This window comes from Streptosporangium sp. NPDC053982 (assembly GCF_055585205.1).
Map to the genome: position 1 here is coordinate 113,338 of NZ_JBVJKQ010000005.1, position 53,595 is coordinate 166,932.

The 53,595-nt window shown below is 72.4% G+C and carries 59 protein-coding genes, 1 pseudogene and 1 riboswitch (1 of these 61 only partly in view); of the genes and pseudogenes, 33 read left to right on the plus strand and 27 right to left on the minus strand.

Features of this window, described 5'->3' with window-relative positions; genetic code table 11:
* Positions 1-181 carry the 5' portion of a helix-turn-helix transcriptional regulator gene (locus ACZ6W9_RS10060; protein WP_470117302.1) on the minus strand. Its footprint begins 770 nt before the window's first position, so 181 of the gene's 951 nt are visible here — the first part of the coding sequence; the start codon lies at positions 179-181; the stop codon falls past the left edge of the window.
* A gap of 105 nt (positions 182-286) precedes the next feature.
* On the opposite strand from ACZ6W9_RS10060, the gene ACZ6W9_RS10065 reads away from it, so the two are divergent.
* From ACZ6W9_RS10065 to ACZ6W9_RS10075, 3 genes and pseudogenes are all read left to right on the plus strand, one after another.
* Positions 287-664, plus strand: coding sequence for a carboxymuconolactone decarboxylase family protein (locus tag ACZ6W9_RS10065; RefSeq protein ID WP_389968680.1), 378 nt, complete (start codon positions 287-289; stop codon positions 662-664).
* Positions 616-1,128, plus strand: a complete 513-nt coding sequence (locus ACZ6W9_RS10070) for a YdeI/OmpD-associated family protein (protein WP_389968678.1) — start codon at positions 616-618, stop codon at positions 1,126-1,128. The genes ACZ6W9_RS10065 and ACZ6W9_RS10070 overlap by 49 nt, the downstream gene beginning before the upstream one ends.
* 99 nt (positions 1,129-1,227) lie before the next feature.
* Positions 1,228-1,665 (plus strand): annotated as a pseudogene (locus ACZ6W9_RS10075) (Tn3 family transposase); the annotation flags it as partial.
* 173 nt (positions 1,666-1,838) lie between these two features.
* Here ACZ6W9_RS10075 and ACZ6W9_RS10080 read toward each other — a convergent pair.
* On the minus strand, positions 1,839-3,203 hold the full coding sequence (locus ACZ6W9_RS10080; protein WP_470117305.1) for an MFS transporter: 1,365 nt from the start codon (positions 3,201-3,203) through the stop codon (positions 1,839-1,841).
* Between ACZ6W9_RS10080 and ACZ6W9_RS10085 the strand changes: the two genes are divergently transcribed.
* The 7 genes from ACZ6W9_RS10085 (at position 3,202) to ACZ6W9_RS10115 (ending at position 8,179) form a co-directional block, all read left to right on the plus strand.
* Positions 3,202-3,354 (plus strand): hypothetical protein, encoded by a 153-nt coding sequence (locus tag ACZ6W9_RS10085; RefSeq protein WP_389969382.1) that lies wholly within the window; start codon positions 3,202-3,204, stop codon positions 3,352-3,354. The genes ACZ6W9_RS10080 and ACZ6W9_RS10085 overlap by 2 nt on opposite strands.
* Before the next feature lie 28 nt (positions 3,355-3,382).
* A complete protein-coding gene (locus tag ACZ6W9_RS10090) occupies positions 3,383-4,399 on the plus strand; it encodes a helix-turn-helix transcriptional regulator (protein ID WP_389969380.1) in 1,017 nt (338 codons plus the stop codon).
* Between the two features lie 206 nt (positions 4,400-4,605).
* On the plus strand, positions 4,606-5,115 hold the full coding sequence (locus tag ACZ6W9_RS10095; RefSeq protein WP_389969378.1) for a recombinase family protein: 510 nt from the start codon (positions 4,606-4,608) through the stop codon (positions 5,113-5,115).
* Between the two features lie 127 nt (positions 5,116-5,242).
* Entirely contained in the window at positions 5,243-5,596 is a 354-nt protein-coding gene (locus tag ACZ6W9_RS10100; RefSeq protein WP_389969376.1) for an MFS transporter, read from the plus strand.
* A gap of 9 nt (positions 5,597-5,605) precedes the next feature.
* The gene (locus ACZ6W9_RS10105; RefSeq protein ID WP_389969374.1) at positions 5,606-6,184 is read left to right on the plus strand and encodes an MFS transporter; all 579 of its coding nucleotides are present in this window, start codon (positions 5,606-5,608) and stop codon (positions 6,182-6,184) included.
* Between the two features lie 401 nt (positions 6,185-6,585).
* Positions 6,586-7,389 (plus strand): alpha/beta fold hydrolase, encoded by an 804-nt coding sequence (locus ACZ6W9_RS10110; protein WP_470117308.1) that lies wholly within the window; start codon positions 6,586-6,588, stop codon positions 7,387-7,389.
* Between the two features lie 4 nt (positions 7,390-7,393).
* A complete protein-coding gene (locus ACZ6W9_RS10115) occupies positions 7,394-8,179 on the plus strand; it encodes a MerR family transcriptional regulator (RefSeq protein ID WP_389969370.1) in 786 nt (261 codons plus the stop codon).
* Positions 8,180-8,596: 417 nt separating this feature from the next.
* On the opposite strand, the gene ACZ6W9_RS10120 is transcribed toward ACZ6W9_RS10115, so the two are convergent.
* Positions 8,597-8,995 (minus strand): nuclear transport factor 2 family protein, encoded by a 399-nt coding sequence (locus ACZ6W9_RS10120; RefSeq protein ID WP_389969368.1) that lies wholly within the window; start codon positions 8,993-8,995, stop codon positions 8,597-8,599.
* Positions 8,996-9,083: 88 nt separating this feature from the next.
* Between ACZ6W9_RS10120 and ACZ6W9_RS10125 the strand changes: the two genes are divergently transcribed.
* A complete protein-coding gene (locus ACZ6W9_RS10125) occupies positions 9,084-9,872 on the plus strand; it encodes a helix-turn-helix domain-containing protein (RefSeq protein WP_389969366.1) in 789 nt (262 codons plus the stop codon).
* 127 nt (positions 9,873-9,999) lie between these two features.
* On the opposite strand, the gene ACZ6W9_RS10130 is transcribed toward ACZ6W9_RS10125, so the two are convergent.
* Positions 10,000-10,746 (minus strand): TetR/AcrR family transcriptional regulator, encoded by a 747-nt coding sequence (locus ACZ6W9_RS10130; RefSeq protein ID WP_470117311.1) that lies wholly within the window; start codon positions 10,744-10,746, stop codon positions 10,000-10,002.
* A gap of 109 nt (positions 10,747-10,855) precedes the next feature.
* On the opposite strand from ACZ6W9_RS10130, the gene ACZ6W9_RS10135 reads away from it, so the two are divergent.
* Both ACZ6W9_RS10135 and ACZ6W9_RS10140 read left to right on the plus strand, forming a co-directional pair.
* Positions 10,856-11,938 carry an alpha/beta fold hydrolase gene (locus tag ACZ6W9_RS10135; RefSeq protein ID WP_389969362.1) on the plus strand — a complete coding sequence of 361 codons (1,083 nt, stop codon included), beginning with the start codon at positions 10,856-10,858 and terminating at the stop codon, positions 11,936-11,938.
* 243 nt (positions 11,939-12,181) lie between these two features.
* The gene (locus ACZ6W9_RS10140) at positions 12,182-13,081 is read left to right on the plus strand and encodes a recombinase family protein (protein WP_389969360.1); all 900 of its coding nucleotides are present in this window, start codon (positions 12,182-12,184) and stop codon (positions 13,079-13,081) included.
* Here ACZ6W9_RS10140 and ACZ6W9_RS10145 read toward each other — a convergent pair.
* Positions 13,066-13,296, minus strand: a complete 231-nt coding sequence (locus ACZ6W9_RS10145) for a hypothetical protein (protein ID WP_470117314.1) — start codon at positions 13,294-13,296, stop codon at positions 13,066-13,068. The genes ACZ6W9_RS10140 and ACZ6W9_RS10145 overlap by 16 nt on opposite strands.
* Here ACZ6W9_RS10145 and ACZ6W9_RS10150 point away from each other — a divergent pair.
* The 3 genes from ACZ6W9_RS10150 (at position 13,258) to ACZ6W9_RS10160 (ending at position 16,063) form a co-directional block, all read left to right on the plus strand.
* Entirely contained in the window at positions 13,258-14,103 is an 846-nt protein-coding gene (locus tag ACZ6W9_RS10150) for a serine hydrolase domain-containing protein (RefSeq protein WP_470117572.1), read from the plus strand. The two genes, ACZ6W9_RS10145 and ACZ6W9_RS10150, sit on opposite strands and share 39 nt — an antisense overlap.
* Before the next feature lie 161 nt (positions 14,104-14,264).
* Entirely contained in the window at positions 14,265-15,047 is a 783-nt protein-coding gene (locus tag ACZ6W9_RS10155; RefSeq protein WP_389969354.1) for a MerR family transcriptional regulator, read from the plus strand.
* Between the two features lie 137 nt (positions 15,048-15,184).
* A complete protein-coding gene (locus tag ACZ6W9_RS10160) occupies positions 15,185-16,063 on the plus strand; it encodes an alpha/beta fold hydrolase (RefSeq protein ID WP_389969352.1) in 879 nt (292 codons plus the stop codon).
* An 85-nt stretch (positions 16,064-16,148) separates the two neighbouring features.
* Here the strand turns inward: ACZ6W9_RS10160 and ACZ6W9_RS10165 are convergent, their stop codons facing one another.
* The 3 genes from ACZ6W9_RS10165 to ACZ6W9_RS10175 form a co-directional block, all read right to left on the minus strand.
* Positions 16,149-17,423, minus strand: coding sequence for an RNA polymerase sigma factor (locus tag ACZ6W9_RS10165; protein ID WP_470117316.1), 1,275 nt, complete (start codon positions 17,421-17,423; stop codon positions 16,149-16,151).
* A gap of 131 nt (positions 17,424-17,554) precedes the next feature.
* Complete coding sequence (locus tag ACZ6W9_RS10170) at positions 17,555-17,938, minus strand: YciI family protein (RefSeq protein WP_389969348.1); 384 nt, start codon at positions 17,936-17,938, stop codon at positions 17,555-17,557.
* Between the two features lie 107 nt (positions 17,939-18,045).
* A complete protein-coding gene (locus ACZ6W9_RS10175) occupies positions 18,046-18,675 on the minus strand; it encodes a DUF899 domain-containing protein (RefSeq protein ID WP_389969346.1) in 630 nt (209 codons plus the stop codon).
* 286 nt (positions 18,676-18,961) lie between these two features.
* On the opposite strand from ACZ6W9_RS10175, the gene ACZ6W9_RS10180 reads away from it, so the two are divergent.
* Positions 18,962-19,606 (plus strand): flavin reductase family protein, encoded by a 645-nt coding sequence (locus ACZ6W9_RS10180; protein WP_389969344.1) that lies wholly within the window; start codon positions 18,962-18,964, stop codon positions 19,604-19,606.
* Between the two features lie 325 nt (positions 19,607-19,931).
* Positions 19,932-21,068, plus strand: coding sequence for a hypothetical protein (locus ACZ6W9_RS10185; protein ID WP_389969342.1), 1,137 nt, complete (start codon positions 19,932-19,934; stop codon positions 21,066-21,068).
* 199 nt (positions 21,069-21,267) lie between these two features.
* Here ACZ6W9_RS10185 and ACZ6W9_RS10190 read toward each other — a convergent pair whose 3' ends face one another.
* Positions 21,268-21,966, minus strand: coding sequence for an alpha/beta fold hydrolase (locus tag ACZ6W9_RS10190; RefSeq protein ID WP_470117320.1), 699 nt, complete (start codon positions 21,964-21,966; stop codon positions 21,268-21,270).
* Between the two features lie 134 nt (positions 21,967-22,100).
* Here ACZ6W9_RS10190 and ACZ6W9_RS10195 point away from each other — a divergent pair, with 134 nt between their 5' ends.
* Positions 22,101-22,985, plus strand: a complete 885-nt coding sequence (locus ACZ6W9_RS10195; protein WP_470117322.1) for a LysR family transcriptional regulator — start codon at positions 22,101-22,103, stop codon at positions 22,983-22,985.
* Between the two features lie 204 nt (positions 22,986-23,189).
* On the opposite strand, the gene ACZ6W9_RS10200 is transcribed toward ACZ6W9_RS10195, so the two are convergent.
* Positions 23,190-23,927, minus strand: a complete 738-nt coding sequence (locus ACZ6W9_RS10200; protein ID WP_470117323.1) for an SDR family oxidoreductase — start codon at positions 23,925-23,927, stop codon at positions 23,190-23,192.
* A gap of 93 nt (positions 23,928-24,020) precedes the next feature.
* Here ACZ6W9_RS10200 and ACZ6W9_RS10205 point away from each other — a divergent pair, with 93 nt between their 5' ends.
* The 3 genes from ACZ6W9_RS10205 (at position 24,021) to ACZ6W9_RS10215 (ending at position 26,785) form a co-directional block, all read left to right on the plus strand.
* Positions 24,021-24,875, plus strand: a complete 855-nt coding sequence (locus ACZ6W9_RS10205) for a LysR family transcriptional regulator (RefSeq protein WP_389969334.1) — start codon at positions 24,021-24,023, stop codon at positions 24,873-24,875.
* Between the two features lie 426 nt (positions 24,876-25,301).
* Positions 25,302-25,856 carry a DUF2243 domain-containing protein gene (locus ACZ6W9_RS10210; RefSeq protein ID WP_389969332.1) on the plus strand — a complete coding sequence of 185 codons (555 nt, stop codon included), beginning with the start codon at positions 25,302-25,304 and terminating at the stop codon, positions 25,854-25,856.
* A 50-nt stretch (positions 25,857-25,906) separates the two neighbouring features.
* Positions 25,907-26,785 carry a cytochrome c oxidase assembly protein gene (locus ACZ6W9_RS10215; protein WP_389969330.1) on the plus strand — a complete coding sequence of 293 codons (879 nt, stop codon included), beginning with the start codon at positions 25,907-25,909 and terminating at the stop codon, positions 26,783-26,785.
* 118 nt (positions 26,786-26,903) lie between these two features.
* Here the strand turns inward: ACZ6W9_RS10215 and ACZ6W9_RS10220 are convergent, their stop codons facing one another.
* From ACZ6W9_RS10220 to ACZ6W9_RS10235, 4 genes are all read right to left on the minus strand, one after another.
* On the minus strand, positions 26,904-27,317 hold the full coding sequence (locus ACZ6W9_RS10220) for an STAS domain-containing protein (RefSeq protein ID WP_389969328.1): 414 nt from the start codon (positions 27,315-27,317) through the stop codon (positions 26,904-26,906).
* Positions 27,314-28,627 (minus strand): PP2C family protein-serine/threonine phosphatase, encoded by a 1,314-nt coding sequence (locus tag ACZ6W9_RS10225; protein WP_470117327.1) that lies wholly within the window; start codon positions 28,625-28,627, stop codon positions 27,314-27,316. The genes ACZ6W9_RS10220 and ACZ6W9_RS10225 overlap by 4 nt, the downstream gene beginning before the upstream one ends.
* Entirely contained in the window at positions 28,627-29,400 is a 774-nt protein-coding gene (locus tag ACZ6W9_RS10230) for an alpha/beta fold hydrolase (RefSeq protein WP_470117329.1), read from the minus strand. The genes ACZ6W9_RS10225 and ACZ6W9_RS10230 overlap by 1 nt, the downstream gene beginning before the upstream one ends.
* A 102-nt stretch (positions 29,401-29,502) precedes the next feature.
* Positions 29,503-29,988 (minus strand): GNAT family N-acetyltransferase, encoded by a 486-nt coding sequence (locus ACZ6W9_RS10235; RefSeq protein ID WP_389969322.1) that lies wholly within the window; start codon positions 29,986-29,988, stop codon positions 29,503-29,505.
* 146 nt (positions 29,989-30,134) lie between these two features.
* Between ACZ6W9_RS10235 and ACZ6W9_RS10240 the strand changes: the two genes are divergently transcribed.
* Positions 30,135-31,265 (plus strand): hypothetical protein, encoded by a 1,131-nt coding sequence (locus ACZ6W9_RS10240; RefSeq protein ID WP_470117331.1) that lies wholly within the window; start codon positions 30,135-30,137, stop codon positions 31,263-31,265.
* Between the two features lie 68 nt (positions 31,266-31,333).
* On the opposite strand, the gene ACZ6W9_RS10245 is transcribed toward ACZ6W9_RS10240, so the two are convergent.
* Positions 31,334-32,269 carry a LysR family transcriptional regulator gene (locus ACZ6W9_RS10245; protein WP_389969318.1) on the minus strand — a complete coding sequence of 312 codons (936 nt, stop codon included), beginning with the start codon at positions 32,267-32,269 and terminating at the stop codon, positions 31,334-31,336.
* Positions 32,270-32,396: 127 nt separating this feature from the next.
* Between ACZ6W9_RS10245 and ACZ6W9_RS10250 the strand changes: the two genes are divergently transcribed.
* From ACZ6W9_RS10250 to ACZ6W9_RS10265, 4 genes are all read left to right on the plus strand, one after another.
* Positions 32,397-33,659: an MFS transporter gene (locus ACZ6W9_RS10250; RefSeq protein WP_470117334.1), complete on the plus strand. Its 1,263-nt coding sequence runs from the start codon at positions 32,397-32,399 to the stop codon at positions 33,657-33,659.
* 58 nt (positions 33,660-33,717) lie between these two features.
* Entirely contained in the window at positions 33,718-34,359 is a 642-nt protein-coding gene (locus ACZ6W9_RS10255; protein ID WP_389969314.1) for a cysteine hydrolase family protein, read from the plus strand.
* 127 nt (positions 34,360-34,486) lie between these two features.
* Positions 34,487-37,660, plus strand: a complete 3,174-nt coding sequence (locus ACZ6W9_RS10260) for an AfsR/SARP family transcriptional regulator (protein ID WP_389969312.1) — start codon at positions 34,487-34,489, stop codon at positions 37,658-37,660.
* Between the two features lie 184 nt (positions 37,661-37,844).
* Positions 37,845-39,047, plus strand: a complete 1,203-nt coding sequence (locus tag ACZ6W9_RS10265; protein ID WP_389969310.1) for a cytochrome P450 — start codon at positions 37,845-37,847, stop codon at positions 39,045-39,047.
* Positions 39,048-39,134: 87 nt separating this feature from the next.
* Here the strand turns inward: ACZ6W9_RS10265 and ACZ6W9_RS10270 are convergent, their stop codons facing one another.
* Positions 39,135-39,884, minus strand: coding sequence for a glycoside hydrolase family 25 protein (locus tag ACZ6W9_RS10270; protein WP_470117337.1), 750 nt, complete (start codon positions 39,882-39,884; stop codon positions 39,135-39,137).
* An 11-nt stretch (positions 39,885-39,895) separates the two neighbouring features.
* Positions 39,896-40,045, minus strand: a riboswitch (cyclic di-AMP (ydaO/yuaA leader).
* Positions 40,046-40,655: 610 nt separating this feature from the next.
* Here ACZ6W9_RS10270 and ACZ6W9_RS10275 point away from each other — a divergent pair.
* From ACZ6W9_RS10275 to ACZ6W9_RS10295, 5 genes are all read left to right on the plus strand, one after another.
* Positions 40,656-41,465 carry a hypothetical protein gene (locus tag ACZ6W9_RS10275; protein WP_470117339.1) on the plus strand — a complete coding sequence of 270 codons (810 nt, stop codon included), beginning with the start codon at positions 40,656-40,658 and terminating at the stop codon, positions 41,463-41,465.
* A 41-nt stretch (positions 41,466-41,506) separates the two neighbouring features.
* Positions 41,507-42,181, plus strand: coding sequence for a GNAT family N-acetyltransferase (locus tag ACZ6W9_RS10280; RefSeq protein WP_389969304.1), 675 nt, complete (start codon positions 41,507-41,509; stop codon positions 42,179-42,181).
* A 268-nt stretch (positions 42,182-42,449) separates the two neighbouring features.
* Positions 42,450-42,830 carry an ArsR/SmtB family transcription factor gene (locus tag ACZ6W9_RS10285; protein WP_389969302.1) on the plus strand — a complete coding sequence of 127 codons (381 nt, stop codon included), beginning with the start codon at positions 42,450-42,452 and terminating at the stop codon, positions 42,828-42,830.
* A complete protein-coding gene (arsB, locus tag ACZ6W9_RS10290; RefSeq protein ID WP_389969300.1) occupies positions 42,830-43,918 on the plus strand; it encodes an ACR3 family arsenite efflux transporter in 1,089 nt (362 codons plus the stop codon). The genes ACZ6W9_RS10285 and arsB overlap by 1 nt, the downstream gene beginning before the upstream one ends.
* On the plus strand, positions 43,911-44,306 hold the full coding sequence (locus ACZ6W9_RS10295; RefSeq protein WP_389969299.1) for an arsenate reductase ArsC: 396 nt from the start codon (positions 43,911-43,913) through the stop codon (positions 44,304-44,306). Before arsB ends, ACZ6W9_RS10295 begins: the two co-directional genes overlap by 8 nt.
* A gap of 57 nt (positions 44,307-44,363) precedes the next feature.
* On the opposite strand, the gene ACZ6W9_RS10300 is transcribed toward ACZ6W9_RS10295, so the two are convergent.
* The 10 genes from ACZ6W9_RS10300 to ACZ6W9_RS10345 form a co-directional block, all read right to left on the minus strand.
* The gene (locus ACZ6W9_RS10300) at positions 44,364-44,633 is read right to left on the minus strand and encodes a hypothetical protein (protein WP_389969297.1); all 270 of its coding nucleotides are present in this window, start codon (positions 44,631-44,633) and stop codon (positions 44,364-44,366) included.
* 484 nt (positions 44,634-45,117) lie between these two features.
* A complete protein-coding gene (locus ACZ6W9_RS10305; protein WP_389969295.1) occupies positions 45,118-46,371 on the minus strand; it encodes a M28 family metallopeptidase in 1,254 nt (417 codons plus the stop codon).
* Positions 46,368-46,625 carry a hypothetical protein gene (locus ACZ6W9_RS10310; protein WP_389969293.1) on the minus strand — a complete coding sequence of 86 codons (258 nt, stop codon included), beginning with the start codon at positions 46,623-46,625 and terminating at the stop codon, positions 46,368-46,370. The genes ACZ6W9_RS10305 and ACZ6W9_RS10310 overlap by 4 nt, the downstream gene beginning before the upstream one ends.
* A 148-nt stretch (positions 46,626-46,773) precedes the next feature.
* Positions 46,774-47,832 (minus strand): ArsO family NAD(P)H-dependent flavin-containing monooxygenase, encoded by a 1,059-nt coding sequence (locus ACZ6W9_RS10315; protein ID WP_389969291.1) that lies wholly within the window; start codon positions 47,830-47,832, stop codon positions 46,774-46,776.
* Complete coding sequence (locus tag ACZ6W9_RS10320; protein WP_389969289.1) at positions 47,829-48,230, minus strand: metalloregulator ArsR/SmtB family transcription factor; 402 nt, start codon at positions 48,228-48,230, stop codon at positions 47,829-47,831. Before ACZ6W9_RS10320 ends, ACZ6W9_RS10315 begins: the two co-directional genes overlap by 4 nt.
* Before the next feature lie 32 nt (positions 48,231-48,262).
* Complete coding sequence (locus ACZ6W9_RS10325; protein WP_389969287.1) at positions 48,263-49,495, minus strand: MFS transporter; 1,233 nt, start codon at positions 49,493-49,495, stop codon at positions 48,263-48,265.
* Complete coding sequence (locus ACZ6W9_RS10330; RefSeq protein ID WP_389969285.1) at positions 49,492-49,755, minus strand: hypothetical protein; 264 nt, start codon at positions 49,753-49,755, stop codon at positions 49,492-49,494. Before ACZ6W9_RS10330 ends, ACZ6W9_RS10325 begins: the two co-directional genes overlap by 4 nt.
* A gap of 13 nt (positions 49,756-49,768) precedes the next feature.
* Entirely contained in the window at positions 49,769-51,181 is a 1,413-nt protein-coding gene (locus tag ACZ6W9_RS10335; protein ID WP_389969283.1) for an FAD-dependent oxidoreductase, read from the minus strand.
* A 26-nt stretch (positions 51,182-51,207) separates the two neighbouring features.
* Complete coding sequence (locus tag ACZ6W9_RS10340) at positions 51,208-51,360, minus strand: hypothetical protein (protein ID WP_389969281.1); 153 nt, start codon at positions 51,358-51,360, stop codon at positions 51,208-51,210.
* A gap of 112 nt (positions 51,361-51,472) precedes the next feature.
* Positions 51,473-52,576: a flavin-containing monooxygenase gene (locus ACZ6W9_RS10345; protein WP_389969279.1), complete on the minus strand. Its 1,104-nt coding sequence runs from the start codon at positions 52,574-52,576 to the stop codon at positions 51,473-51,475.
* 80 nt (positions 52,577-52,656) lie between these two features.
* Between ACZ6W9_RS10345 and ACZ6W9_RS10350 the strand changes: the two genes are divergently transcribed.
* A complete protein-coding gene (locus ACZ6W9_RS10350; protein ID WP_389969277.1) occupies positions 52,657-53,004 on the plus strand; it encodes an ArsR/SmtB family transcription factor in 348 nt (115 codons plus the stop codon).
* 19 nt (positions 53,005-53,023) lie between these two features.
* Here ACZ6W9_RS10350 and ACZ6W9_RS10355 read toward each other — a convergent pair whose 3' ends face one another.
* The gene (locus ACZ6W9_RS10355) at positions 53,024-53,371 is read right to left on the minus strand and encodes a Tn3 family transposase (RefSeq protein ID WP_389969275.1); all 348 of its coding nucleotides are present in this window, start codon (positions 53,369-53,371) and stop codon (positions 53,024-53,026) included.
* Positions 53,372-53,595 lie beyond the last annotated feature (224 nt).

Sequence of the window (53,595 nt, forward strand, 5' to 3'; positions counted from 1 at the left end):
AGCCGCCCCATGGGCCCATCTCGGATTCGATGCCGTAGCCGAGCTCACGTAGCCGGGCGATGTCCCGGCGAACCGTCCGTTCGGTGATCTCCAACTGGGCGGAAAGATCAGCGCACGTCCAGGACCGCCGCGTTGACAGCAAAGACAGCAGCCGCAGCAGCCGCGCCGCGGTGTTGACCATGGCTGACTCCTCGGCCGAAAAGTCCATTACGACGATGACCTCCGCCAAGGTGCGCTAGATGACGGAACCGGACGGGCCGAGGTGACCGATGAAGGAGCAACACTGATGGAAGCACGCATGAAGAGCGTGGCGAATTCCGACGTGATCACAGCGGTCCAGCATCTCCAGAAGGCGATTCACGCCGGTGGCGTCGACCCGCTCGTGCTCGAGCTGGTCCATCTGCGGGCCAGCCAGATCAACGGCTGCAGCCCGTGTGTGTTCGCCGGCGTCCAGTCGGCGAAGAAGCATGGAGAGGCCAACGAGCGGCTGCACAGCGTGATCACCTGGCGCGAGACCCCGTTCTTCACCGAGGAGGAGCGGGCGGCGCTCGCGCTGACCACCGATGCCCGAGCCTGGCGGGAGTGGCTCGCAGGCACCACGACAGCTCGGCAGGGGTGTGGCTGGTCCTCGCCAAGCGGAACACGACCCGGCCCACCAGCCTGACCTATGACCAGGCGCTCGACGAAGCCCTGTGCCACGGCTGGATCGACGGTCGGCTACGACGGCGGGATGAGATCACCTTCTGCCGGCGCTTCACCCCTCGCGGAAGGCGAAGTCCCTGGTCGGCGCGGAACGTTTCCATCGTCACCCGTCTGATCGGTGAGGGCCGGATGCATCCGGCCGGAATGACCGAGGTCGAACGCGCCAAGGCCGACGGCCGCTGGGAGGCGGCCTACGCGGGACAAGCCGGCATCGAGGTGCCGGCCGATCTGGCCGCCGCACTGGCCGCGAAACCCCAGGCACAAGCCATGTTCGACATTCTCACCTCCCAGAACCGCTACGCCGTTCTCTATCGGATCACGAACGCCAAACGCGCCGAGACCCGAGCCCGCCGTATCACCCGGCTCGTTGACATGCTCGCCCGCGGCGAGGCGATCCACCCGCAAAAGCGCGCCCTCGGCAGTTGAACGCTGGACCACTCCTCTCCCCGCCTCGCTCCTCTAAGCCCACGCGCATGCGGCGCGACGTTCGGCCAGAGCCGGAACCTTACCCAGCCCCCCAAGAACAAGGCCCTGCACCCGCTCAGCATCTTGGACCCGATCGACGACACTTACCGCCGCAAGCTGAACAAGCAGCTCACCGTGCAGGAGTCGCGGCACCGGCTCGCCCGCAAGATCTGCCATGGCGGCAACGGTCAGATCCGGAAGGCTTATCGGGAGGGCCAGGAGGATCAGCTAGCGGCTCTGGGGCTGGTCGTCAACGCGGTCGCGCTGTGGAACTCCAAGTACCTATCGGCTGCGGTCGACCGGCTGCGCGCCGACGGCGTCCCGGTGAAGGATGAGGATGCCGCCCGGCTGTCCCCGCTCGGCCACGCCCACCTCAACGTCCTGGGCCGCTACTCCATCTCCTCCTCCGCACCGGCCGAAGGACTGCGGCAGCTCGGTGAGATCCCCGACCTGCCCGACTTCCCCGACAGCGACGACCTGGAGGAGGAAGGGGCGTAGGACCTGCCGGGCTCGCGGGGGCCACCGGCCCCCGCGAGCCCGGCCCGTTCTGGGCCGCACCCATTTCTGGTCAGCCTGTCTCGATGTGAAGGCAGGGCGCCCCCTTCGCCTGCGCCGTTGCCCTGGTGACAGGCGGCGCGCTCGAGATGCCGGTTGACAAGCGGCGTGCTTCTCTACTCGGCGTGCTCGGCCGCGGTCTTCGGGAGCGCGAGCATCACGAATGCCGTGATCAGGTAGAGCGCGGCTGAGACGATCAGGACGATGCCGAGCGCATGACTGTAGTCGGACAGCGCCGGCGCCCCGGCGGCTGGACCGGTGGCAGAGGTGAAGAAGACCGTGCCGAGCACGGCGATGCCGGCGGCGCCGCCGATCTGGTTGACAGTGGACAGCACCCCGCCCGCGGCGCCCGCGTTGCGCCCGGGGACGCCCGCCAGGACGACGTTGACGAGGATCGGCGCGGCGAGACCGAGTCCGAGGCCACCGATGAACAGCGCCAGGGCGAGCAGCCAGTATCCGGGATCGTCGCCGTCCTTGACGACGTACCACAGAACGAGGTGCGATGCCGCGATCGTGAGCGAGCCGGCGATCAGCAGTGTTCTGCCCGCCTTGGCGGCCAGGGCGACGCCGAGGCCGGAGGTGATGATCGAGCCGAGCGCGTACGGGAGGATCACCAGGCCGGTCTCCCACGCGGTCCGGCCGGTCCCGTTCTGCAGGTAGATCGAGAGGGTGAGGAAGTACGACCCGAGGCCGCCGAAGAACAGCACCGAAGCGACCAGGCCGACGGTGAAGGCCCGGATTCTCAGCAGAGCGGGATCGAAGACGGGCTCGTTCCCGCGTCCGGTGAGGCGGCGCTCGTAGACGAGGAAGATCGAGAGCACGACGATCCCGGCCGCCAGCAGGGCGTAGCTGCCCCAGGTCCATCCCCAGGTCTCGGCCTGGATGATCGGCAGCAGCAGGAGCAGGATGCCCGTGGCCGCCAGGAACGCGCCCGCCAGGTCCAGCCGCGCGGTCGAGGTGGAGCGGGACTCCGGCAGCACCTTCGCGCCGATGATGAGGGCCAGGACCGAGACGGGCACATTGATCCAGAAGATCGTACGCCAGCCCAGGCCGAACAGGTCGGCCTCGACGAGCAGCCCGCCCAGCAGCGGACCCGCGACCGAGGCGAGACCCTGAACCGCTCCGTACGCGCCGAACGCCTTGGCCCGCTCACCCGGCGCGAAGGACGCCCGGATGATCCCGAACACCTGCGGCACCATGATGCCGCCGGTCAGCCCCTGCGCGGCCCGCATGCCGATGAGCATCCCCGGATCGGCGGCCAGCGCGCACAGCGCCGAGGTGAGCATGAACCCGGCCAGCCCGATCAGGAACAGCCGCTTGCGGCCGTACTGATCACCGAGCCGTCCACCGGTGATCAGGCCCGCGCCCAGGGCGAGGGTGTAGGCGGCGATCGTCCACTGGATCTGAGCGTCGCCGGCACCCAGGTCCCGGGCTATCGCCGGGGCCGCGACGGTCACGATCGTCGCATCGAGAAGGTCCATGAACGACCCGAAGAGCACCACCAGCAGCGCCGCAGTCGCGCCGGCGCCGGCGATGGGTACGGGAGGAACCTCAGGGTTGAAGGAGCCCTTTGGCGGGCTTGGTGAAGCGGTCATGCCGGTCACCATCGTCGGCATAGTTGCCATCGAGTGACCGCTATCGGCGAGAGAATCGGAGAATCATGGCTGCCACCTCCGCGCGGACGCTCAAACTGCTGTCCATCTTCGGGATCGGCGCGACCCTGACCGCCGAGAAACTCGCCACCCGGCTCGGAACGTCGGTGCGAACCGTGCGCCGCGACATCGACACGCTCCGAGACCTCGGGTACGAGATCGAGGCCATCCGCGGCGCGGGTGGCGGTTATCGGCTCGGTCACGCCGCCCGCCTGCCGCCGGTCGTGTTCGACGAGGACCAGGCCGTCGCCACGGCCGTCGCACTGCAGACCGTCCCGGCGGTCCTGTCCGGCATCCGCGAGAACGCGGCACGCGCTCTCGCCACGCTGCACCAGGCGATGCCCGCGCGCAGCCGCCTGCACGCCAAAGCGTTCACCGTCTCCTCTGCCCGCAACTACTGGGAGTTCCCCGCCCCGCCGATCGACACCGAGACCGTCCGCGCCGTCGGCAGCGCGATCAACCGGCAGCACCTCGTACGCGTCGGCTACACCGGCGACGGAGAACCCGTCACGCTCACGCTGGAACCGCACGACCTCGTGGTGTGGGCCGCACGCTGGTACCTGGTCGCCTTCGACCCGGATGCGGGCCGATGGCGCGCCATGCGCATGGATCGCATCCAGGCGCACCTGCCCACGCACACCCCCTTCGACCGGCGCGACATCCCGCACGGCGATCCCGTCACCTTCGTCATGACCGCACCCGACCGCGGAGACGCCACTGCCGACTGGCCATGCTGCGGCTCGGCCACCCTCGGCCTGCCCGCCTCCACCGTCGCCCGGTTCGCTCCCGGCGGATCAACAGTCAAGTACGACACCGAAACCACTTGCCGCCTCACCCTTGGCGCCTGGTCATGGCCAGGACTCGCCGGCCTGCTCCTCACCTTCGACGCCGACCTCACCGACATCGAACCAGCCGAACTCCGGCAAGCTTTGCGCTCCCTGCGCACCCGGATCAGCAGGGGACTCGGACCCGACGACCTCACCGGTGACCTGCACACCTCATGTGGAGTGCGGAGGGGTGGATGAACTGGTGTTCCGTAAGGGGATCCTCAACCGGAACACCCGCCAGCCGGGACAGAGCGCCAGGTCGAGGTGTTCTGTATAGGTGTTCCGCGAACTGTTCCGGTGAAGGGGGGCTATACGGAACACTTGAGCGCGTGAACGGAACCCGCGTCGGCTACGCCCGCTGCTCGACCGACGAGCAGGATGTGATCATCCAGACCGAGTAACTCTTGGCCCTCGGCGTCCCCCAGGATCGGATCTACATCGATCGCGGCTCCTCCGGCACCACCCGCCGCAACCGCGTCGGCCTCGACCAGGCCCTCGCCGCCGACTGGGACGGGACGGTGTTCACGGTCACTAAGTTCGACCGGTTCGCTCGCAACATGGCCGAGGCCAACGAGATCCTCACCGACCTGTCCGGACGGGGCGTCCTGTTCGGACTCGGCGCATCCGTCTACGACTGGAACGACCCGTTCGGGCGGCTGTTCCTGCAGACCCTCGCCATGGTCGCCGAGTTCGAGGCCAACCTCGGACACATGCGCACCCGCGAGGGCATGGCCCTGGCCAAGAAGAACGGCAAGCTCAAGGGCAAGCAGCCCAAATTGCCCGAACCCGCCCGGCGCTCCATCCGCCGCCGATACGCCGAGGGCGAGGTGTCCCTGGCCGACCTGGCCACCGAATACAGCGTCGGACGCTCCACCATCCACCGCATCATCCACGGGCCAGAAACCTCCCGGTAGAGCGATCACACGCCGAAGCCGGACGTCACACATCGAGCAAGATCATTTTCGCCGCCAACGGCTGTTCCTGGGTTCCTCAACCCCGATCCAGCACGCGCTCGGCTTCGACGCCCGGCACCTGGCGTGGGTGGGCAACGCCTACGCGCTGAGTTTCGGCGTTCTGCTGCTGCTCGGCGGGCGGCTGGCCGACGCGCCGGGCGCGCTGATCACGGCCCGGGCAGGTCAGGGGGTGGGAGCGGCGGTGCTGGCCCCGGCCACGCTCACGATCTTGACCTCTGTCTTTCCCGAGGGGCCGCGCCGCACCCGCGCGATCGCGATCTGGACGGCGGTGAGCCTGGCCGGCGGCACGGCGGGCAACCTGATCGGCGGGGCGCTGACCGAATACCTGTCCTGGCGGGCGATTCTGCTGATCAACGTGCCGATCTGGCTGGGCAACATCGCGATACTGCTGGCCGGGGCGTGCCTGAACCCGATGTGGTAGTTCCTGACCTTGTCCCTGCAGCACGTCCTGGGCTACGGGCCGCTGCAGACCGGGCTGGCGTTCCTGCCGCACACCCTGCTGACCATGCTGGTGGGCCTGCGCCTGACGCCATGGCTGATGCGCCGCGCCGACGATCGCGTGCTCATCGTCGCCGGGGCGCTGATCGGCGCAGCCGGCTTCTGGTGGCAGAGCCGCATCGCCCCTGGCCAGGACTACCTGACGGCCATCGCCGGCCCAGCCGTGCTGATCTCGCTCGGCGGCGGCCTGCTGAACACGCCGCTGACTGTCACGGTCACCTCGGGCGTCGCCGCAGCCGACGCGGGGGCGGCCTCCGGGCTGATGAACACCGCCAAGCAGATCGGCGGCGCGCTCGGCCTGGCGTCCCTGGTCGCGCTCACGGCGGGGCAGGACGGCGAACGTGCCGGCCCGGCCGGGCGCCGGAGCTGGCGACTGGCTACGGGCAGGCCTTCGCCGCCATCGCCGTGGTGCTGGCCGCCGTCGCCCTCCTGGCGGCCGCGCTGCCGCGACGGCGCGACGCCAGCCCGGTGCCACCCCGGCAAGGCGGGGGGCTGGCGACCTGAGCGCTGATCGAGCCGTCCCCTCCGCCGACCAGCGTGGTTGAGCAGCGACGATGACGTCCAGGCGAAGATCGCTTCCCGAGATGCATGTGATCGAGCGCTCAGGGGTTCAGCGTGCTCCGTCCGACATGGGGGACCGTTGTGTACGGGTGTGGTTGTTCCAGCCACTCGCTGGTCAGCCTTGCTCCTGTGGTCCGGCCGATGACCGCGAGCATGGCGGCTTGCCGGCCGTAGTCCTCGTCGCGTTCCTCGAAGTCGACGAAGAAGTCTGTCGTCGCCTACAGCGGCGCTCTCGCCCGACGCCGATGCGGCGATGCAGGTCAATGCCTCCGTCGAGGTCACCGGAACTCGATTCGGTGGCCTCGACGGTCCGTTTGACCTTGACCCGAGGTCAAGGCGGATGCTGACCGCATGAAGCATTCACACGCTTCCTCATGGGCCGGCATGGTGCCCGTCGACGACACGGCCCTGGCGGTCACCGATACCCGCGGCCCCGGCCAAGCCGTCGTGTATCTCAACGGCTCCTATGCGAGCCAGCGCTCCTGGCGGCGGGTGATCGCCGAACTCGGCCCCCGGTGGCGACACCTCACCTACGACGAGCGCGCCCGCGGCAAGTCGAAGCGGTCGGCCGACTACTCCTTCGAGGGCTGTCTGCGCGACGTCGACGCAGTCCTCGAGGCGATCGGGGTGGAGCGGCCGCTGCTGGTCGGCTGGTCCTATGGTGCGGCGCTGGCGGTGCACTGGGCCGATCGCAACCCCGACCGTATCGCCGGGCTGGTCTCGGTCGACGGCGCGGTCCCCTGGGGGCTGACCGGTGAGGAGAACCGGGAGCGGATCCGGCGCGCGTTTCGCAGGATGCGGCTGGGGTTGCCGCTCGCGCGCCCCTTCGGCCTGGCCGCCTCGATGAGTGCCGCTCAGCACGCCCAGGTCAACATCGAGATCAACGAGGTCTGCGCTGCCCTCGAACCCGTCCTGGACCGGCTGTCCTGCCCGGTGCGCTATATCCTGGCCTCCGGAGCCAACCTCGGCGGCGGTGCGGAGGAGATGGAGCAGATGCGCGCCTCTCTCGATCCGGTGCTCCGCCGCAACCCCAACCTGCGGGTCAGCACCAAAGTAGAGAGCAACCACACCCAGATCCTGCGCAAGGATTTCCGGGCGGTCGCCGCCGCGGTGCGGGAGACCGCCGCCGCCGCGCAGGCGCGAAAGGATCGCTGAGCCCATGGCCGCGGGGGTGACCATCGGCCAGGCGGCCGCGTTCGCCGGCGTCACGATCAAAACGGTGCGGCACTACCACAAGCTCGGGCTGGTGGCGGAGCCCGCGCGCGACAGCTCGGGGTATCGGCGCTACGGCTCGGCCGAGCTGTTGAGACTGGTGCAGGTCAAAACGCTCGCCGGCGCCGGGGTGCCGCTGGCCGACATCGGCCCGCTGCTGGACTGCGACGCCGCGCCGTTCGCCGCGGCGCTCGCCGACGTCGAGCAGCGCCTCACCGCCCGGATCGCCGCGTTGGCCGCACAGAGGGACATGCTCAACCGGCTCACCAGCGGCGACCGGACCTTGCTGCCCGACCGCGCCGTAGCGATGCTGGAGGCAATGCCGACCCTCGGCTTCACCCCGGAGGACGTACGCACTGCCCGGGAATCCTTCGTCCTGGCCAAGGCCCTGGTCCCCGAAAGCTTCGAGGACTACCTCGCCGACATCGAACACGCGCTGCGCAACCCCCGCTTCGTGGAGCTGACCAAGCGCAGCGCCGAAGTCATCGGCTGGGCACCGGATGATCCCCGCGTTGTGGAGCTGGCCACCGACATGGCCGAGCACTACCTCGCCCACCCCGACCACCTCAGGATCGTGACCGGTCTGCAAGCCCATACCGAGACCGCGACCCGCTACCGGTTGATCGCCCACCACGGCGAAGAACGCGACTCCGCCGCGGCCCGCCTGGCCTCGCTCGTCGAAGCGAGGCTCCGCGCCGGCGGTATCGACATCCCCCGACCGGATCGAGGCTGAGACCGACAGGAGCCGTTGGCAGAGAGCCCGTTCCCCGGGCCGCCGCAGCCCGGGCAACGGGCTGAGGAGAGGATCGGTCCAGTCAAAGGGGCGGGCTCACCAGACTTGGACCCGAGACACAGGCGACGGAACCAAAATCCGGTCCGCCCCTCCCCAGAGGCCTCCCGGGTCAAGGATGAGGACGCCGGCGGCCTGTCCCCGCTCGGCCACTCCCACCTCAACGTCCTGGGCCGCTACTCCATCTCCCCCTCCGCACCGGTGGAAGGCCTGCGGCAGCTCGGCGAGATCCCTGACCCTCCCGACGACGGCGGCGTGGCCGGGAGGGGGTGCAGAACCCAGGCTTGAGGTGGGGCATGGGGCCGTCACGATGCCCCGGTGTTCACAGCCGCGGCGCCCGGCTTGCGGCCGGGCCGGCGATCAGCGAATCTCCCACCAGGTCAGGTTGGCGGCCGCCTGGGACGTCGGCTCGATGATCTCCCATGCCTCGGTGATCAGACCGTCGTCGAGCCGCCAGATGTCGACGACCGTGATCTCCGGCCCGTCACCGGGCAGCTGACGCCTGGAATGCATCACGACATGATCGCCGTCGGCCAGCACGTGCTGGATCTCGACCTGCATGCCGGCGAGTGGGACGAGCGCGGCGCCCACGGCGGCCAGCCATTCCGACTTCGTCTTGGAGGTCGCGTCCGGGCGGTGATGGAGGAAGTCGTCGCTCAGCAACGGCGCGAGCGTGTCGACGTCGCCGGTCGCGACCAGTGCGGTCAGCGCCTGCTGGACGATGCTCTTGTTGTCATGGGTCATGTTCTGCGTAGTCACGGGCCGCAATGTTTCCGACGTCCGGGACATTTGTCGATGAAATGCCATTTCATAGCATTCGGGTGCTCGATGAGTAGCATCGTCGTCCATGCACACTGTGGGGGAACTGCTGCGGCAGTGGCGGCATCGCCGGCGCCTCAGCCAGCTGGATCTCGCGATCGCCGCCGATGTGTCGGCTCGTCACGTCAGCCTGGTGGAGACCGGCAAGTCCCGCCCGAGCGCCGAGATGATCCTGCGACTGGCCGAGCAGCTCGACGTGCCGTTGCGAGAGCGCAACCGGCTGCTGCTGGCCGCCGGCTTCGCGCCCCGCTATGCCGAACGGCCGCTCGATCAGGAGTCGTTGTCGGCGGCCTGGGACGCGATCGAGCGTGTACTGCGCGCGCATGAGCCGTATCCGGCACTGGCCGTCGACCGCCGGTGGAACATCGTGATGAGCAACCGCGCCATCGACCCGTTCCTCGCCGCCGTCGCCCCCGACCTGCTGGTACGGCCGATCAACATGGTGCGGCTGGGGCTGGACCCGCGCGGGCTCGCCCCGCACATCGTCAACCTGGCGCAGGTGCGTACGCTGCTGCGTGTCCGGATCGCACGGCAACTCGCCACAGCTCCCGACCCTGGACTCACCGCGCTCTACGAGGATTACCTTGCCCCCCATTCGGGGGACGCGAGTCAACCGGTCGAGTCGGAGGTCACCATCCCGATGATCTTCAGCTTCGGCGGGCGCGAACTGCGGCTGTTCTCGACGACGACCACGTTCGGTACTCCGATGGACATCACCCTGGACGAGGTCGCGATCGAGTCGTACTACCCGACGGACGCCGACAGCGCCGCCTACTTCACCGCACTCGACGCCGGCAGGCAGTCACCTGCCCTCTGACCAGGAATGAGAAATAACCCATGAGTTCGTCGGCCGGTTGAGCGTGGCCCGCGCTACGTCCGCCGGCGCTACCTGACCCCGCCACAGCTGCGTCAGTAGGTCAGCGATCGTAGGGGGGTGATGCTCGCTAGCCACGGTCGATGAGCACTTGGACGCCGTCGAGGATGCGATCAAGGCCGAAGCCGAGTGGATCGAGCTCGGTGGAGGTGAATGCGCCGTCGGCGATCGCCTTGGTCAGGGCGGGGAAGCGATTGCTGTGGCGGTTGAGTAGTTCGCTGGTCAGGCGACCCCATTCGCGGTTGTGGTCCTCGTCGAAGTCGGCCCGTTGCTGGGCGAGGTTGCGTACCTGCCCGGCGATCAGCAGGAAGACCTGGTGGCGTTGGCCGGCGGTCAGACCGGTGGGTTCCAGGGCGGCAAGTGCGGCGTCCATCCAGGCGAGTTGGTGGGGGCCCATGATCTGCCGGCGCATGGCGGTGGCGGCCAGCAGCCAGGGGTGGGCCTGGTAGACCCCCCACTGGCGGTGGGCCCACACGGAAAGCCGGGGTCGCCAGGCGGAGCCGGCGGCCGACAGGTCGGGGGGTTCGGCGAGGACGGCTTCCACCATCAATTCGACGAGTTCGGTCTTGCCGGGCACGTAGCGGTACAGGGCCATGGCGGAGACGCCGAATTCGGCGGCGACCTTGTTCATCGAGACGGCCTCCAGCCCTTCGGCGTCGGCGAGGGTCACGGCGGCTTCGGCGATGCGCTGGGGGGTGAGGCTGGGCTTGGGGCCGCGGGCGGGCTGGTCCTGTTCGCCCCACAGCAGTGCGATGCCCGTCGGCAGGTCGCGCGCCTTCTTGTCTTTGTTCTCGCGCGGCTTGGCTGCCCTGGCCATGGTCGCTCCCCTTGGTGAGGTCTTCGCGGACGTCGGTTGACACCCTCCCACAACTGTATATAGCGTAAACGCGCTTGTTACTGCTATAAACAGTTTAAGGAAGTAGCAGATGCTTGGCATCGCCATCGCCGCAACCGCCACTGCGGTCATCACCGTCCCCGTCGCAGGCCTGCTCGGCTACCGCCAGCTCAGGCGCACCGCCCACGCCAAACGACTACGCATCACCAGCCCGCACGGCATCGAGGAATCCGGGTTCCTCCGCATCGGCGGCATCGACCAGTGGATCACCATCCGCGGCGAAGACCGCCGCAACCCGGTGATCCTGGAACTCCACGGCGGCCCCGGCGCCACCAACCTGATCTTCGCCTCGCGCACCCGCTCCTGGGAGCGGCACTTCACGATCGTGCGGTGGGACATGCGCGGCGCTGGCAAGACCTTCGCTCACGGCGGACCCGACGGGCAGGGAGACATGAGCCTGCAGCGCCTTGAGCGCGACGCCCTGGAGGTCACCCAGCACATCCGCGCCCGGCTCGGCGTCGACAAAGTCGTGCTGCTCGGCTGCTCCTTCGGCTCCATCGTCGGGCTGCGCCTGGCCCGCAACCACCCGGAGCTGTACTGCGCCTACGTCGGCACCGACCAGAACATCAACGCCGGCGGCCGCGACCACACCGCCTACCGCGCGCTGCTGGACCGGCTCGGCGCGGCCGGCAAGAGCAAGGAATTGGCCGCCGTCACCACGATGGGCGCGGACAGGTCGGCCTGGGGCGCCGAGGACTGGTCGCAGTACAACAAGCACACCGTCGGCTCCGACCCGCTCACCTTCGACACCATCAAGACCGTCGTGGTCGGCTCCCTGCTGTCCTCGCCCCTGCACTCCCTGCGCGAGCTGCCTGCCTACACCAAGGCCATGAGCTTCTCCGAGCGCGTCGCGCCCGAGTCCGCGACCATCGACGAATGGGCCGAAGGCACCACGTTCGCCATCCCGTTCTTCATCTTCCAGGGCGAGCGCGACGTGATCACCCCGCCCGAGCCGGTCCGGCGGTTCTTCGACGACGTCACCGCGCCCGTAAAGAACTTCGCCCTCATCCCGGACGCGAGCCACTTCGCCTCCTTCCGCCACCCCGATCGGTTCCTCGACCTGATGCTCACCAAGGTCCGGCCCATGCTCACCAGCCAACCGATCACCTGGTGAAGCGCCACAGCCCTTGGCCATCATGAACCCGTCGGCCCGGCGACTGGACATCGGAGCCGCTGCTCGAGTCGCTGCGAATGCAATTTGGCTCTGCGTAGCCAAGTGGCACTGTGCTGTTCTCAGAAATGAGGAGTTCTGACACGCCGACCCGCCGGAGGGTGTCCGGTTTGTCCTTGCCCGTCGTTCTCATAACCTCCCGCAAAACCGTGTTCTCACAACAGTGCGCACAGTAGGTTCTGCGACATGAGTGATCTCGCCGAGTCGGCGGCTGCGGTCGAGCGCTTCACTTGTCCGACGTGCCAGGCGCCGGCGGGGAGCGCCTGCCGGACCCGGGGCGGGAAGGTCGCGCCGAAGTACCACACGCCGCGCTTCATGCTGGTGCCGCACCTGCGGGCAGAGCTGGAGGTGCGCACGCCCGTCGACCGCGGTCCCGGCCGGGTTTGGGTGGCGAGCCCGGCACCCGAAGCCGCCGACGCCGGTGCCACCCGGGCCGGGGCCAAGCCCACCCGGGTCGGGTACGCCCGGTGCAGCACCGCGCAGCAGGAGCTGCAGAACCAGATCGACGCCCTGCGCCAGGCGGGATGTGAGCCGATCTTCTCGGAGAAGATCGGCACCCGCGTGAAGGTGCGGCCGGAGTTCACCAAGGCGATGGACTTCGCCCGCACCATCAAGCAGGCGGTCCCGCATCAGCGGGTGATCTTCACGGTGCATGAGATGAAGCGCCTCGGGCGGGGCGCGGCCGAGCTGCTGACCACCGCCGAACAACTGCGGCGGGCCGATATCCAGCTGGAGCTGCTCACCGGCCCGTTGCAGGGCGTGTATGACCCGAGCGGGCACGGGGCCGCGTTGTTCGCGTTCTTCGCCGGGATGGCCGAGTCCGAACGCGAGTACATCCGGGAGAAGTCGCTGGAGGGCCAGGCTTCGGCCCGTGAGCGCGGCCGCCACGGCGGCCGACCGAAGGTGTTCGACGACGACATGGTATTTTACGCCCGCAGCCTGCGTGCGCGGGGCGTGCCGGTGCCGCAGATCGCGGCCAAGCTGGTCATTCCGGCCGGCAAGAACAAGGGCCGCCATCCGTCGCTGGCCAGCGTCTATCGGGTGCTGGCCGAGGATGCCGGTCCAGAGGCTCAGGCGCTCGCTTGAGCGCCGTCGTGGAAGGGACGCAAGCCCCCGGCCACGTCGGCGCGGGAGAAGGCGTAGCGGCCCAGGAAGTTGATGTGGTCGTACTGGATCGGTGACAGCCGCGCGCACATATCATCGGTGCCGAGGGCAGGATCGGTCTGGACGCCCCGGCGGCGGACCATCTGCCCGGGTTCGGGCTGGACCCGCGGATCACCGTGCGGATGCTGCTGCAGCACACCAGCGGGGTGTTCAACTTCAGCGGCGAGGTCCACGGCGACGGGACGATCGTGACGGGGATCCCCATCCCCTACGGCGCCACGGGCAAAGAGTGGCTGGACAACCGGTTCAAGACCTACCGGCCGCAGGAGTTGGTGGAGCTGGCGTTGTCCAAGCCGGCCCGGTTCGAGCCGGGCACGGGCTGGAGCTACTCCAACACCAACTACGTGCTGGCCAGGCTACTGATCGAAAAGATCACCGGCCGTACCTACGCGGAGGAGATGCAGCGGCTCATCCTGAGGCCGCTCGGGCTGTCGGGCACCGTGGTGCCGGACGCCTCGCCGGAGATCCCCGAACCGCACGCTCACGCCTACTACCGTTACGAGGAGGACGGCGAGCGGAAGACGATCGACATCACCCGCCAGAACCCCTCCTGGATCTCCACCGGCGGCGACATGATCTCGACCACCCGGGACCTGCACACGTTCGTCTCCGCGCTGATGGGCGGCAGGCTCCTGCCGGCCGGGTTGCTGGCCGAGATGTGCGCCCCGCACCCGACGGGCATCCCGAACATGGACTACGGCCTCGGCGTGTTCGTGCTGACCACGGACGACGGCGGCACCGTCATATCCCACAACGGCGCCGCCGTGGGCCACGCGGCGCTGATGTACAGCACCCCCGACGGCAGCAAGACCCTGACCGCCGCGCTGAACTGCGTGGACGACGCCGACCTGTCCATAGCGGCAGCGTTCCGTAGCGCTCAGCAAAGGCTCCTCAACGAGGTGTTCCGCGCCGGGCACGCCCACCCGGCTCAGCCGACGGACTGAGCGCCTGTGACTCGTACGCCGCGAGGGCCCCTTCCGTCCACGCGCCGGGTGGAACCCGAAAGGGGGTCACGCCGGACTCGAGGAGCTCGGCGTGGCCTGTCCGCATGCTCGGCTGCGGTCCGCACGGTCGCCGAGTCCGAGCCCAGGGCAGGATTACGCAGATGAACGGAGTCACGATCGGGCAGGCGGCGGCATTCGTCGGCGTCACGGTGAAGACGGTGCGGCACTATCACAAGCTCGGCCTGGTGAAGGAGCCGGAACGCGATGGTTCCGGCTACCGGAGGTACGGATCGGCCGAGCTGCTGCGGCTGGTGCAGGCCCGGACGCTGGCCGCCGCCGGGGTGCCCCTGGCCGAGATCGGGTCCCTGCTCGACGCCGGCCCCGCGCTGTTCGCCGCCGCGCTCGCCGACGTCGAGCGGCGGCTCACCGAACGGATCGAGGAGCTGGTCGCGCGGCGTGACATGTTGCACCGGCTCGCCGACGGCGACCGGGCCCTGCTGCCTGACCGTGCCGTGGCGCTGCTGGAGAGAATGTCCGGCCTCGGCTTCCCCGCGGAGGAGGTGGCGGCCGCCAGGGAGGGCTGGGTCCTGGCCAGGGCACTGGTCCCCGAGGGCTTCGACGACTACCTCACCCATATCGAGCACGCCCTCGAGGACACCCGGTTCGTCACCTTGGTCAAGCGCGCGACCGAAGCCGCGGCCTGGGAACCGGACGACCCGCGCATCGCCGAGCTCGCCGCCGCCATGGCCGGCCATTTCCTCGCCAATCCCGCGCACCTGAAGATCGTGACCGGTCTGCAGGCCCGCACCGAGACCGCGATCCGGTACACGCTGATCGCCCTCCACGGCGAAGATCAGGGATCGGCCGCGGCCCGCGGGGTCGCGCTCGTCGAGACCGAGCTCCGCGCCGCCGGCGTCCACATCCCCAGACCGGGCACCCACTGACCGTGCCGTGCCCTGGCACTTCGGCCCGGCGTCCGGCCCCGTGGGTCCGGGCGCGTGCTCATCGGATGCTCATCGGCGCCCGGCAGGCTGGGGACACCCCCCGCCCGCCGTCCGAGAACCGAACGAGGAGTATGACCATGCCGCCTGCCATCGCCGGATTCGACCAACGGCGCGTCCCCGTCGCCGAGGGGGTGTCGCTGAACGTCGCCGTCGCCGGTTCGGGCAGCCCGATCGTGCTGCTGCACGGCTTCCCGCAGACGCACCTGATGTGGCGGCACGTCGCCGCCGACCTCGCGGCCGACCACACCGTCATCTGCCCCGACCTGCGCGGCTACGGCGCCAGCGACAAACCCGCCGCGACCGGCCCGGACGTCTACGCCAAGCGCACCATGGCCGCCGACGTCGTCGCCCTGGCCCGCGCGCTGGGGCACGAGCGCTTCGCGCTGGCCGGGCACGACCGCGGGGCCCTGGTCGCCTTCCGCGCCGGGCTCGACCACCCCGGGACGATCACCCACCTGGCCTGCCTGGACGTGCTGCCGACCCTGGACATGTGGGAGGCGATGCACGGCGTGACCGCCGCCGTCGGCTTCCACCTCTACCTGATGGCCCAGCCGCCCGGCCTGCCGGAGCGGATGATCACCGCGAGCGCCGACGCGTTCTTCGGCCACTTCCTCGACGCCTGGACGGGCGACCCCGGAGCCGTGCCCGCCGACGTCCGCGCCGCCTACCTGGACGCCTGCCGCGACGCGGTGCCCTCGATCGTCGCCGACTACCGCGCCTCGGCCGGTGTCGACGTCGAGCACGACCGGGCCGACCGGGAGGCCGGGAACCGGCTGCGGATGCCGGTGGCCGTGCTCCAGCAGGACTGGGGCGCCGCCCTCGGCTACGACGCCGCCGCGCTGTGGGGCGCCTGGGCGGCCGACCTGCGGCACACCACCGTCACCCACGGCCACTTCATGGCCGAGGAGGCCCCCGCCGAGGTCGCCGCGGTCCTGCGGGACCTGCTCACCCGCTGAGAGCGGCGCGGCCCGCCGTACGGCGGGGCCCGGGGCGGCCCCGGAAGTCGGGCGGACGGTCTCGGACGTCGGGCGGTCCCGGACGTCAGGCGGGCCCCGGCGGCGGGCCGGCCGTGCCGGAGGAGGTGACGGCGTCCAGCCTGCGCCGCAGGTGGGCCCGTTCCGGCTCGGTCCCGGCCAGCGCGAGCGCCTCCCGGTAGGCAGCCGCGGCCTCCCCGAGGCGGCCGAGCCGGCGCAGCAGGTCGGCGCGAGCCGCCGGATAGGGGTGGTAGGCGCGCAGCAGCGGCTCGCCGGCCAGCCCGTCCAGCAGCGCCAGCCCTGCCTCGGGGCCGTCGCGCATCGCCACCGCCACCGCCCGGTTCAGCGCCGCGACCGGGGACGGCGCGAGAGCGAGCAGCACGTCGTAGAGCGCCACGATCTGCGGCCAGTCGGTGGTCGCGACGTCGGCGGCCTCGTCGTGCAGGGCGGCGATCGCGGCCTGCACGCCGTACGGGCCGGGCGGGCCGCCGCTCAGCGCGGCGACCACCAGGCCGCCGCCCTCCTCGATCATCGTCCCGTCCCACCGGCCGCGGTCCTGGTCGTCGAGCAGCACGACCTCACCGTCCGGGCCGGTCCTGGCCTCGCGCCGCGCGTGGACCAGCAGCATCAGCCCGAGCAGCCCGGCGACCTCCCGCTCGGCGGGCAGCAGCCGGCGCAGGATCCGCGTCAGCCGGATGGCCTCCTCGGCCAGGTCGAGCCGTTGCAGGTCGGGACCGGAGCTGGCCGCGTACCCCTCGGTGAAGACCGAGTAGATGACCCCGAGGACCCCCGGCAGCCGCCGCGGCAACTCGTCCGCGCCGGGCACGCGGAACGGGATGCGGGCCTGGCGGATCTTCTTCTTCGCCCGCACGATCCGCTGGGCCATCGTCGCGGGCGGGACGAGGAAGGCCCGCGCGACCTCGGGCGTCGCCAGCCCGGCCAGGCAGCGCAGCGTCAGCGCCACCCGGTCCTCGGCGGCGAGAGCCGGGTGGGCGCAGGTGAAGAACAGCTGCAGCCGCTCGTCGGGCAGGTCGCCGTCACCGCCCGGGTCCGCGGCGGGACCGGCCCGGTCGGCCTCCACCTGCAGGATCGCCAGCCGGGCGGCGTAGGCCCGGTCGCGCCGCAGCCGGTCGACGGCACGACGCCGCGCCGTCGTCATCAGCCAGGCCCCGGGCCTGTCGGGCACGCCCTCGGCCGGCCAGTGGATCAGCGCCGCCTCGACCGCCTCGGAGGCGACCTCCTCGGCCAGGTCGAGGTCGCCGAAGCGGCGGACGAGGGCGGCGAGCAACCGGCCGTGCTCCTCCCGGAACACCGCCTCCACCGACACCCCCACCGGCTCCACGGGTTTTCCCGGTTCGCCGGGACTCCCGAGGTCACCGGACGTCTCCGGACCCTCGGATTCCGCGGGGACCTCGAGGCCGTCGGGAGCCGACGGCGCGGAGTCCCCGCCGGCTGCTCGCTCCTCCACCGTCGTCAGTCGAACTCGGCGATCGGCCGCACCACCATCGACCCGGCCCGCGCGCCGGGGCAGCGGGCGGCCCAGTCGAGCGCGACGTCGAGATCGGGCACGTCGAGGACGTAGTAGCCGCCGAGGATCTCCCGCGCCTCGGCGAACGGCCCGTCCGTGGTGACGGACCGCTCACCCGAGGCGTCGACCCGGACCCTCGTGGCGGTGGTCAGGTCGGCCAGCGCGTGCCCGCTGACGTAGGCCCCCGACTCCCTGACGGCCTTGTCGTAGACCATCCAGTCCTCGAAGGACGACCCCTCGGCCGACTCGACGTCGCCGTCGGTCGTCGCGGCACTGTAGATCAGCAGCATGTACTTCATCGCGGGACTTCCCGTTCTCGTGGTCGTCATGGTTCTCGTACGGCGGGCTCGCCGCACGTGATGACGACGAACGGGACCCGGGCGTATCGACACGCCTCCCGGATTTCTCCCGGACCGTTTCTCGATGGTCCGGTGTCCTACCCGTAGGTGGGGTGCTGCGGCCAGCCGGGCGGGGAGTCCTCCCAGTCCTCCTGCCGGCCGTACGGGGTCAGGTCGAGGATGCTGTGCAGGAAGACGAGCCGGTCCACGCCGCGGGCGGTGGTGCCGTAGGTCCGGTAGACCTCGTCGCCGTCGCGCAGGAACACACTGAGCATGAACCCGCCGCCGGCGCCGCAGTCGTCGGAGAACGACGTGCCGCGAGAGGACACGAACGGCAGCGTCCAGCCCATCCGCGCCTTGTACGCCTCGATCTGGGCGAGCGGCATATTCGACACGGTCACCCAGGTGACATCGCGGTCGGCCAGCCCGGCCAGCGCCGCCACCGGGACGTTGTTCGTGAAGCCGGTGCATCCGGGGCAGTAGTGGTCGGGCCCGTTGTCCATGAACTGGTAGACGACCAGTTGCCGCCGGCCCTCGAACAGGTCGAGCAGGGTCTTCGGACCGTCCGGCGTGTCGAAGACGTATTCGCCGTCGAACCTGACCATCGGCAGACGGCGGCGCCGCGCGGCCAGCGCGTCCAGCGCCCGGGTGGCCTCCTTCTCGGCCTTGAGCAGGTCCTCGCGGGCCCGCCGCCACTCCTCGGCCGAGACGATCTCCGGTTTCTCCATCGGTCGATGATGCCCTAGGAGACCGACAGAATCGCGGACCGGCGGAGCGGGGACCGGCGAGGATGATCCCGGCGCGGCCGCGCGGCCGGTCGCCTCGTGAGCGGTGCCGGACGCCCGCCGTACGGACCCGGCTCCGAAGACACCATGGCCTCCGGAGAACGCCGTGGTCTCCGGAAGCGCAGTGGTCTCCGGAGAACGACGTCCGATCGCCGCCAGCGGTCCGGGGACGGATGTCCGCATAGTGGGGTCCGCCCGGACCGGACAGGACTCGCAGAAGGACTCGTCAGTGCACAAGCCCCTCGATCTGAAAGTGATGTACTTCGGCACGCCCGTGGTGCTCATCGGCTCCCGCAACGAGGACGGCACCGCCAACCTCGCGCCGATGTCCTCGGCGTGGTGGCTGGGGGAGTGCTGCATGCTGGGTCTGGGGAACAGCGCGCAGACGACGGCGAACCTGCTGCGCGAGCGCGAGTGCGTGCTCAACCTGCCCTCCTCGGCGATGGTCGACGCCGTCGACCGGCTCGCACTGACCACCGGGACGCGGACGGTCCCGCCGCACAAGGTACGGCAGGGCTACCGGTACGAGCCGGACAAGTTCGCCGTCGCGGGGCTGACCGAACAGCAGGCGGACCTGGTGCGGGCACCCCGGGTCGCCGAGTGCCCGGTCCAGCTGGAGTGCCGGGTCATCGGGGTCCATCCCTTCGGCGTCCCCGAGCCGCACGCCACCGCCTTCCAGGTCGAGGTCGTGCGGGTCCACGTCGAGGAGGAACTGATCATTCCGGGGACGGACCACATCGACCCGATCGGGTGGGACCCGCTCATCATGAAGTTCTGCGAGTTCTTCGGCGGCGGGGACAACGTTCACCCCTCCCGGCTCGCCGAGGGCTGGGAGATGCCGCACGACCTCCGGCGCGCGGGCGCGACCGCGTAGAAGCCGGAGCCGGACGAGGAGGCGGCCGCCGCGTCCCTGACAGGCCGCCGCCTTCCTGGCAGGCCATCGCGTTCCTGACGGGCCGCCGCCTTCCTGACGGGCGGGCGCGACCGCGTAGGAACCGGGGAGCCCGCCGCGCGGGGTCCGGACGGCCGGGGTCCCGGGCCCGCCGACCGGACCGGGGTTCCCCGTGGGGGACGGGGAGAGGCCCGTCGGCCAGGTTGGGCCTTCCCGGCGGTCCCGCGGCGGGTTATCAAGGGGCCGGGGACCGTACGAGCCGTCCCCGCTCACGGACACCGCCCCGCCGCGGATGGAGGACGACGTCATGCTCCGGTTGTGGAAGGCGATCGCCCGCACGCTCTGCGCCGCCGCCCTGGTCGCGGCCGGGCTCACCGTGCCCGCCGTATCGACCGTGTCAGCCGCGGCCGACCTGCCCCGCTGGGCGTGGGCCGTCGTCGGGGGCGGCTCAGCCCCGACCGTCTACTACCAGTTCGGCACGTGGGCCTCCGGGCTCGCGGCCGAGGCCGTCTCCGGAGATCCCGGCCAGGTGCTCGTGAGGTTCCCGCAGTTCGGCGCGGCGGGCGGGGGAGTGGCCCACGTCACGGCGATCTCCTCCTCCGCCGACTGGTGTCAGGTCCAGGACCAGTGGCCGTCGGGTGACGATCTGATCGTGGCGGTGCGGTGCCAGCGGTACGGCGTCGGCCCGGTCACCCCGTGGTTCTCCGTGGTCTTCGGGTACGGCGGCGGGTACCCGAGCCCGATACCGCGCCAGGCGCTGGGGTACGTGCGCTGGGACGGCTCCGCCGTGGCCACGCAGTTCAACTCCGCGCGGTTCGGCTCCCCGGCCCCCGCCCCCGTGAACACCGTGACGCCGGGGACGTCCCCGGGTCTGTGGCGGGTCGCCCTGCCGGGGCTCGGCTCGGCGGGCCTAGCCGGGAGCATCCAGGTCACCGCGGTCGACCCGGCCGTTCCGGCGCGATGCAAGGTGGGCGGCTGGACCGCGACGACGGCCGCGCAGAACATCGTGGTGCGCTGCCACGACGCCGCCGGCGCCCCGCTGAACACCGGGTGGAACCTGACCTACCACCGGGAGAGCGCCGTCGTCTGGGCGCCCGGCTCGCCGTACCCGGCGTTCGCCTACACCTTCGACAACGACCCCGGCACCGCGGGCTCCTACGTTCCGACGCCGTACCCGGTCAGTCACAACTCGGTGCCCGGGGGCCTGCAGATCAGCGGGTACGGGACCGGCCTGAGGCGGGTCGCCTTCGGCGACGTGAACGCGGGATACGGCCGCGCTGGCAACGTCCAGGTCACCGCGTTCGGCTCCGGCGCGGAGTTCTGCAACCTGTACGGCCTCTGGACCGAGTCCGTGACGGGCGTGCTCACCCTGCACGCCTGCTACGACGGCGCGACCCGGGTCGTCCGTCCGGCGACGGTCACCTACGTGACCCGGCCCCGCTAGCCGGGTCTCCGCCACGCCGGGGCGGCGGTGAGGGCGCGGGGCCGCCGGCCCGTCACCTTCGCCGGCTCCCGCGTCTGTTCCGCTCGATCCCGTAGGCGATGACGAGCGCGATCACGATGCCGATGACGGCGATGATCCAGGTCGGTTCCATGACGTCTCCCTCCGACGGTCCGTGACCGGCCTACCCGGCCGGTGCGGCTCAAACGGGCGTGCCGGATCCCGGGGCGGGGCGGGCGATGTCGAGCAGGATCTTCAGCAGGTCGTCGGGCGCGTCCCGCATGAGGTTGTGCCGGGCGGTGAGCGCGTGCGTCGTCCACGACGGGTCCTCGCTCAGCCGCCGGTAGACGGGGGTGAACGGCGACTCGCGGTCCCCCCACTCGGTGGCGTACACATAGTCCCTGCGCCGGAACCGCGAGAGGTCGCCGGCCAGCCGGATCGGCTGGAGCAGCGAGGCGAGGGGGTGGGGCGTGGTGCGCGGGTCGAAGAACGGCAGCGGCCGGGTCGCGTACCCGGCCTCCGTCACGTCGAGGTACCACTCGTGCTCCTGGTCGGGGACGAGGTCCCAGCAGGAGTCGCCGTCCTGCGGCACGACGGCGTCCAGGTAGACCAGGGAGTCCACCCGGTCCGGGACGCGGTCGGCGGCCCCGGTGACGACCATGCCGCCGTAGCTGTGGCCGACCAGCACCGCGTCTTCGATCTCCTCGGCCTCCAGCACGGCGGTCACGTCCGTGATGTGCGTCTCCAGGTTCACCCCGGCGTCCAGCAGGTGGGCGCGTTCGCCGACCCCGGTCAGCGTCAGCGGGTACACCTCGTGGCCGTGCCGGCGCAGCCGTTCGGTGAGGGGCCGGTAGCTCCAGCCGCCGTGGCACATGCCGGGGACGAGGACGAAGGTCGCCATGGTCGTGCTCCTTGGATCGCCGGGATCGGCGGATCGGTTCAGGGGCCGGCGCGGACCGCCGGCGCCTCCAAGCCTGGTCGGCCCCTTTCCATAAGTCCAACAGATGGTTCTTATCAGAACTAGAATCACTGGTTATGGAGTTGCGTCAGCTGGAGTACTTCGTCGCCGTCGCCGAGGAGCGGAGCTTCACCCGCGCCGCCGAGCGGGTGCACATCAGCCAGTCCGGCGTCAGCGCCCAGATCCGCCGGCTGGAGCGCGAGCTGGGCGCCGAGCTGTTCGACCGATCGGCCCGCGTCGCCACCCTCACCGTCGCCGGCGAGGCGGCGCTCGGACACGCCCGTGCCGCGCTCGCCGCCGCCGGGGCGACCGGCCGGGCGGTGGGTGAGGTGACCGGCCTGCTCCGGGGACGGCTCACCGCCGGGATGGTGGTCGGCTGCACCGTCACGCCGCTGTTCGAGGCGCTGGCCGCGTTCCACCGGGCCCACCCCGGCGTGGAGATATCGCTGCTGGAGGACGGCTCCGACCGGCTCGTGGAGGGGGTGCGCACCGGCGCCCTCGACCTGGCCCTCGCCGGGACGGCCGCCCTCCCCGAGGGGCTGGAGACGCTGACGGTGGTGGACGAGCGGCTCGTCGCGGCGGTCCCGGCGGGCCACGCCCTGGCGGAACGACGGCGGGTGACCCTGGCCGAGCTGTGCGCGTACCCGATCGCGTGCATGCCGTCCGGCACCGGCGTGCGCACCGTGTTCGACCACGCCTGCGCCGCGCGCGGCCTTCAGCCCGCGGTCACGCTGCAGGCGAGCGCCCCCGACGCCGTCGCCGGTCTCGCCGCCCGCGGGCTGGCCGTCGCCGTGCTCAGCGCCTCGATGACCGAGGGCCACCGCGACAGGCTCGTCACCCTGCCCCTCGACGTCGAGACGCCGGCCCTGCTCGTCCTGGTGTGGAAGGACACGTCCAACCCCGCGGTGCGCGAGCTGCTCACACACGCCCGCCGGGCGTTCGCCGTTCCCGCCGCCGGCTGACCACCGTTCCCGTCACCGGCCGGAGGCGGGTCCCGGAAAGCGTGTCAGGACCCGTTCAGGTAGGTGAGGACGGCGAGGACGCGGCGGTCGCCGTCGTCGTCGGTGATGCCGAGCTTGTCGAACATGGAGGTGGTGTACCTGCCGATGGTGCTCTCGCTGAGGAACAGCCGTCGTCCGGGGCGGCGCGGGTCGTGGCCTTGGGAGTCACCAGGGGATGACGCCGTCGTCCTCGAAGAACGAACCGGTCGGGCCGCCGTCGGGCAGCGTGGCGAGCCGGATCGCGGTGGCCGCGCCCTGCTCGGGGGTGCGGGGTCCCTGGAAGCCGGTGAAGTCGGTCGCGACCAGGCCCGGACAGGCGGCGTTGACCAGGACGCCCGTGTCGGCGAGATGCCGGGCGTACTGCACGGTGACGGCGTTGAGGAACGACTTCGACGGCGCGTAGGCCGCCATGACGGGGCCGATCTCGATGTCCGGGTCCGCCTGCCGCGTCAGGGAGGCGACGGCGCTGGAGACGTTGACGACGCGCGGTGACGCCGAGCGCCGCAGCAGCGGCAGCATCGCGTTCGTCACCCGGATGACACCGATGACGTTGGTCTCCACGACCCGGCGGACCAGGCCGAGGTCGAGCGTGGTCGGGTCCTGCACCCACCCCGGCCCCGTCTCACCGGAGATTCCGGCGTTGTTGACCAGGACGTCCAGGCGCCCGGCCTTCCGCCCGATCAGGTCCGCGGCGTCGGCGACGCTCCGGTCGCCGGTCACGTCCAGGGGTACCCCGAACGCGTCCACTCCGGCGGCGCGCAGCTTCCCGACGGCGGACTCCCGCCGGGCCTCGTCGCGGGCCCCCAGGCCCACGCGGTAGCCGAGGGCGCCCAGCCCGGCCGCGATCTCGTATCCGATCCCCTTGTTCGCGCCGGTCACCAGCGCGATCTTCGTTTCGCTCATGCCGCCGATGCTCGCTCACAGGCGGGCGGCGCATCCAACATCGATGCGGTGCCCTGTGATACCCGGCGGGTATCGCCCGGGTATGGTGTGGCCGTGGACACCCTGGAGACCCGCGAGCTGAGGTACTTCGTGGCCGTCGCGGAGGAGCTGCACTTCGGCCGCGCCGCCGAGCGCCTCGGCATGGCCCAGCCGCCGCTGTCCCGGGCGATCCAGCGGCTCGAACGCCGCCTCGGCGTCTCCCTGCTGGAGCGCGACCGCCGCGGCGTCTCCCTGACCGGCGCCGGAGAGGTGCTGCTGCACGAGGGCCGCGCGGCTCTCGACGCGGTCAACGCCGCCGCGCACCGCGCCCGTCGCGCCGGCGGCCCGGGCGGCCCCCGTGACCGTCTGGTGCTGGCGGTGAAGGCCGCCGCGTCCCACGAGCTGCTGCAGAAGCTTCTCGCCGCCCACGCGGCCGAGCCCGGCGCCGCCGAGATCGAGGTGCTGCCGAGCGGCACCTGCGAGCAGGGGGATATGCTGCGCGACGGCCGCGCCGACGTGGCGCTCATGCACACGCCGTACAACTCCCTCGCCGGGTTCGACAGCGAGGAGCTGCTGACCGAGGGGCAGGTCGCCATCCTGCCCGCCGGGCACCCCCTCGCCGCGCGCGGGACCCTGTCCATGGCCGAGGTCAGCGACATCCCCGGCCTTCCGCTCGCCCGCTGGGCCCGTGACGGCGCCCACCCGCCCGGTCCCGGACCCGAGATCCGGGACCAGACGCAGCTGGCCCAGCTGATCGCCCTCGGACGCACGGCGGCCGTCATCCCCGACTCCGCGCGTGCCTGGCTGTGGGCCGAGCACGCCGCCGTCCCCCTGACCGACGCGCCCCCCGTCGTCACCCACATCGTCTGGCCCGCGCACAGCCGTTCCCTCGCCCTCGCCGGGCTGATCCGCACGGCCACCCGGCTGTGAGCCCCTCCCGGCCTCCGACACCGCCTCCATCGCCGCCGTCATCCCGGCGGCGCACCGCCTGATCGCCGGCCCCGCACCCCGCCGCCGCACAAGCCCGGCACGGGGCGTCCCAGGCGCGGGTGAACGCCGGGCTCCGGGGCTCGCCCCGATGCCCCTCGACTCTCGTCCAGGCCATGCCGCACCCGGGTAAGGGCCGGGCCAAGGACCGCCCGCGGCGGCGTTTCCGCACCTCACCGCGGTGATCCAGAGATCTACCATTCGATCCGTTCCGGGCTTTTCACGGCCCGTTCTCCCGTGTTTCCCGCCACGGCGGGGGAGTGCGGACATATTCCCCCGGATCGGCGGCATGTACCGGTGGGCCGCCACCTCGTTCGGGACGAACGACGCGACGGCGGCACCGGACGGGACGGACGAGGAGGTTCGCACATGACAGACACCGCGGCCGGAACGGTGGCGACGAGACGGGAGATCGTCCTGCCGGGCACGCTCCTCGGGGTCGGGCTCGGAGGGTTCGTCGACGGGATCCTCCTGCACCAGATCCTGCAGTGGCACCACATGCTGACCAGCACGAATACCGACAACATCGGGATCGGGTACTACCCGCCGAACACGGTTCCGGGCCTGCGGATGAACACGCTGTGGGACGGCTTCTTCCACGTGTTCTGCTGGCTGGCGGTGCTGGTGGGCCTGAGCCTGCTGCACGCGCGGGTCACCCACTCCCGCGGCCGGGTGTGGGGCTCGCGGATGCTGTGGGGCTGGATCCTTTTCGGGTGGGGGCTGTTCAACCTCGTCGAGGGCGTCGTCGACCACCACATCCTGGGCATCCACCACGTGCGCACCGACGCCTACCAGCTCTGGTGGGACCTCGGTTTCCTGCTGCTGGGCGTCCTGCTGATGGCCGGCGGCTGGCTGCTGCAGCGCGGCGGCCCGGCGGTGGACCTCTGCCACGACACCCCGCGCACCACCACGGCGGCCCCGTGACCTCCACCGTGATCTCCACTGTGGTCTCCACCGGAGTCTCCGGATCGCACGTGACATCTGTCGCCGTCGCGGACCTTCTCACCCGGCGGGCCGGCGACGTCCCGCTCCTGGCACACGAGGCGCACCACCACGGCGGGCTCTCCGGCGCGCTCCCGGCGGCGGGCGTCGCCGTACTGCTGGCGGCGTACCTGGCGATGGCGGCGCTACGGCGGCGCGAGCCCAGGGGGTGGAGCCCGTGGCGCACGGCGGCCTTCACCGCCGGCGCCGCGCTGCTCGCCGCGGGCCTGACCGGGCCGGTCGCCGCGTTCGCCGCAACCGACTTCCGCGGGCACATGCTCCAGCACCTGCTCATCGCGATGCTCGCCCCGCTGGGACTGGTGCTGGGAGCGCCGGTGACGCTGCTGCTGCGGTCGCTGCCCGCCGGCCGCGCCCGCCGCGTCACCGCCGTGCTGCGCAGCCGCCCCGCGCACGTGCTGGCCGACCCGTGGGTGGCGCTCACGCTGAACGTCGGCGGCATGGCCGCGCTGTACCTCACCCCCCTGTACGGCCTCTCCCACGCCGACCCGCTGTTGCACTCGCTCGTCCACCTGCACCTCGTGCTGGCGGGCTGCCTGTTCTCCTGGGTGATCGCCGGGCCGGACCCGGCGCCGCGGCGTCCCCCGGTGCCCAGGCGGCTGGTCGTGCTGGGCGTGTCGATCGCCGCGCACGCCACGCTGTCGCAGCTGATGTACGCCGGCCTGTTCGTCGGCGTGACGGCCCCCGGGCCGGAGCTGCGGGGCGCCGCGGAGATCATGTACTACGGCGGCGACATCGCCGAGTTGCTGCTGGCCCTGGCGCTGGTGACGACCTGGCGGCCCGCCCGGCCGCGCGTCGCCCCGCGGAGCCGCCCCACGCCCGAACCGGCCACGCCGGCCGTATCGGCGCCGTGAGCCCGAGGCCCCGCACGAAGCCTGACCCGGAGCCCGAGGCCCCGCACGGAGCCCGAGGACCTCACCTGGCGGCCGAGGACCTCACACGGTGACCGGGGGCCTCACGCGGGCCTCGCCGTCACGCCTCCGGGGCCGTCCGCGCCACGGCCCCGGGGGGATCGGCCTCGCGGACCGGCGGGCCGGGCGCCGGGGCGGCGGGGACACCGGCCGCTGCGGCGTCCGGATGGACGGTAAGCACCTGGTCGAGGCCGATGACGCCCAGGACGCGCAGAGTGGGGGCGGGGACGGCCGCCAGCGCGACGTCGGCCCCGGCCTCCAGAGCGACGTTGCGGGCGGCCAGGAAGGCGGTGATCCCGGTGGAGTCACAGAACGTCAGCCCGCTCAGGTCGATGACCAGCCGTTGCCCGGGACGCAGGACGAGGCGCGGGAGCACGTCGTGGAACCCGCCGACGGTGGCGAAGTCGAGGTCCCCGGCCACCTCCAGGACCGTCCCGTCCGGGAAGGCGCGGACGCCGACGGTCAGGCCGTTCACGCCGGTTTCCCGGTCACGCCGAGGGCGGGCACGCTGAAGGCCATGGTCGCGGTGTCGTCGTCCAGGCCCTCGCCGAAGCCGTGCAGCAGGGCGGTGACCGCGGTGATCGTGTCCCCGGCCGTCGCGGGGGCAAGCCGGGCGGCGAAGTCGAGCAGCGCTCTGTCGCCGAAGAGGGCCCGGCTGGAGTCGACGTGGGCCTCGGTGAGGCCGTCGGTGTACATCAGCACGGTGTCGCCGGGGGAGAGCACCGTACTGGTGCGGGTGAACGGCGGGCGGGGCAGCACGCCGACGAGCACGCCGCCCGGGGTGGGCAGGTACTCGGCGCCCCCGCCGGCCCGCAGCAGCAACGCCGGGGGGTGCCCCCCGCTGGCCAGGGTGAGGGTGAAGCCCTTCCCCTCCGGTTCGAGGATCCCGAACACGACCGTGCAGAAGCGGGGCTGGCCGGTGTAGCGCTCCAGCAGGACGGTGTTGAGCGTGGTCAGCACCGTGACCGGGTCGGGGTCGTGGACCGCCGCGGCGCGCAGGGAGTATCGGGTCAGCGAGGTCATCGCCGCCGCGGCCGGGCCCTTGCCGCACACGTCGCCGAGGAAGAAGCCCCAGCGCCCGTCGCCCAGGGAGAACAGGTCGTAGAAGTCGCCGCCCAGGCGGTCGGGGGAGGCGGTGTGGTAGTGCGCGGAGGTCTCCAGTCCGGGGATCTCCGGCAGGACGGGGGGAAGCAGGCTGAGCTGGAGGGTCGCGAGGACGCTCTGGAGCCGCTCGCGTTCCCGTTCGGCCCGGAGACGGGCCTCCTCGGCCTCCCGCTGGGCCTGCTCCGCCTCCCGGCGGGCCTTCTCGGCCTCCTTGCGGGCCCGTAGCAGCTCGGTCTCGTAGGCGCGACGGTCGCGGGCGTCGAAGACGCTGGTGCGGATCAGCAGGGGCTGACCGTCGATGCCGGTCTTGACGGTGGAGGTGACGAGGACCGGCAGGCGGGAGCCGTCGGCGGCCTTGAGGTCGAAGGCGATGCCGCTGATCTCCCCCCGCATGCGCAGCAGGGGGGCGTAGTGGGTCTCGTGATAGAGCCTGCCGCCGACGGTGAGCAGATCGGTGAAGCTCATGCGGCCCACCACCTGCTCGCGGGTGTATCCGAGCCAGGCCAGCAGGGTTTCGTTGATCTTGGCTATCTTCCCGTCCAGGAGAGTGGAGAGATAGCCGCACGGAGCGTTCTCGTACAGGTCCACGGCGCTGTCCTCCAGGAGGGCCGTGAAGGCCGCGTCCTGTGTCAGGCTACCGTCGCCGCCGTTCTGCTCCGGTTCCTGCTCGGTCCGGGACATCACCGGGCGGCCCCGGCGAAGGAGAGGATGGCCTGGGCCGTCGCCTCGGGGGCGCTCAGCTGCGGGCAGTGGCCGGTGGCGTCGAGGGTGACCAGCGTGCTGCCGGGGATCGCCGCGTGGACGTAGGCGCCGACCTCGCGCGGGGCGATGAAGTCCTGCGCGCACTCCAGGATCAGGGTCGGTACGGTGACAGCCGCCAGGTCGGCGCGGTTGTCGGACAGGAACGTGGCGTGGGCGAAGACGCGGGCGATGTCGGGGTCGGTGGCGCAGAAGCTGCCGGTCAGTTCCCGGCCCAGCTCCGGGCGGTCGGGGTTTCCCATGATCAGCGGAGCCATCGTCGCCGACCAGCCCAGGTAGTTGGCGTCCAGGGACTCCAGCAACTCCTCGATGTCGGCCTTGCTGAACCCGCCGCGGTAGTCGCCGTCGTCGATGTAACGGGGGGAGGGGGTGACCAGGACGAGGCGGGCGAAGCGGCCGGGCTCCCGCGCCGCGGCCAGCACGCCGACCATCGCGCTGACCGAGTGACCCACGAACGTCACGTCCCGCAGGTCCAGCTCCCGGCAGATCTCCACGACGTCGCGGGCGTAACCGTCCAGCGACGCGTACCGCTCCTCGTGCCACGCCGACAGGTCGGAGCGGCCCGCCCCCACGTAGTCGAACAGCACCACCTCGAAGTGCTCGGCGAGGGCGGGCACGACCAGCCGCCACATGTTCTGGTCGCAGCCGAACCCGTGCGCCAGCATGACCGTCGGCGCGCCTCTCCGGCCGGTCACCGTCACATTGTTCCGTTTCGCAACGTTCACACCGCCCATCCTCTCACCGCGCCACGGCTTCTCCGCGGGACGCGGTGAGACCGGGACGCGGTGAGACCGGGGTCAGCGGGGCAGGTCGAGGCCGTAGGCCAGCAGCGTGAGGGAGGGGACGGGCCGCCAGTCGCGTTCGGGGAGGCGGCGGAAGCCCTCCGAGAGGTACAGCCGCCGGGCGGTCGTCATCGCCGGTTGCGTCGACAGCAGCAGGAGCCCGACGCCCCGGCGGACCGCGAGGTCGGTGGCGGCCCGCACCAGCGCGCGGCCGACGCCCCGCCCGCGGGCGTCCGGCGCCACGGCCAGCGCCCTGATCTCACCTTCTCCGGGGTCGCGCGCCACCTCGCTGCCCTCGTGCCGGGGCTCGAACATGACCGTGCCCAGCAGCCGATTTTCCTCCACCGCGACCAGCACCTCGCCGGGGCCGTCGGCGCCCAGGACGCGCAGGGTGGCGGCGTAGCCGGGGCTGGCGTCCAGCAGTCCCTGCGCGTCGTAGGCGGCGACCCGGAGCTCTCCGGCGCTCTTCATCTCCTCGGGGCGGACATCGCGCACGATCATGCGGACATCCAACCACCACGCCCCACCGGCCGCGCGGCCGGACGGATGGTCTCAGGGACGCGCCCGGCGGGCGAGCACCACGACACGCCCATGAACGAATTACTGTTTTTTTATTTCTGGAAATTGGAAAAGGCTACGCTCGTCCGGTGGTCAAGGACGCGGGCGGGGTGACGGCATGCAGGCACTGCGGTGCGCCGATCGAGCAGCGCCCCGGGCGGGGCCGCCCCCGGGCCTACTGCCCGCAGGGGAGCTGCCAGGCGATGGCCAAACGGGAGCGGGAGCTGAAGCGGGCCGCGCCGGGCCTGGAGGGCGCGCTGGCTCGGGCCGAGGAGCTGTACGACCGCATGGAGAAGGGCATGGCGGCGGCGATCGCCCCGCTGGCCCAGGCCCTGTCCGACGAGCTGAGCCCGGCCGGGGTGGAGGCCAGGCTCAGCGCCGTGCAGGCCGAGGCGCACACCCGGGTGGCGCTCGCCCACGCCGAGCGCGAGCAGGCGCTGGAGCAGGTACGGCTGGCCCGCGAGGCCGCCGGTCACGCCCGGCGCGAGCGCGACGCCATGGTGCGGCAGGTGGAGGAGGCCAACGCCGAGCGGGACACCGCGCTGGCCGACGCCGAGACCGCCCGGGAGCAGGCCCTGGCCGCGCTGCACGAGGCCGCCGCCACCGAACGCCTGGCCAGGAACGCCGAGCAGCAGGCCAGGCGGCGGGCCGAGCGGGCCGAGGCCGCCATGGACACGGGCGTGCGGGAGATGGCGGAGCGGGTGGAGGCGGCCGAGACCGCGGCCCGGCAGGCGCAGGCGGGCGCCGCGCACGAGCGGGAGCTGGCCGGGCGGGCGCACGCCGAGCGCGACCTGGCCCGGCGGGCGGCGGAGGAGGCGCAGGAGGCGCGGGCCGCGGCCGAACGGGCCGTCGCCGCCGCCGAGGCCCGCGCCCGGATGCTGGAGGCGGAGCGGGACCGGGCGCTGGCCCGCGCCGACGAGGAGGCGCGGGCGCGGGCCAAGGCCCAGGCCGAGGCGTCCGAGGCCAGGATCCGGACGACCCGCGCGGAACGCCGGGCGGCCGACGCCGAGAAGCGGGCGACGCGCCGGGTGGCCGAGGCCGGCGACCGGGCCGCGGACGAGGTCGCCCAGGCCCGCGCGGAGCGGGACGAGGCCCGCACCCGGCTGGCCCTGGAGCAGATGAGGACCGCGGACCTGCGCGAGCGGATCGAGGCGTTGCAGGCCGAGGCCGCGGCGCTGCGGGAGCGGGCGGTCACCGCCGAACTGCGCGCCGCCGGATAGCGACGGGACGGCGGGCGGCGGTGGGATGGCGGCCGGGGTTCCGGAGACTCCGGTCCCCGGGGCGGCGCTCAGCGCGGGATCGCCCAGTCCGGCGCCCAGGTCCCGGCGGCGCCGTGGCCGGCCGCCGTGGCCGCGAGGTGGGCGCGGAGGACGGCCAGCGCGGGGTGTGGGTTGTCGCGGTGCCACAGGAGCGAGTGCGGGTAGACGGGCGTGGGATCGGTCACCGGGATCCGGCGCAGGCCGTGGCCGGCGGGCCAGACGAGGCGGGTCTGCCCGCCCATGAAGGTGGCCAGGGCCGGGGTGTCGGCGATGGTGTCGAGGAGCGCGTCGGAGCCGAAGTTGGGGCCGGTCACCTCGATGGTGAGGCCGAACTCGGCGACGAGGTCGTCGTAGTAGGCGGCCCACTCGGTGCCGGGGACGACGCCGGGCATCCAGATCCGGTGCCCGGCGAGCCGGGCGAGGGGCACCGACCGGGCGGCCGCCAGCGCGTGGCCGGGGCCGACGAGGAGCTGGAGCGGCTCGTCGATCACCCGGACGGACTCGACGCCCTCGGGAAGGGGCCGGCCGGGCGCGGCGACGGCGCGGAAGGACGCGTCGATCGCACCGGACCGGATGGCGGCGACGGCCCTCTCGATGTCGAACAGCATCACCACGTCGAGTTCGATCTCGGGGTGCGCGCGGTGGAAGCCGCGCATCAGGCCCGACTGCGCGCTGCGTGAGGTGATCACGTCGACGCGCAGCGGACGGCTGCCGGCGCGCACCGACGCGACCGCGCGCTCGGCGGCGCGCAGCAGCTCCCGGGCGTGGGGCAGGAACGCCTGCCCGTCGATGGTGAGCTCGGCGCCGCGCGGCGTGCGGGTGAACAGCCGCACGCCGAGGTCGCGTTCCAGCGCGGCGATGCGCTTGGAGACGGCCTGCTGGGTGACCGCCAGTTCGGCGGCGGCCTCCTGGAACTGCCCCGCGTCGGCGGCGGCGACGAAGGTCCGGACGGTGTCGAGATCCATGCGCACACCCTAGGGACACAACCACCGGTTGTGTCCAGGTGGCCTTCCGGTTGTTTGATCCCAGGAAAGATGCTCGCTTTGATGCTTCTCGATCACGGATCGGTTGTACGGATGAGAGGCGTCGGGCATGCGGGACGGGCATCGGCTGGGGCGGCGGTTCGGGTGGCTCTGGGGAGCGTACGGGACCAGTGCCCTCGGCACGTGGCTCGCCTTCGGCGCGTTCCCGCTGATCGCGGTCCAGGTGCTGCACGCCGGACCGGCGGAGGTGGCGGCGCTGTCCTCCGCGGGGGCGGCGGCGGGCGCGGCCGTGGCGGTGCCGCTCGGCCCGTGGGTGGAGTTCCGCCGCAAACGGCCGGTGCTGATCGGGATGGACCTGCTCCGGTTCACGGCGCTGCTGACGATCCCCGCCGCCTTCGCGTTCGGCGTGCTCTCCTTCGTCCAGCTCCTGCTGGTCTCGGTCGTCGTCACCGCGGCCGACATCATCTTCCGCGCCGCCTCCGGCGCGTACCTGAAGACGCTGCTGCCGGCGGGGGACCTGCTCGTCGCCAACGCTCGGTTCGAGGCCACGTCCTGGACGGCCACGATCATCGGGCCGCCGCTGGGCGGGGCCGCGATCGGGCTTCTCGGCCCGGTGGCGACGGTGACGGCCGACGCGGCCAGCTATCTGCTCTCGGCCCTGGGCATCCGTGCGATCGGCGGTCACGAGCCGCCGCCCGAACGCCGGGAGGCCACGCGCATGCGGGCCGGGGACCTGCTCGACGGCTGGCGGTACATCCTCGCCGACCCGGCACTGCGCCCGCTGTTCCTCAACACCGCCCTGTTCAACGGCCTGGTGATGGCCATCGACGCGCTGCTCGCCGTCCTGATGCTCGGCGAGCTCGGGTTCGCGCCCTGGCAGTACGGCCTCGCCTTCGCCGCGCCCGCGATCGGCGGGCTGCTCGGCTCGCGACTGGCCCGTCCCCTCGTCACCCGGTTCGGACGGCACCGCGTCCTGGTCGTGACCGGGGCGCTGCGTGCACTCTGGCCCGTCTGCCTGGCCTTCACGGGGCCGGGCACCGGGGGGCTGCTGCTGGTGATGGGCGTCGAACTCGGGCTCATCCTCTGCTGCGGGGTCTTCAACCCCGTTCACGCCGCCTACCGTCTGGAGCGCACCGCGACCGGCCGGGTCACCCGCGTGCTGTCCGCCTGGACGGTGACGACCAGGGTCTCGACCGCCCTCCTGACGGCCGTCTGGGGAGTGCTGGGCGGCCTGCTCGGCCCGCGCACGGCCATCGGCCTGGCCGGCGTGCTCCTGCTGGCGACCCCGCTGCTGCTTCCCCGCCGCGCCGCGGCGCCCCTCACCGAACCGGAGCCGGAGCCGGAACAGGAGCCGGAGCCGGATCACGCCTGATCGGCCCTGGCGCGCGACCCCGCGCGCCAGGGTGTCCCTCATCATCCAAGGAGAGAGAATGACCGTCACGACCCCGGCCCTGGACCCCCGTACGGCCGCGCTGCTCGTCCTGGACTGCCAGCGGGGAATCCTGGCCTCGCTCCCGGGCGATCCGGAGGCTCTGCCGTCACGGGTGGCCGGCGCCGTCGCCGACATGCGGGCGCACGGCGCCGTCATCGCCCACGTGCGAGTCGGATTCACCGAAGCCGACTGGGCGGCGGTCCCGCCCGCCAACAGGACCTTCTCCCTCATCGCGCAACAGCGCCTCATGCACCACGAGGAACCCGGCACCGCCTTCCACGACCGGCTCACCCCCGCGCCCGGTGACATCACCGTCCGTAAGACCCGCTACGGCGCGCTGTCCACGACGGACCTGGACCGGCGGCTGCGGGAGCGCGGAATAACCACTCTGGTCATCGCCGGCGTCGCCACCGGCGGCGCCGTGCTGTCCACCGTCGCCGACGCCGCCGACCGCGACTACCGGCTCCACGTCCTCTCCGACGGCGTCGCCGACCCGGACCCTGAGACCCACCGGACCCTGATGACCGGCGTCCTCCCGAGAATGGCCCACATCATCGACACCGCCGGGCTGCGTTCGCTCCTGCGGGAGAACCGGCCCGGCCGGGCGGGGACGGGCGGGGCGGGGACCGGCGGGACATGACCATCGACGATCGGCGGCCGTCAGCGGCCGGACCACCGGCGGCCCTCACCGGGCCGTGTCCGCCTCACCCCCGGGGACCGGTTCCGGAGTCCGGGGACGGTCGCCGGTGTGCGGGACAATCACCGGTGTGCGAGTCGGGCTGCTGGGACCGTTCGAGGTCCGGAACGGTGACGGGGCCGTGGTGGAGGTCCCCGGGGTCCGGCTGCGCGCGCTGCTGGCCGTACTCGCCCTCGAACCGGGCCGGGCCGTCACGCGGGCGAGGCTGGTCGACTGGATCTGGGGGCGGCGGCCGCCCGCGGACGAGGCGAACGCCCTGCAGGCACTGGTGTCCAGGCTGCGCAGGGCGCTGCCGGACGGTGCGATCGAGGCGGACTCCGGCGGGTACCGGCTGGTCGTCGACCCCGACGCCGTGGACGTGTGCCGGTTCGAGCACCTGACCGGCCTGGCCCGCGCCGCCGGGCCCGCGGCGCGGGCGGAGCTGCTGCGCTCGGCCCTCGCGCTGTGGCGCGGCACGGCCATGGCGGACATCGCGCCGCGCGACAGCGACGCGTTCGACGCCGCGGTCGCGCGCCTGGAGGAGCTCCGTGTCACCGCGCTGGGGGACCGGGTGGAGGCGGACCTCCGCCTCGGCCGCGGTCCGGAGCTGGTCTCCGAGCTGACCGGGCTGGTCGCCGCGTATCCGCTGCGGGAGGGGTTCGCAGCGGCCCTGATGCGGGCGCTCGCCGAGGCGGGGCGCACGGCCGAGGCGCTGGCCGTGTACCGGCGGACACGCGAGCGGCTCGCCGAGGAGCTGGGCGCCGACCCGTCGGCCGGACTCTCCGCCCTGCACGTCGCGCTGCTCCGCGGCGAGCCGGGCGAGCCGGGCGGGCGTACGGAGAACCGCGGGACGAACCTGCGCGCCGAGCTGACGAGTTTCGTCGGCAGGGACGACGACGTCTCCGCGGTCGCCGCCCTCGTCCGCGGGCACCGGCTGGTCACCCTGACGGGGCCGGGCGGCTCCGGCAAGACCAGGCTGGCCACGGAGACCGCCCGGACGATGCTCGCCGGGCTGCCGGACGGGGCGTGGCTGGTCGAGCTGGCCCCGGTGCGGGCGGACGGCGACCTCGCGCAGGCCGCGCTCACCGCGATCGGCCTGCGCGACCAGGGCCTGCTCGGCGGCGCGCGGGGCGGGGAACCGGCGGACCGGCTCGCCGCCGCGCTCCGCGAGCGCGCGACCCTGCTGATTCTCGACAACTGCGAGCACGTGATCGAGGCCGCCGCGGCCTTCGCGGACCGGCTCCTGGGCGAATGCCGGAGGCTGCGGATCCTCGCCACGAGCAGGGAACCGCTCGGCATCATCGGGGAGGTGCTGTGGCAGGTCGGACCGCTCGCGTCGCCCGCCGAGGGAGCGGACCCCTCCGAGGCCGGGTCCTCGCCCGCGGTGCGGCTGCTGCGGGACCGTGCGGGTCTGGTGCGCCAGGACATCGGCACGGGTGCGGGCACCCTGTCGGCCATGGCGCGGATCTGCCGGGCTCTCGACGGGATGCCGCTGGCGATCGAACTGGCCGCGGCGCGGCTGCGCACCATGTCCGTCGACCAGCTGGCGCACCGGCTCGACGACCGGTTCCGCCTGCTGAACGGCGGCAGCCGTACGGCGCTTCCCCGGCACAGGACGCTGCGCGCGGTCGTGGACTGGAGCTGGGATCTGCTGACCGAGGCCGAACGCCGCGTGCTGCGGCGGCTCTCGGTGTTCTCCGGCGGGGCGAGCCTGGAGGCGGCCGAACGGGTGTGCGGGGACGGCGCGTCCGGCGGGGAGCAGGTGTTCGACCTGCTGACCGCGCTGGCCGAGAAGTCGCTGCTGATCGCCGGCGGCGACGGCGCGCCGCGCTACCGGATGCTCGACACCATCGGGGAGTACGCGGCGCACCGGCTCGCCGAAGCCGGGGAGATCGAGCGGGCGCACCGGGCGCACCTCGCCCACTTCACCGAACTGGCCGAGACGGCCGAGCCGCATCTGCGCCGGGCCGGGCAGCTGGAGTGGCTGGCCGTGTTGAGAGCCGAGCACGACAACATCGGCGCGGCCCTGCGCCGGGCGATCGCCGCCGGATGGGCAGGGGAGGCGATGCGGCTGGTCACCGCGGTGGGCTGGTACTGGTTCCTCAGCGGGTACCGGACCGAGGGCGCCGAGTTGAGCGTCGCGGCGGCCTCACTGCCCGACGAGGCGCCCGGTGAGGTGCCCGACGAGGTGCGGGCGATGGCGTACCTCCTGGTGACGGTGTTCGCGACCTCCGGGCCCGGCCGCGACCAGTACCGGGCACGGGAGTGGATCCTGCGGGCGCACCGGCTCACCCGGCGCGGCGGGCACAGTAACCCGCTGCTGGGGTTCGTCGCGCCGCTGGAGCGGATGCTGCGGGAGCCGGCGGAGTTCCTGCCCGCGTTCGAGCCGCTCATCGCCGACGACGATCCGTGGGTGCGCGCGCAGGCCAGGCTCACGCGCGGCCGGCTGCGGCTCACCCACGGCGGCGACGAGACCGGCGTGGACGCCGACGCCGGGATCGCCCTCGCCGAGTTCCGCGCGCTGGGAGAACGGTCGGGGATCTCGCTGGCGCTGGCCTTCCTGGCCGACCGGCTCGCCATGCGCGGTGAGTTCGCGCGCGCGTGCGAGCACTACGAGGAGGCCGTCGTGGCGCTGACCGAGGTCGGCGCGGCCGAGGACGTGGTCGGCCTGCGGGCGCGACAGGCCCAGCTGTACTGGCTGCTGGGCGATGAGCGGGCCTGCGCCTCCGCCATGGCCGAGGCGCAGCGGTGCGCGGACGGGATCGCCTGGCCGGACGCGTACGTGCTCGCCGAGCTGGCGCTTTCGAAGGCGCAACTGGCGCGCTGGCGCGGCGAGCCGGACCAGGCGCGCCGGCACCTGGCCGCGGCCCGGGCGACGCTGAGCGAGGAGGGGGAACCGGACGTCTGGCTCCGCGTCAGGGCCTCTGACCTGTACGGCTACCTCGCCGATGACCTCGACGAGGCCCGCGCGCACCGCAGCGAGGCGCTCCGCGCGGCCGTGGAGACGGCATATCCGCAGGCGATCGCCGGGGTGCTGGTCGGGATCGCGGATCTCGCGCTGCGCCGGGGGGACCACGAGCGGGCCGCGCGGCTGCTCGCGGCGAGCGACGCCGTGCGCGGCACCCCGGATCTCTCGCAGCCGGACGTCTCCAGGATCGCCGGGGAGGCACGGAGCCGCCTCGGCGGGACCGCGTTCGCCGAGGCGATCCGCGACGGGCGGCGGCGCGACTGGCACGAGCTGGCCGAGACCGCCCTCGGCCCGTGAGCGTCGCGCGCCGGTCGGCGGCGCGGACGCCGCCGGGGTCCCTGCGGCGACCGGGTCCGGCGCGGGGCGGCGCCGGCGGGCGTGTCAGCGGCCGTGTCAGTACGGCGACGGCCCGGTGTCAGCGCGGCGGGCGATGGTGGACGCCGTTGAGACCCGGCCCTGAAGGCCGACGAGAGGAACCACCATGGAACACACCGTCACCGGGCTGCCCGCCGAGCGCCGGCCCGGCTGTCCCTTCGACCCGCCGTCGGAGCTGGTCGAGGCGCGCGAGCAGGGCCCCATCAGCCGCTACGTCTTCCCCGACGGGCACCGGGGCTGGCTGGTCACCGGGTACGACCTGGTCCGGTCGGTCCTGGCCGACCCGCGGTTCAGCTCGCGCAAGGAGTTCATGCTCCATCACCCGTACATCGACTACAGCGGCGTGGAGACCGTCCCTCCGGCGGGACCGGGCGAGTTCATCCTCATGGACGACCCGCGGCACAGCCGGTACCGCAAACCGCTGATGGGGAAGTTCACCGTACGGCGGATGCGCCTGCTCACCGAGCGGATCGAGCAGATCACCGCCGAGCACCTAGACGCCATGGAGAAGACCGGGCCGCCGGCGGACCTGGTGACCGCGTTCGCCAAGCCGATCCCCGCCGTCGTGATCTGCGAGCTGCTGGGCGTGCCGTACGAGGACCGGGGTTCCTTCCAGGAGAACATCGACAAGTTCCTCAACGGGGAGACGAGCGACGAGGACCTGTTCGCGGCCTACACCGCGACCCAGGGCTACCTCGCGGAGCTGGTGGCCTCCAAGCGCGCCGCCCCGACCGACGACGTGCTCAGCGACCTCACCGACGGCGACCTGACCGACGAGGAGCTGAGGGGGATGAGCCTGATCCTGCTGGCGGCCGGGCTCGACACCACCGCGAACATGCTGGCGCTGGGCACCTTCGCGCTGCTGCGCGAGCCGGAGCAGCTCGCCGCGTGGCGCGCCGATCCGGCGCTCACCGACGGGGCCGTGGAGGAGCTGCTGCGGTATCTGACCGTCGCCAAGATGTTCATGAGGACGGCGCTGGAGGACGTCGAGCTGGGCGGCCGGATCATCGAGGCCGGTACGACGGTCGTCCTGTCGAACCACGCCGCCAACCGCGACCCCGAGCGCTTCACCGACCCCCACGTGCTCGACCTGCGCAGGCGGGAGGGCGGGCACGTGGCCTTCGGCCACGGCGTCCACCAGTGCCTGGGGCAGCAGCTGGCCCGGGTCGAGATGCGGGTCGCGTTCCCCGCGCTGCTGGACCGCTTCCCCTCGTTGCGCCTGGCCGTACCGGCGGAGGAGGTCGCGCTGCGCCCGGAGGTGGCGGACATCTTCGGGGTGAAGAGCCTCCCGGTCACCTGGGACGCCTGACCGCCGAGGGCGGGCGTGGCGGTGTCCGTCCCACCCGGTGGTCCGGGTGGGACGGACACCGGGCCGGCCGGCGCCCCGGCCCGCCGGTCACGCCGACCGGCGGCCCAGGGCGCGGAGCTGGTCCGGGCTCAGCGCGGAGACGTTCTGGTCGATGGGCGAGTCCGAGTACTGGTGGATCGTCCACGCCTTCCAGCCGGCCGGGGGCGTCACGGCGCCCTTCTCCCGGCCGTAGGCGGCCACCCACAGCGGGTACTGCTCCAACCCCGCGCCGTAGGTCTCGGCGAAGTTCAGGCCGCTGTAGAACATCGGCGTGACGCCGGTCCTGGCCTTCACGTGTGCCAGCCACGCCTTGGCCCAGGCGTTGACCTGCTCGACGGAGCGGTCGTCGGTGGCCTCCAGGTCCAGGACGAGCAGGTCGCCACGCCTGGCGGGCTGCGCGTCCACGACGGACAGGAAGTGCTCGGCCTCGGCGATCGGGTCGTTGCCCGGGTGGCCGAAGTGGTAGGCCCCGCGCACGATGCCCTTCTTGTCCAGCTCCCTCCAGTGCCTGGCGAAGGAGCGGTCGCGGAACGTCGTGCCCTCGGTGGCCTTGATGATGCCGAACTGGGCGGAGCTGACGCTCCAGTCGTAGGCGGGCTGGTAGTTGGAGACGTCCAGTCCGTAGGTGAGCGGGCCCGCCTCCTGCTGGGAGACGCGCTGGGCGGCCGCGATGTGCCCGGCGGGCGAGGCGGAGGCCGTGACGGGGGCGATGCCGCCGAGGGCGGCGCCGGTCAGGACCGTGCCCGCGAGGGCCAGGCCGAGACGGTTTCCGAGCGTGCTGATCCGGGGGTTGCGCATGGGGTGTCGGCTCCTTGCTTCCATGTCGCCTACCGGGTTAGCTGTCGGGTTCGGGCATGGAAGTGCCCTACGGACGCATCGATGGGAGATCGTCCGATTCACCCCGGAAAAGGTGGGTCCCCGGTTCCGCTGGGAAGGCGCGGATTCGGCGTCCGCACACCGTCGGCGGGCATTGCCACGGAAACGGCGTCGGGTCCGGTCGATGGAGCGGCTCTCGTGCCGCTGGGGCGGCTTTCGCGCCGCGATGACAAAAGGTATGCGTTGCCCCACGGAAAGGGCAAGTGACCTGCGGCGGAGCGGATCGCGCCGGTGATCCGGAGGGTGTCGGACCACCCTGCCCGCAGGGGATCGGGGCCCATGGTAAAAATTGACGCCTCACCGCCCCGGACCGGGCGGGAACCGGGCCGCCCGCCGTGGCGACCGGACTTCCCGGCGGTCGCCACGGCGGCCGCATCTCGGCCATACGTCCGGTCTGTAGGGATTCGTGGTGTCCCCTTGGTAACAGCTCCGTAAGAGCGCGCCGTTACCTGACGCGTACGGACCGTGATGTTCGGCAGGCTGGGGGGAGATCGGATCCGGCGACGGGGAGGCGAGATGCAGGATGATCATGGTCCGGCCCGCGGGCGCGGTTCCGGTGCGGGCCCCCGCGGTCGCATGCCGTACGGCGGGCCCCCGGGCGGCCCGCCCGGGTCCGCCGCGTCCCCGTCCCGTCCGCCGGTCCGCCCCGAGGCCCGGTACGACGGTCCGGCGCAGAGCCCCGGAGACCCGTTCATGCACGGCTCGCTGGTGGACGCCGGCATCGCCCTCGCCGGTCGGCCGCGCCACCCGGCCGGGGAACGGCCGCGTTCCTGGACGGGTCCGCGTCTCCGGCGCGACCGGCTGCTGCGCCCGGCGCTGATCGGCGCCTTCCTGGCGGCCGCCGGGCTCGGCGTCTGGACCTCCGGCCGGTCCCCGCTGGACGACCGGCCCTCCGCCGTGGCGGCCCCGCTGCCCGCGCCGTCGCTCGCCCCGCACGGCACCGCGGTCGTCCACCCGCCGCAGGCCGCCCGCACGCCCTCCGCCGAACCCGGCAGGGTCATGGTCGTCCGCGAGCTGAAACCACGCCTGGTGCGGCCCCGGGCCGACGCGGCGGACACCCCGGACGGCCGCGCCCCGGGGGAGGAGCGGCGGCACGCCGCGGCACGCCGTACGCCGGAGGCCGCTACGCGGACGGAAGCGGGAACGGAGGCGGGGGCCGGGGCCGGAGGCGGCGGGCCGGGCCACCGGGAGACACGGGGCCTCTCGCGCCCGCCGCACGCCCCGCACGACCGCGGGCACGGGCACGGGCACGGCCCGGGGGCGCCCGCCCCCGAGGCCGGACCGCGGGGCCGGGCCGACGGTGGCGCCCCCGGTGCCCCGGCCCGTGACGCCCGTGACGCCCGGGACACCTCCGCCGGTCCCGGCGGCCACGACGGCTCCGGCGGCGTGGGGCTCCGGTTCGACACCGCCTACGCCTGCCGCGACTTCCGGCCGGACGACTGGCGCCACGACTTCTGCGTCCGGGCGTGGAACGACTACCGCAGAAGCAACGACCTTCCCTAACCTGGGGGCCGCGCCCACCCGCGAGTGAAGGAGCACCGGTAATGGCGCACGATGAGATCACCGGCCGCCGCTCCGTGCCGGCCCAGGACGCCGCCGGTCGGACGGCCGACGGCCACGAGCAGGATGCCTTCGGGCGGGGCCGCTCCGGCGCGGCCGGCCATGAGGAACCCGGCGCGCGACCGGCGACCGCCCAGGCCGCCGGGCCCGACGCTCCGCCGGGGGTGGAGATCCGGCCGATGCGCCGACGCGACGCCGAACAGGTGCTGGCCATCTATCAGGCCGGGCTGGACACCGGCCAGGCCAGCTTCGAGACCCTCGCCCCGAGCTGGGAGGGCTTCACCGCGGCCAGGTTGCCGCACCTGCGCCACGTGGCCTGCGACACCGGCACCGGCCAGGTGCTCGGCTGGGTGGCCGCCTCGGCGGTCTCGGCCCGCCCCGTCTACGCCGGGGTGGTCGAGCACGGCGTCTACGTCCACCCGGGCTGCCAGGCCCAGGGCATCGGCCGGGCTCTGCTGGCGGCGTTCGTCTCCGCCAGCCAGGACGCCGGCGTCTGGACGATCCAGTCCGGCGTCTTCCCCGAGAACGCCGCCAGCCTGGCCCTGCACCGGGCGCTCGGTTTCCGGGTGGTCGGCATCCGCGAGCGGATCGGCCGCCACCACGGCGTCTGGCGGGACGTGGTGATGATCGAGCGCCGCAGCACCTCGACCGGAACCTGAATCGCCGCCCGGGAACATCGGCTGCCGGGCGATGGTCGCACAACCCGCGGCCGGTGTGCCCGGTGTCCCGGGCCTCACCTTTCGCCTTCGTGGAACACCGTTCGTCTGGGGCCGCGTTGCGCTTTTCGCCGAGAGGTGACACGCACACGTGATGGCTGAGGGCCTCGCTGTTGCGAACTCCGTCGCGACTCCTCCGATCTCCCCCTGAAATCGATGTATGTCAATATAGAGAAGTATCGATTTCGATGAATGTCTATATGGAGGACGTGTGGAACCTCTGGAACTCCTGGAGTGCAGCCCGCCGCTGACCCGCGAGCCGCTGGACGCCGGGCAGGCGGCCGGGGTGGCGCGCGTGTTCAAGGCGCTGGGCGACCCGGTACGGCTGCGCATCCTGTCGATCGTGGCCAGCCGCGCCGGCGGCGAAGCGTGCGTGTGCGACATCACCGACGCCTTCGAGCTGTCCCAGCCGACCATCAGCCACCACCTCAAGGTGCTCAAGGAGGTGGGGCTGCTGACCTCTGAGCGGCGCGCCTCCTGGGTGTACTACCGGCTGGTGTCCGAGACGCTGGGCGAGCTGTCGGCGCTGCTGACCCTGCCCGCCAATGAGCCCGCCGGCGTGACGGCCGCTGCAGCGGCGGTGCCGCGGTGATGTCGGCTCAACCCGCACAGGCCACCGCGCCGCCAGCCGGGGTGATCGGCGCTCTGTCGGTGCTGGATCGGTTCCTGCCGGTGTGGATCATCGCGGCCATGGGCGCAGGGCTGCTGCTCGGGCGTCTGGTGCCCGGCCTGGACACCGCGCTGGACACCGTCAAGATCGGTGAGATCTCGCTGCCGATCGCGCTCGGCCTGCTGCTGATGATGTATCCGGTGTTGGCCAAGGTCCGCTACGACCGGCTCGGCACCGTCACCGGCGACCGCCGCCTGCTCCTCTCCTCCCTGCTGCTCAACTGGGTGCTCGGCCCGGCGCTGATGTTCGCGCTGGCCTGGATCTTCCTGCCGGACCTGCCCGAGTACCGCACCGGCCTGATCATCGTCGGGCTCGCCCGCTGCATCGCCATGGTGCTCATCTGGAACGACCTGGCCTGCGGCAACCGGGAGGCCGCCACGGTGCTGGTCACGCTCAACTCCATCTTCCAGGTGGTCGCCTTCGGCGCGCTGGGCTGGTTCTACCTGCAGGTGCTGCCTGGCCGGCTCGGCCTGACGCAGGCCGCACTCGACGTCTCGGCCTTCGACATCGCCTTTTACGTGCTGGTCTTCCTGGGCATCCCGCTGGCCGCCGGCTACGCCTCGCGCAAGCTCGGAGAGCGCGCCCGGGGCCGAGACTGGTACGAGCAGCGCTTCCTGCCGCGCGTCGGCCCGATCGCCCTGTACGGGCTACTGTTCACCATCGTCATCCTGTTCGCCCTGCAAGGCCACACCATCACCTCCCAGCCCGGCGACGTGGCCCGCATCGCACTGCCGCTGCTGGCCTACTTCGCCCTCATGTGGGGCGGCGGCTTCGCGGTCGGCAAGGCGATCGGCCTGCCGTACGACAAGACGACCACGCTCGCCTTCACCGCCGCCGGCAACAACTTCGAGCTGGCCATCGCGGTTGCGGTCGGGGTCTTCGGCGTCACCTCCGGCCAGGCCCTGGCCGGAGTGGTCGGCCCGCTCATCGAGGTCCCCGTCCTGGTCGCCCTGGTCTACGTCAGCCTGGCCGGCCGCCGCCTGTTCAGCAAGGAGCCCGTAGGTGCCTGACAAGCCGAGCGTCCTGTTCGTCTGCGTGCACAACGCCGGCCGATCCCAGATGGCCGCCGGATGGCTCGTCCACCTGGCCGCAGGCCGCATCGAGGTCCGCTCCGCAGGATCGGCCCCCGCCGATCAGGTCAACCCCGTCGCCATCGAGGCGATGCGCGAGGTGGGCATCGACATCACCACCGCCCAGCCCAAGATCCTCACCGTCGACGCGGTCGAGGCGTCCGACGTGGTCATCACCATGGGCTGCGGCGACGCCTGCCCGATCTTCCCCGGCAAGCGGTATGAGGACTGGAAGCTCGACGACCCCGCCGGGCAGGACATCGAGGCCGTCCGCGAGATCCGTGACGACATCCGCGCCCGGATCGAGAAGCTGATCACGCAGCTGTAGCCGCATCACATCAGGGCGGCGTGTGACGTCCGGTCCCGCGCCGCCGGATGGCTGCCGTCAGGTGATGCCTCGGGCGATCTCCCGGACCACCTCACGCCCCGTCGGGGCGACCGCCTCCTGCATCACAAGCAGCAGATCCATCTCAAGGTTCGGGTTGCGCCGCGCCACCTCGGCAGCCAGTTCCTTGAGGTAGTCCCGCGCCGCAACCCGGGCGATCTCCTGCATGAGGACCAGCAGATCCACCTCCAGCTTCGGATGGCGACGGACCAGGTCAGCCGCCAGCTCGGCGACGGTTTGCCGCGCCACCTGGGCCGCGGCCTGTTCCATCGACGCCCCTGGCCCCGAATGGCCGTCGATGCGGGGCCGGCCCGCCGGGGTGGCCCCGGACGATCGGCCCTGGCATCACTTCGGTCTGCGCCTGGCCCCTGATCTGGCTAGTCACCCTCGGTTGCCGCTGTGCTGAGGAGCAGTTCCCGTACGCCCTGCGGGCCGCCTGACGGCGTGCTCGCCTTCATGAGAAAGAACGTCATGCAGATTCTCGACCTGCTCACCGGCCCCCTGCAGGTGGCCTCCGCCGCGGCCGGCCTGTACGCCGCCTCACGCTGGCGCGCCGCCAGCTGACCCGTCGCGTAGAAGGCGAGCCCGCCGAACCGCCTGTCGAGACGCCGCCAGCGACGGTGCCTTCGTCCGCCCAGTCCTCGTCCTTCCCGCAGCCGACGCTCGGATCGCCGCTGGAGTCGTCCGCCACGTCGCCGGAGGCCGACGCACGTCCATGACGATCCCGCTCACACCACGGCACCGCGCACGCCCGTCACAGTGCTGAGACGATCGAGGGCGCCAGGAGCCACACGGTGGCCACCAACAGCCGAGCCGCTGCCACCAGGGTGTCCGGCTGGACGCGGTCGGGGGTTTCGGCGGGGGTCTGGTAGCCGGGCATGCCCATGCCGATGCCGATCGCGGCCAGTCCGGCGGCGGCGTAGCGGCGGTTGTCAGACGCCATCGCGCCGGCCCGCAAGGGCACGTCAACCAGGCGGGCGGCCTGGTCGAGGGTGGCCAGCAGGGCGTGGGCGGGTCCGCCGGCCTCGACGGAGGCGGCCTGGTGCAGGTGCGCGGCGCCGTCGAGGTTGATCACCAGCGTGCCGGACGGCAGGGCGGGCGCGTGGCGGGCCGAGCCCCATGCCCCGCTCTCCTCGGCGTCCAGGAAGGCCACCGACAGATCGGCCCGGAGGGCCGGGGCGGCCGTCAGGACGCGGGCGGCCTCCAGAACGGCGGACACGCCAGAGGCGTTGTCGGCGGCCGCGGGCAGCCGTACGCCGGGATCGTCGCCCACGCCGTCGTAGTGCGCGGTCAGCAGTACCCGCGTCCCGCTCCCCGCGCCCCCGGCGCGGGAGGAGGCGGGGAAGCGGGCGCAGACGTTGCGGCCGTCCGCAGCGACCTGCCGCAGCGGCATCGACCCGGTCACCTGCACCGGCCCGACCGCCAGGGCGTCGGCCAGGCGGGCGTGCAGGTCGGTGCGCAGAGCGATGATCGGGACGGCGCGAGGGGCCGGTCCGGCGATCATCTTGGGCATCCACCCCTCGGCGTCGGTGCCGCGCGCGGCCAGTACTCCGGCCGCGCCGTGGGCCTCGGCTCGTTCGCACGCCTGCGCCCAGTCTCCGGCCTCGGCCAGCACCCATCGGCCGCGCAGGTCGGCATCGGAGGTGGCGGCCAGCGGCGCGGTGTGCGGATGCGGCGAGTCGGCGGAGGCGAGGTGCTCGACGAAGTCCCGGCGGTGTTCCAGGCGCAGCGCCTGATCGCCTGCGCTCCATTCGAGCACCGGGGTGGCGTACAGCTCCCGTACGTCGGCGACGGGGAAGGAGTCGAGTTCGACCTTCGCGCCCAGCTCGCGTAGCCGCTCGGCGAGCCATGCGGCGGCGGCGCCGCCTCCGGGCGTGCCCACGCGCCGACCCGCGTAGTGGTCGCGGGCCAGCTCGTGCACCGTGGCCAGCATCCGCGCCGCCGACACCCGCTCCACGACGGCGGCCAGGCCGGGCGCCTGAGGGAGGTCCGGCGTGGTGGAGGTCATCCGCAGCAGCCGGTGGAGGCTGCCTCGGCGGCCGGAGCGGCGGTTGGGGCCTGACCGCAGCAGCCGGCCTGGGCGGTCTGCTGGGCGACGGCCGTGCTGCCGCAGCAGGCGGTGGCGGCTGCCTCTGCCTGCTGGGCCGTGTCACTGGCCGGGGAGGCGGAGGAGGGGGTTCCGCAGCAGCCGCCGGCGGCGGGCGGTGCGAAAGCCTCTGCCAGGTCGCTGGTGAAGCCGCCGCTGGTCTGGTTCGTCGTCATGGTGGTTGCCCTTCTGCCGGTGCGAGGTCGAGACCATCAACACTTAGATGTATGTCGAATCAGGAGCCACGATCTCACGCTGCTTAGATGTTCGTCAAGATAGACGTAAGTCGAATCAAGGGTGTGAATGACACCGAAGTGCGTGCGCCTAAAGCTGGGCGATGACCTCTGCGGCCAGCTGGCGGGCGGTGCGGCCGGCGCCGATAAGAGTGGCCGAGGCGGGGCCGGTCCAGTCGCCATAGCCGAGCAGGTGCAGGCGTGGCTCGGCCAGGGCGCGGGTGCCGTCGGTGCCGATCACGCCGCCGGGGCCGCGCAGCCGCAACGGGGCCAGGTGGGCCAGGGCGGGCCGGAAGCCCGTACACCACACGATCACGTCGCATGCCGTCGTGCTGCCGTCGGCCCACGCCACCCCGCCGGGAGTGATGCGGGAGAACATGGGCTCGGCCTTGAGTGCGCCCCGGTCGCGGGCCTCGCGCACGGGCGTGACGGCGACGATGTCGCCCAGGTCGGCGATGCTGTCGGCGTTCTGTCCGGTCAGGGCGGCCTGGTGGCGGCGGGTGGCCAGGTCGAACAGGGCGCGGCCGTCGATCTCGTCAGGGAGCACCCGGGGCGGGCGCAGTGTCGCCCAGGTGGTCTGGGCGACCTGGGAGAGTTCGGCGAGGATCTGGGCGGCGGAGTTGCCGCCCCCGACGACCAGTACGCACTTGCCGCGGAACGGCTCAGGTCCGCGGTAGCCGGCGGTGTGCAGCTGCTCGCCGCCGAAGTCACGGATGCCGGGGTAGTGAGGGACGTAGGGACGCCACCAAGTGCCGGTGGCGCTGACGACGATGCGGGCGTGCCAGGTGCCGGCGCTGCTGTCCACGGCGAGACGGTCGCCGGCACGTCGCACGGCCTGCACGACGGCCGGGCGGACGATCGGCAGCCGGTAGCGCTGCTCGTAGTCGGTGAGGTAGGCGACGACGTGGGCGGCGTCCGGATAGCCGCCGTCGTCCGGAATCGGCATCATCCGGCCGGGCAGGGAGCTGTACTGCGCGGGCGAGAACAGCCGCAGGGACGGCCAGGCGTGCAGCCAGGCACCCCCCGGGGCCTGCCCGGCGTCCAGGATGACGAAGTCGACACCTGCACGCCGCAGGTAATAGCCCATGGCCAGGCCCGCCTGCCCGCCGCCGATCACCAGGACGTCGACGGACCCAGGGGCGGCCGTCATGCCGGAAGCAGCTCCAGCTCAGTGCGACCCGCCGCGGGCTGGGGGTCGGGTCCAGGAGCAGAATCGGTGAGCGGGGCGAACAGCGCGCCCAGCTTGTTCACCGTCTCGGGGATGATGCGGTAGTAGACCCAGGTGCCGCGGCGTTCGCCGTCGATCAGCCCGGCGGTGCGCAGCACCTTCAGGTGGTGGGAGATGGTGGGTGCGGTCAGGTCGAACACGCCGGTGAGATCGCACACGCACGCCTCGCCGCCGGCATGCGAGCCGATCATCGACAGCAGGCGCAGCCGTACCGGGTCGGCGACGGCCTTGAGCAGCGTGGCCAGCTCGACGGCGTCGGCCTCGCCGAGCGGCTCTCGGGCGATCGGCGCGCAGCACGGGGTGGTGGAGAGGGCGGCCATGACGCGACTCCTTAATTCGATGCCGGTCTAAATTATAGGCGGTGGTAGGCGAGCAGCGCGAACGCCGCGATCGCGCAGGCCACGGCCACCGCGCTCATCACCCAGCCATAACCTGCGGTTTGGGCGAGCGCGACCGCGCCGAGGGGAGCCAGGGCCTTGTCTGCGACGGAGAAGAGCGCGATCCGCCCTGACAGGCTGGCGTAGGCGGCGGTGCCGTACCGCTGCACGAGCAGGTGCGGCAGCGTGATGGAGCCGATGCCGAAGCCGAGCCCGAAGAGCAGGACGCAGCCGATCACGCCCGCGACGCTCGCTCCCAGGACCGGCAGGAGCAGCGCCGCGACGCCTTGCAGCGTATAGATCGCGGCGGCGATGAGAGCGGCGGGCAGGCGGGTCTGCAGGCCGGTGGTGACCAGCCGCCCGGTGACCGACAGGACGCCGAGCAGTCCGGCGAGAGTGGCGGCCAGGACCGGGCTGTGGCCGAGATGGATGAGGTAGGTGATCAGCACGACGGCGATGACGGCGACCGCGCCGCCGCTGGCGGTGAAGGCGATCACCAGCAGCCGGAACGGACGGCGGCGCACGGCTGCCCTGAGGAGGTCGGCGCGTTCCCCGGCGGCCTCGGAGGTGCGAGCGTGAGCCGGGCGGCGGCGGATCACCAGCGCGTGCAGCGGGACCGCCGCCAGGCCGTAGACGAGACCGAGGACCACGAGGGCCTGGCGCCAGCCGTAGGCGTCGACCAGCAGGCCGGTGAGAGGGATGAAGATCGAGGAGGCGAACCCGGCGACGATGGTGAGCGCCAGGATGCCTCGCGCACGGCCTCGCGCGTCGGCGCCGTACCAGGCGATGATGACGGCGAACGCGGCCTCGTACAGCACCGTCGAGCAGGCGATGCCGATGGCGGCGAAGACCAGGTAGAGCTGCCACAGCGCGGTGACCTGCGACCAGGTCAGCACCGCCCCGGCGCCGAGCAGCGAACCGAGCGTCATCAGGGCGCGCCCGCCGTGGGCGTCCAGCCACCGCCCGGCGAGCGGGGCACAGACGGCGGTGATCAGCACGGATACCGTCAGCGCGGCGGCGACCTGGGCGGTGCCGGTGTGCAGGTCGTGGGCCATCGGGGAGAGGAAGACGGAGAAGGCGTAGTAGAGCACGCCGTAGCCGATGGTCTGGGTGACGGCCAGCGCGGCGACGATCCGACGGCCATGTCCGCAACGCGGAGGACCGCCGCCCTCCTGTTGGAGGGCGGCGGTCTCGGCGGGGGAACTCATGCGGGGCAGGCGATCAGTGCGCGGCCCTCAGCCGTGGTCGCCCAGTCGCCCGCAAGGGTTTCGGCGATGAAGCCCTGGGCCCGCAGCCGCCAGGCGAGCGTTCCCGCCATCCGGGCGATCGCCGGGCCGTAGCCGGGGTTGGTGCTGGGCTTGCGGGCGGCGACCAGGGCGTCGCCCAGCCGGTGGGCGGGCATCGGCTCGTGGTCGCAGATGAGGCGCAGCGCTTCCTTCTGGGCGGCGGTGGGGTAGCCGTCAGACATCAGGTGCTTCCTTTCAGCCGCAGCAGCTGCCGCCGGACTCCGCCGGAGCTCCGACGGTGGCCGGCGGGAGCGGAGACGCCAGCAGGCCGCCGCTGATGCCGGTGGCCAGGCCGACGCGCTGCTCCTGGGCCTCGGCCAGGCCGGAGGAGCACACGCCGGTCTCGGGGAGGTCGAGCTGCACGTCCCGGGCCGCCTGCCAGTCTCCGGCCAGCGCGGCGACCACGGAGCGGACCTGCTCATAGCCGGTGGCCATCAGGAACGTCGGGGCGCGGCCGTAACTCTTGACGCCGACCGCGTAGTAGCCGGGCTCGGGATGAGCGAGTTCGTCCACGCCGTGCGCCGGGACGGTGCCGCAGGAGTGCTGGTTGGGGTCGATCAGCGGGGCCAGGGCACGGGGGGAGCCGAGCACCGGGTCCAGGTCCAGGCGCAGTTCGGAGGCGATGGAGTGGTCGGGGCGGTAGCCGGTCGCGCTCACGACCTGGTCCACGGTGACGCTCTGCTCGCGGCCGGAAGGGTCGCGGCTGACCACCTCGACGCCCCGGCCGGTGGCGTTGACGCGGTGGGTTAAGAAGCCGGTCAGCAGCGTGATGCGGCCGGATTCGACGTGGGCGCGCAGCCGGGTGCCGAGCGCGCCGCGGGCCGGGAGCGCGTCGGCGTCGCCGCCGCCGTAGGTGCGGGTGGCGCTGCCGCCGCGGATCGCCCAGGTGATCGGCGTGCCCGGCAGCTCGGCCAGTGCGAGCAGGGTGGTGGCGGCCGAATGGCCGGCCCCCACGACCAGGGTGTGCCTGCCCTGGTAGCGGTCGTGGTCGGCGCCGAGCACGTCGGGAAGGGCGTGGTCGACGAACACCTCGTGCTCGCCGTGGGCGGGCAGGCCGCTGGCGCCCAGCACGTTCGGGCTGGTGTAGGTGCCGGAGGCGTCGATGATCGCGCGGGCGGTCAGTTCGGTGCCGTCGGCCAGGCGGATGAGGAACGGCACCTGCTCGCGGCCTGCCGTGCGCACGCGGTCGTAGCCGAGGCGGCTGATCGCGCTCACCTTCGCGCCCAGGCGGACCCGGTCGCCGAACAGCTTGGCCAGCGGGGTGAGGTAGTCATCGATCAGCTCGGCGCCGGTCGGCAGCCAGTCGGGGTCGGGCGCGCTCCAGCCGCCGGCTTCCAGCAGGCGGCGGGCTGCGGCGTCGATGTTGTACTTCCACGGGCTGAACACCCGCACGTGTCCCCACTGCGCGATCGACGCGGCGACCTGCTCACCGGCTTCCAGGAGGAGGAAGTCGATGCCGCGCTCGGCCAGGTGGGCGGCGGCGGCCAGTCCGACCGGCCCGGCGCCGATCACGACGACCGGCAAGCCGGTCACCCCCGGGGCGGTCTGCTGGGGAGTGGTGAACTGCTCGATCTCGATCGCGGTGGTGCCGCAGCAACTGTCGCTCATGACGGCTCTCCAGGTGGGCGCGTGGGCTAGCGGAAGGACGGGAACATGGCGTAGAGGCGGGCGCGCTCGATGGCGGCATCGGCGCGGCAGTCAAGGTCGCACACCCGCGAGGTGGCCTTGTCGACGGTGAAGCCGGTCCAGTCGGTGGACGGGCGGCGTCGGGTGAACAGAGCGCGCATCACGCACCCCTTTGGATAGAAGTTTATCTAAGCAGGAGTCATCATGCGTCACTGCTTAGATGAAAGTCAAATCAGCCTGTGGTCGAGGCGGGACAGGAGTACCTGGGCAGCCTCAGGATTGCCGGCCGGCGCGCCGGGGAGCGCCGCGCAGGTGACGGGCGAGCATCCCCACTACGTGCGCGGCGTCCGCGCCGACGCCGCGCAGGGTGTTGGAGGAGGGGGTGCGCTGCCACTCCAGGCCCAGGTAGCCCAGGCCGGGATGGGTCAGCGACAGGCCGCGGCGCTGGCGCGGGTGACCACCGTCGTCCAGTGCGCCCAGGTCGGTGAGATAGGGCAGGTTCGGCCGATAGCCGGTGGCCAGCAGCACCGCATCGACGCGCTCACGCCCGCCATCGGGCCAGACCGCGTGATCGCCCTCCAGACGGGCGAACATCGCCCTGCGCGTGTAGCGGCCCTTGCGCAGCGCCCGGCGGTAGCGGCCGTCATCGAGCACCGGCGAGGCGGGCGGGGCCTCGGCGCGGGCCAGCGGCAGCCGGTCGAACCCGGTCAGGCGGAACCAGAAGTGCAGGTCACGTCCCAGCGGGCGCTGGTCCACGAACCGGATCGGCTCCCGGCTGGCCAGCGTCACCCGGCGCTCGGCGGCCAGTTCGTAGGCGACCTGGACCGCCGAGTTGCCCGCCCCCACCACGATGATGTGCTCACCGGGCAGCGAGGCCGGTGCGCGGTAGTCGGCGACGTGCGGCACCGGGCCGGTGAAGGTGTCCAGGCCGGCCAACGCGGGCCGGTGTGGGCGGCCGAAGGAACCGCTGGCCGCGATGACGGCAGGAGCGGTCAGCTCCTGCCCGTCGGCCAGGCGAACGAGGAAGCCGCTCACGCCGGGCTCGCCGACGAGGTGGACGGCCTGGACGCGGGCGCCGGTGCGCAGCTCGGCGCCGCGCTCGATCAGGGCGGCGGCATACCGCTCCAGGTAGGTGACGACCTCGTCGCGGTGCGGGTAGCGCTCGGGGTCGCCGCCGAAGGCCATGCCGGGCAGGCTGCTGTAGCGGGCGGGCGAGAACAGGGCCAGGTTGTCGTAGTAGCGCGGCCAGGATCCGGCGGCCCGATCGGAGGCTTCCAGCAGTAGGGGCCGTAGTCCCTGATCCAGGGCGGCGTGCGCGGCGGCCAGGCCGGACTGTCCGGCTCCGACGATCACGATGTTGTCGTTGTCGATGGGCATGCCGCAGAACGTACCGTCATTTTCTAATATGTCAATAAGTTGGTATGAGGGTAGGGTGCAGTGAAAAGGAGGGAGCAGGCATGGCCGAGACCGCAACGCCATCAGCCACACCGAAGGACGGTGCGGAGAGTGCCACGTGCGCGCCGCAACTACCGCAGGCCGCCCAGGACTTCCTCAAGGCCCTGGCCAACCCCGGACGCCAGCAGATCATGCTGCTGTTCGCCCAAGGCGCCGAGCTGTCGGTCAACCAGGTCGCCGAACGCGCCGGCATCAGCCAGTCCGCCGCCTCCCAGCAGCTCGCCCTGCTGCGCCGCGGCGGCATCGTCACCTCCCGCCGCGACGGCAAGGAAGTGCTCTACCGAGGCGACCGCGACGGTGTCGCCCGCATCCTCGCCGACCTGCAGAACTACCTGAAGTTCTGCTGCTGACCGCCCGTCGGCGGCGGGCTCAGCCGGCCGGGGCGGGCACGTCGTGGAAGGGGCGCAGCCCGGAGCCGACGTCAGCGCGGGTGAAGGCGTAGCGGCCCAGGAAGTTGATGAGCTCGTAGGCGATCGGTGACAGCCGGGCGCACATCTCGTCGGTGACCGGGAAGCCTTGGGCGTGCAGCCGCTGCACGGCGGCATCCAGATAGAGACTGTTCCACCAGATGACCGCGTTCAGCGCCAGACCCAGGCTGCCGAGCTGGTCTTCCATGCCCTCGCGGTAGCGCCGGCGCAACTGCCCGCGGTTGCCGAAGGCGATCTTGCGGGCGAGCCGGTGCCGGGCCTCCTGTACGTTCAGCTGCGTGCCGATCATCCGCCGGTAGCACTGTACGGCCCAGCCGAGCTTCTGGCTGGGCGCCGTTTCGCGGCCAGTGCATCCTAGGCACTGCGATCCAGCCGGAAGAACTGCTCCAGCTCCGCAGACGAGGGCTCCTCGGGGAAGCGGCCATAGCGGGCGATCTACTCATCGGAGAGAAATTCGAAGGGCATGGCCCAGGAACGTAAGCCCCGCGACCTGCCCAAACGAGCACCGTCATC

Excerpts from the sequence above, each read along its gene's own strand:
- ACZ6W9_RS10175 (WP_389969346.1), bottom strand. The coding sequence starts at position 18,675 with ATGGAGAAACCGGAGATCGTCTCGGCCGAGGAGTGGCGGCGGGCCCGC.
- ACZ6W9_RS10320 (WP_389969289.1), bottom strand. The coding sequence starts at position 48,230 with ATGGCCGCCCTCTCCACCACCCCGTGCTGCGCGCCGATCGCCCGAGAG.
- ACZ6W9_RS10235 (WP_389969322.1), bottom strand. The coding sequence starts at position 29,988 with ATGATCGTGCGCGATGTCCGCCCCGAGGAGATGAAGAGCGCCGGAGAG.
- ACZ6W9_RS10245 (WP_389969318.1), bottom strand. The coding sequence starts at position 32,269 with ATGGATCTCGACACCGTCCGGACCTTCGTCGCCGCCGCCGACGCGGGG.
- ACZ6W9_RS10200 (WP_470117323.1), bottom strand. The coding sequence starts at position 23,927 with ATGAGCGAAACGAAGATCGCGCTGGTGACCGGCGCGAACAAGGGGATC.
- ACZ6W9_RS10310 (WP_389969293.1), bottom strand. The coding sequence starts at position 46,625 with ATGACGACGAACCAGACCAGCGGCGGCTTCACCAGCGACCTGGCAGAG.
- ACZ6W9_RS10265 (WP_389969310.1), top strand. The coding sequence starts at position 37,845 with ATGGAACACACCGTCACCGGGCTGCCCGCCGAGCGCCGGCCCGGCTGT.
- ACZ6W9_RS10340 (WP_389969281.1), bottom strand. The coding sequence starts at position 51,360 with ATGCGCGCTCTGTTCACCCGACGCCGCCCGTCCACCGACTGGACCGGC.
- ACZ6W9_RS10140 (WP_389969360.1), top strand. The coding sequence starts at position 12,182 with ATGAGTGATCTCGCCGAGTCGGCGGCTGCGGTCGAGCGCTTCACTTGT.
- ACZ6W9_RS10350 (WP_389969277.1), top strand. The coding sequence starts at position 52,657 with ATGGCCGAGACCGCAACGCCATCAGCCACACCGAAGGACGGTGCGGAG.
- ACZ6W9_RS10160 (WP_389969352.1), top strand. The coding sequence starts at position 15,185 with ATGCCGCCTGCCATCGCCGGATTCGACCAACGGCGCGTCCCCGTCGCC.
- ACZ6W9_RS10090 (WP_389969380.1), top strand. The coding sequence starts at position 3,383 with ATGGCTGCCACCTCCGCGCGGACGCTCAAACTGCTGTCCATCTTCGGG.
- ACZ6W9_RS10080 (WP_470117305.1), bottom strand. The coding sequence starts at position 3,203 with ATGGACCTTCTCGATGCGACGATCGTGACCGTCGCGGCCCCGGCGATA.
- ACZ6W9_RS10300 (WP_389969297.1), bottom strand. The coding sequence starts at position 44,633 with ATGGAACAGGCCGCGGCCCAGGTGGCGCGGCAAACCGTCGCCGAGCTG.
- ACZ6W9_RS10225 (WP_470117327.1), bottom strand. The coding sequence starts at position 28,627 with ATGTCCCGGACCGAGCAGGAACCGGAGCAGAACGGCGGCGACGGTAGC.
- ACZ6W9_RS10110 (WP_470117308.1), top strand. The coding sequence starts at position 6,586 with ATGAAGCATTCACACGCTTCCTCATGGGCCGGCATGGTGCCCGTCGAC.
- ACZ6W9_RS10085 (WP_389969382.1), top strand. The coding sequence starts at position 3,202 with ATGAACGACCCGAAGAGCACCACCAGCAGCGCCGCAGTCGCGCCGGCG.
- ACZ6W9_RS10125 (WP_389969366.1), top strand. The coding sequence starts at position 9,084 with ATGCACACTGTGGGGGAACTGCTGCGGCAGTGGCGGCATCGCCGGCGC.
- ACZ6W9_RS10270 (WP_470117337.1), bottom strand. The coding sequence starts at position 39,884 with ATGCGCAACCCCCGGATCAGCACGCTCGGAAACCGTCTCGGCCTGGCC.
- ACZ6W9_RS10305 (WP_389969295.1), bottom strand. The coding sequence starts at position 46,371 with ATGACCTCCACCACGCCGGACCTCCCTCAGGCGCCCGGCCTGGCCGCC.
- ACZ6W9_RS10195 (WP_470117322.1), top strand. The coding sequence starts at position 22,101 with ATGGAGTTGCGTCAGCTGGAGTACTTCGTCGCCGTCGCCGAGGAGCGG.
- ACZ6W9_RS10155 (WP_389969354.1), top strand. The coding sequence starts at position 14,265 with ATGAACGGAGTCACGATCGGGCAGGCGGCGGCATTCGTCGGCGTCACG.
- ACZ6W9_RS10065 (WP_389968680.1), top strand. The coding sequence starts at position 287 with ATGGAAGCACGCATGAAGAGCGTGGCGAATTCCGACGTGATCACAGCG.
- ACZ6W9_RS10355 (WP_389969275.1), bottom strand. The coding sequence starts at position 53,371 with ATGATCGGCACGCAGCTGAACGTACAGGAGGCCCGGCACCGGCTCGCC.
- ACZ6W9_RS10330 (WP_389969285.1), bottom strand. The coding sequence starts at position 49,755 with ATGTCTGACGGCTACCCCACCGCCGCCCAGAAGGAAGCGCTGCGCCTC.
- ACZ6W9_RS10315 (WP_389969291.1), bottom strand. The coding sequence starts at position 47,832 with ATGACGGCCGCCCCTGGGTCCGTCGACGTCCTGGTGATCGGCGGCGGG.
- ACZ6W9_RS10170 (WP_389969348.1), bottom strand. The coding sequence starts at position 17,938 with ATGACGACCACGAGAACGGGAAGTCCCGCGATGAAGTACATGCTGCTG.
- ACZ6W9_RS10135 (WP_389969362.1), top strand. The coding sequence starts at position 10,856 with ATGCTTGGCATCGCCATCGCCGCAACCGCCACTGCGGTCATCACCGTC.
- ACZ6W9_RS10210 (WP_389969332.1), top strand. The coding sequence starts at position 25,302 with ATGACAGACACCGCGGCCGGAACGGTGGCGACGAGACGGGAGATCGTC.
- ACZ6W9_RS10325 (WP_389969287.1), bottom strand. The coding sequence starts at position 49,495 with ATGAGTTCCCCCGCCGAGACCGCCGCCCTCCAACAGGAGGGCGGCGGT.
- ACZ6W9_RS10335 (WP_389969283.1), bottom strand. The coding sequence starts at position 51,181 with ATGAGCGACAGTTGCTGCGGCACCACCGCGATCGAGATCGAGCAGTTC.
- ACZ6W9_RS10115 (WP_389969370.1), top strand. The coding sequence starts at position 7,394 with ATGGCCGCGGGGGTGACCATCGGCCAGGCGGCCGCGTTCGCCGGCGTC.
- ACZ6W9_RS10345 (WP_389969279.1), bottom strand. The coding sequence starts at position 52,576 with ATGCCCATCGACAACGACAACATCGTGATCGTCGGAGCCGGACAGTCC.
- ACZ6W9_RS10190 (WP_470117320.1), bottom strand. The coding sequence starts at position 21,966 with ATGGCGACCTTCGTCCTCGTCCCCGGCATGTGCCACGGCGGCTGGAGC.
- ACZ6W9_RS10185 (WP_389969342.1), top strand. The coding sequence starts at position 19,932 with ATGCTCCGGTTGTGGAAGGCGATCGCCCGCACGCTCTGCGCCGCCGCC.
- ACZ6W9_RS10130 (WP_470117311.1), bottom strand. The coding sequence starts at position 10,746 with ATGGCCAGGGCAGCCAAGCCGCGCGAGAACAAAGACAAGAAGGCGCGC.
- ACZ6W9_RS10275 (WP_470117339.1), top strand. The coding sequence starts at position 40,656 with ATGCACGGCTCGCTGGTGGACGCCGGCATCGCCCTCGCCGGTCGGCCG.
- ACZ6W9_RS10250 (WP_470117334.1), top strand. The coding sequence starts at position 32,397 with ATGCGGGACGGGCATCGGCTGGGGCGGCGGTTCGGGTGGCTCTGGGGA.
- arsB (WP_389969300.1), top strand. The coding sequence starts at position 42,830 with ATGTCGGCTCAACCCGCACAGGCCACCGCGCCGCCAGCCGGGGTGATC.
- ACZ6W9_RS10255 (WP_389969314.1), top strand. The coding sequence starts at position 33,718 with ATGACCGTCACGACCCCGGCCCTGGACCCCCGTACGGCCGCGCTGCTC.
- ACZ6W9_RS10280 (WP_389969304.1), top strand. The coding sequence starts at position 41,507 with ATGGCGCACGATGAGATCACCGGCCGCCGCTCCGTGCCGGCCCAGGAC.